Annotated in this window: 54 protein-coding genes, 2 tRNA genes and 1 pseudogene (2 of these 57 cut by a window edge); 30 read left to right on the forward strand and 27 right to left on the reverse strand. The window is 63.2% G+C overall.

Translation table 11 applies throughout. The features are described 5' to 3' along the window. The 6 genes from CK230_RS00540 to CK230_RS00565 form a co-directional block, all read right to left on the reverse strand. Positions 1 to 489, reverse strand: the beginning of a protein-coding gene (locus tag CK230_RS00540; protein ID WP_095815277.1) for an SUMF1/EgtB/PvdO family nonheme iron enzyme. The gene continues 1,362 nt to the left of window position 1, outside the view; 489 of the gene's 1,851 nt are visible here — the first part of the coding sequence; the start codon lies at positions 487 to 489; its stop codon lies off the left edge, out of view. A 106-nt stretch (positions 490 to 595) separates the two neighbouring features. Then, positions 596 to 2,380 (reverse strand): single-stranded-DNA-specific exonuclease RecJ, encoded by a 1,785-nt coding sequence (gene recJ, locus CK230_RS00545; RefSeq protein WP_095815278.1) that lies wholly within the window; start codon positions 2,378 to 2,380, stop codon positions 596 to 598. A 138-nt stretch (positions 2,381 to 2,518) separates the two neighbouring features. Then, complete coding sequence (glpX, locus tag CK230_RS00550) at positions 2,519 to 3,502, reverse strand: class II fructose-bisphosphatase (RefSeq protein WP_095815279.1); 984 nt, start codon at positions 3,500 to 3,502, stop codon at positions 2,519 to 2,521. 216 nt (positions 3,503 to 3,718) lie between these two features. Continuing rightward, positions 3,719 to 5,032: a homoserine dehydrogenase gene (locus tag CK230_RS00555; protein ID WP_095815280.1), complete on the reverse strand. Its 1,314-nt coding sequence runs from the start codon at positions 5,030 to 5,032 to the stop codon at positions 3,719 to 3,721. Between the two features lie 43 nt (positions 5,033 to 5,075). Then, on the reverse strand, positions 5,076 to 6,293 hold the full coding sequence (locus CK230_RS00560) for an LL-diaminopimelate aminotransferase (RefSeq protein ID WP_095815281.1): 1,218 nt from the start codon (positions 6,291 to 6,293) through the stop codon (positions 5,076 to 5,078). 48 nt (positions 6,294 to 6,341) lie between these two features. Further along, positions 6,342 to 6,749, reverse strand: coding sequence for a hypothetical protein (locus tag CK230_RS00565; protein WP_176479971.1), 408 nt, complete (start codon positions 6,747 to 6,749; stop codon positions 6,342 to 6,344). A gap of 97 nt (positions 6,750 to 6,846) precedes the next feature. Here CK230_RS00565 and phaC point away from each other — a divergent pair, with 97 nt between their 5' ends. The 4 genes from phaC (at position 6,847) to CK230_RS00585 (ending at position 11,065) form a co-directional block, all read left to right on the forward strand. Next, on the forward strand, positions 6,847 to 8,682 hold the full coding sequence (phaC, locus tag CK230_RS00570; RefSeq protein WP_095815282.1) for a class I poly(R)-hydroxyalkanoic acid synthase: 1,836 nt from the start codon (positions 6,847 to 6,849) through the stop codon (positions 8,680 to 8,682). Between the two features lie 326 nt (positions 8,683 to 9,008). Next, entirely contained in the window at positions 9,009 to 10,181 is a 1,173-nt protein-coding gene (locus CK230_RS00575) for a YcbK family protein (RefSeq protein WP_245429773.1), read from the forward strand. A 425-nt stretch (positions 10,182 to 10,606) separates the two neighbouring features. After that, positions 10,607 to 10,681: transfer RNA gene (locus CK230_RS00580), tRNA-Glu, on the forward strand. A 174-nt stretch (positions 10,682 to 10,855) separates the two neighbouring features. Then, positions 10,856 to 11,065, forward strand: a complete 210-nt coding sequence (locus CK230_RS00585; protein WP_095815284.1) for a hypothetical protein — start codon at positions 10,856 to 10,858, stop codon at positions 11,063 to 11,065. Between the two features lie 102 nt (positions 11,066 to 11,167). Here CK230_RS00585 and CK230_RS00590 read toward each other — a convergent pair whose 3' ends face one another. The 3 genes from CK230_RS00590 to CK230_RS00600 all read right to left on the reverse strand — a co-directional run bounded on the left by CK230_RS00590 (position 11,168) and on the right by CK230_RS00600 (position 13,584). Then, positions 11,168 to 11,467, reverse strand: a complete 300-nt coding sequence (locus CK230_RS00590; RefSeq protein WP_095815795.1) for a hypothetical protein — start codon at positions 11,465 to 11,467, stop codon at positions 11,168 to 11,170. Between the two features lie 150 nt (positions 11,468 to 11,617). Continuing rightward, on the reverse strand, positions 11,618 to 12,862 hold the full coding sequence (locus CK230_RS00595; RefSeq protein ID WP_095815285.1) for an ATP-binding protein: 1,245 nt from the start codon (positions 12,860 to 12,862) through the stop codon (positions 11,618 to 11,620). Further along, positions 12,859 to 13,584 carry a response regulator gene (locus tag CK230_RS00600; protein ID WP_095815286.1) on the reverse strand — a complete coding sequence of 242 codons (726 nt, stop codon included), beginning with the start codon at positions 13,582 to 13,584 and terminating at the stop codon, positions 12,859 to 12,861. The genes CK230_RS00595 and CK230_RS00600 overlap by 4 nt, the downstream gene beginning before the upstream one ends. A gap of 212 nt (positions 13,585 to 13,796) precedes the next feature. Here CK230_RS00600 and CK230_RS00605 point away from each other — a divergent pair, with 212 nt between their 5' ends. From CK230_RS00605 to CK230_RS00625, 5 genes and pseudogenes are all read left to right on the forward strand, one after another. Continuing rightward, entirely contained in the window at positions 13,797 to 14,468 is a 672-nt protein-coding gene (locus tag CK230_RS00605) for a hypothetical protein (protein WP_095815796.1), read from the forward strand. A gap of 243 nt (positions 14,469 to 14,711) precedes the next feature. Then, positions 14,712 to 15,980 carry an efflux RND transporter periplasmic adaptor subunit gene (locus tag CK230_RS00610; RefSeq protein WP_095815287.1) on the forward strand — a complete coding sequence of 423 codons (1,269 nt, stop codon included), beginning with the start codon at positions 14,712 to 14,714 and terminating at the stop codon, positions 15,978 to 15,980. 4 nt (positions 15,981 to 15,984) lie between these two features. Further along, positions 15,985 to 19,128 carry an efflux RND transporter permease subunit gene (locus tag CK230_RS00615; protein WP_095815288.1) on the forward strand — a complete coding sequence of 1,048 codons (3,144 nt, stop codon included), beginning with the start codon at positions 15,985 to 15,987 and terminating at the stop codon, positions 19,126 to 19,128. Between the two features lie 12 nt (positions 19,129 to 19,140). Then, positions 19,141 to 20,634 (forward strand): annotated as a pseudogene (locus CK230_RS00620) (efflux transporter outer membrane subunit); the annotation flags it as partial. Between the two features lie 107 nt (positions 20,635 to 20,741). Next, on the forward strand, positions 20,742 to 21,428 hold the full coding sequence (locus CK230_RS00625) for an aspartyl/asparaginyl beta-hydroxylase domain-containing protein (protein ID WP_095815290.1): 687 nt from the start codon (positions 20,742 to 20,744) through the stop codon (positions 21,426 to 21,428). Between the two features lie 74 nt (positions 21,429 to 21,502). Here CK230_RS00625 and CK230_RS00630 read toward each other — a convergent pair whose 3' ends face one another. The 3 genes from CK230_RS00630 to CK230_RS00640 all read right to left on the reverse strand — a co-directional run bounded on the left by CK230_RS00630 (position 21,503) and on the right by CK230_RS00640 (position 22,761). Then, positions 21,503 to 21,802, reverse strand: coding sequence for a DUF982 domain-containing protein (locus CK230_RS00630; protein ID WP_095815291.1), 300 nt, complete (start codon positions 21,800 to 21,802; stop codon positions 21,503 to 21,505). A gap of 214 nt (positions 21,803 to 22,016) precedes the next feature. Continuing rightward, positions 22,017 to 22,253 carry a hypothetical protein gene (locus CK230_RS00635; protein WP_095815292.1) on the reverse strand — a complete coding sequence of 79 codons (237 nt, stop codon included), beginning with the start codon at positions 22,251 to 22,253 and terminating at the stop codon, positions 22,017 to 22,019. A gap of 112 nt (positions 22,254 to 22,365) precedes the next feature. Next, complete coding sequence (locus CK230_RS00640) at positions 22,366 to 22,761, reverse strand: hypothetical protein (protein ID WP_095815293.1); 396 nt, start codon at positions 22,759 to 22,761, stop codon at positions 22,366 to 22,368. A 171-nt stretch (positions 22,762 to 22,932) separates the two neighbouring features. Between CK230_RS00640 and map the strand changes: the two genes are divergently transcribed. Beyond that, on the forward strand, positions 22,933 to 23,760 hold the full coding sequence (map, locus tag CK230_RS00645; RefSeq protein ID WP_095815294.1) for a type I methionyl aminopeptidase: 828 nt from the start codon (positions 22,933 to 22,935) through the stop codon (positions 23,758 to 23,760). A 34-nt stretch (positions 23,761 to 23,794) separates the two neighbouring features. Next, a complete protein-coding gene (radC, locus tag CK230_RS00650) occupies positions 23,795 to 24,559 on the forward strand; it encodes a DNA repair protein RadC (RefSeq protein WP_095815295.1) in 765 nt (254 codons plus the stop codon). A 159-nt stretch (positions 24,560 to 24,718) separates the two neighbouring features. Here radC and CK230_RS00655 read toward each other — a convergent pair whose 3' ends face one another. Beyond that, positions 24,719 to 25,693, reverse strand: a complete 975-nt coding sequence (locus tag CK230_RS00655; RefSeq protein ID WP_245429774.1) for an NADP-dependent oxidoreductase — start codon at positions 25,691 to 25,693, stop codon at positions 24,719 to 24,721. A 22-nt stretch (positions 25,694 to 25,715) separates the two neighbouring features. Next, a complete protein-coding gene (locus tag CK230_RS33940) occupies positions 25,716 to 25,985 on the reverse strand; it encodes an SDR family oxidoreductase (protein ID WP_280952508.1) in 270 nt (89 codons plus the stop codon). A gap of 268 nt (positions 25,986 to 26,253) precedes the next feature. Here CK230_RS33940 and CK230_RS33945 point away from each other — a divergent pair, with 268 nt between their 5' ends. From CK230_RS33945 to CK230_RS00690, 7 genes are all read left to right on the forward strand, one after another. After that, complete coding sequence (locus CK230_RS33945; RefSeq protein WP_280952509.1) at positions 26,254 to 26,634, forward strand: hypothetical protein; 381 nt, start codon at positions 26,254 to 26,256, stop codon at positions 26,632 to 26,634. Between the two features lie 400 nt (positions 26,635 to 27,034). After that, complete coding sequence (locus CK230_RS00665; protein WP_095815296.1) at positions 27,035 to 27,922, forward strand: cytochrome c oxidase subunit II; 888 nt, start codon at positions 27,035 to 27,037, stop codon at positions 27,920 to 27,922. Positions 27,923 to 27,939: 17 nt separating this feature from the next. Then, positions 27,940 to 29,709, forward strand: a complete 1,770-nt coding sequence (gene ctaD / locus CK230_RS00670; RefSeq protein ID WP_095815297.1) for a cytochrome c oxidase subunit I — start codon at positions 27,940 to 27,942, stop codon at positions 29,707 to 29,709. Then, positions 29,706 to 30,410 carry a cytochrome c oxidase subunit 3 gene (locus CK230_RS00675; protein ID WP_095815298.1) on the forward strand — a complete coding sequence of 235 codons (705 nt, stop codon included), beginning with the start codon at positions 29,706 to 29,708 and terminating at the stop codon, positions 30,408 to 30,410. The genes ctaD and CK230_RS00675 overlap by 4 nt, the downstream gene beginning before the upstream one ends. A gap of 10 nt (positions 30,411 to 30,420) precedes the next feature. Beyond that, positions 30,421 to 31,143 (forward strand): heme-copper oxidase subunit III family protein, encoded by a 723-nt coding sequence (locus tag CK230_RS00680; RefSeq protein ID WP_095815299.1) that lies wholly within the window; start codon positions 30,421 to 30,423, stop codon positions 31,141 to 31,143. A gap of 10 nt (positions 31,144 to 31,153) precedes the next feature. Continuing rightward, entirely contained in the window at positions 31,154 to 31,552 is a 399-nt protein-coding gene (locus tag CK230_RS00685; RefSeq protein WP_095815300.1) for a cytochrome C oxidase subunit IV family protein, read from the forward strand. A gap of 150 nt (positions 31,553 to 31,702) precedes the next feature. Further along, on the forward strand, positions 31,703 to 32,176 hold the full coding sequence (locus CK230_RS00690) for an aminoacyl-tRNA deacylase (RefSeq protein ID WP_095815301.1): 474 nt from the start codon (positions 31,703 to 31,705) through the stop codon (positions 32,174 to 32,176). A gap of 39 nt (positions 32,177 to 32,215) precedes the next feature. Here CK230_RS00690 and CK230_RS00695 read toward each other — a convergent pair whose 3' ends face one another. From CK230_RS00695 to tig, 4 genes are all read right to left on the reverse strand, one after another. Continuing rightward, positions 32,216 to 33,034: a DUF2189 domain-containing protein gene (locus CK230_RS00695; RefSeq protein ID WP_095815302.1), complete on the reverse strand. Its 819-nt coding sequence runs from the start codon at positions 33,032 to 33,034 to the stop codon at positions 32,216 to 32,218. 472 nt (positions 33,035 to 33,506) lie between these two features. Beyond that, positions 33,507 to 33,887, reverse strand: a complete 381-nt coding sequence (locus CK230_RS00700) for a cytochrome c family protein (protein WP_095815303.1) — start codon at positions 33,885 to 33,887, stop codon at positions 33,507 to 33,509. A gap of 374 nt (positions 33,888 to 34,261) precedes the next feature. Continuing rightward, positions 34,262 to 34,825 carry a hypothetical protein gene (locus CK230_RS00705; protein WP_245429775.1) on the reverse strand — a complete coding sequence of 188 codons (564 nt, stop codon included), beginning with the start codon at positions 34,823 to 34,825 and terminating at the stop codon, positions 34,262 to 34,264. A 190-nt stretch (positions 34,826 to 35,015) separates the two neighbouring features. After that, on the reverse strand, positions 35,016 to 36,503 hold the full coding sequence (gene tig, locus CK230_RS00710; protein WP_095815305.1) for a trigger factor: 1,488 nt from the start codon (positions 36,501 to 36,503) through the stop codon (positions 35,016 to 35,018). A gap of 342 nt (positions 36,504 to 36,845) precedes the next feature. On the opposite strand from tig, the gene CK230_RS00715 reads away from it, so the two are divergent. Next, positions 36,846 to 36,930, forward strand: a tRNA-Leu gene (locus CK230_RS00715). A 330-nt stretch (positions 36,931 to 37,260) separates the two neighbouring features. Next, a complete protein-coding gene (locus tag CK230_RS00720; RefSeq protein WP_095815306.1) occupies positions 37,261 to 38,193 on the forward strand; it encodes a hypothetical protein in 933 nt (310 codons plus the stop codon). 41 nt (positions 38,194 to 38,234) lie between these two features. Here CK230_RS00720 and CK230_RS00725 read toward each other — a convergent pair whose 3' ends face one another. Both CK230_RS00725 and CK230_RS00730 read right to left on the reverse strand, forming a co-directional pair. Next, entirely contained in the window at positions 38,235 to 38,816 is a 582-nt protein-coding gene (locus tag CK230_RS00725) for a GDYXXLXY domain-containing protein (RefSeq protein ID WP_095815307.1), read from the reverse strand. Then, positions 38,813 to 39,931, reverse strand: a complete 1,119-nt coding sequence (locus CK230_RS00730) for a DUF2157 domain-containing protein (protein WP_095815308.1) — start codon at positions 39,929 to 39,931, stop codon at positions 38,813 to 38,815. Before CK230_RS00730 ends, CK230_RS00725 begins: the two co-directional genes overlap by 4 nt. A gap of 235 nt (positions 39,932 to 40,166) precedes the next feature. On the opposite strand from CK230_RS00730, the gene CK230_RS00735 reads away from it, so the two are divergent. From CK230_RS00735 to CK230_RS00770, 8 genes are all read left to right on the forward strand, one after another. Then, positions 40,167 to 40,307, forward strand: coding sequence for a DUF1127 domain-containing protein (locus tag CK230_RS00735; protein ID WP_082056373.1), 141 nt, complete (start codon positions 40,167 to 40,169; stop codon positions 40,305 to 40,307). Positions 40,308 to 40,357: 50 nt separating this feature from the next. Beyond that, positions 40,358 to 40,498, forward strand: coding sequence for a DUF1127 domain-containing protein (locus tag CK230_RS00740; protein WP_082056374.1), 141 nt, complete (start codon positions 40,358 to 40,360; stop codon positions 40,496 to 40,498). A 417-nt stretch (positions 40,499 to 40,915) separates the two neighbouring features. Next, on the forward strand, positions 40,916 to 42,325 hold the full coding sequence (trmFO, locus tag CK230_RS00745; RefSeq protein WP_095815309.1) for a methylenetetrahydrofolate--tRNA-(uracil(54)-C(5))-methyltransferase (FADH(2)-oxidizing) TrmFO: 1,410 nt from the start codon (positions 40,916 to 40,918) through the stop codon (positions 42,323 to 42,325). 186 nt (positions 42,326 to 42,511) lie between these two features. Beyond that, complete coding sequence (locus CK230_RS00750) at positions 42,512 to 42,943, forward strand: PqqD family protein (RefSeq protein ID WP_095815310.1); 432 nt, start codon at positions 42,512 to 42,514, stop codon at positions 42,941 to 42,943. A gap of 5 nt (positions 42,944 to 42,948) precedes the next feature. Beyond that, the gene (locus CK230_RS00755) at positions 42,949 to 44,025 is read left to right on the forward strand and encodes a hypothetical protein (protein ID WP_095815311.1); all 1,077 of its coding nucleotides are present in this window, start codon (positions 42,949 to 42,951) and stop codon (positions 44,023 to 44,025) included. Beyond that, the gene (locus CK230_RS00760; protein WP_095815312.1) at positions 44,022 to 44,762 is read left to right on the forward strand and encodes a glycosyltransferase; all 741 of its coding nucleotides are present in this window, start codon (positions 44,022 to 44,024) and stop codon (positions 44,760 to 44,762) included. The genes CK230_RS00755 and CK230_RS00760 overlap by 4 nt, the downstream gene beginning before the upstream one ends. Beyond that, on the forward strand, positions 44,763 to 45,491 hold the full coding sequence (locus tag CK230_RS00765; RefSeq protein ID WP_095815313.1) for a glycosyltransferase family A protein: 729 nt from the start codon (positions 44,763 to 44,765) through the stop codon (positions 45,489 to 45,491). Further along, positions 45,488 to 46,990: a nucleotidyltransferase family protein gene (locus CK230_RS00770; protein ID WP_095815314.1), complete on the forward strand. Its 1,503-nt coding sequence runs from the start codon at positions 45,488 to 45,490 to the stop codon at positions 46,988 to 46,990. Before CK230_RS00765 ends, CK230_RS00770 begins: the two co-directional genes overlap by 4 nt. 100 nt (positions 46,991 to 47,090) lie before the next feature. On the opposite strand, the gene CK230_RS00775 is transcribed toward CK230_RS00770, so the two are convergent. The 7 genes from CK230_RS00775 to yajC all read right to left on the reverse strand — a co-directional run bounded on the left by CK230_RS00775 (position 47,091) and on the right by yajC (position 54,002). Beyond that, entirely contained in the window at positions 47,091 to 48,098 is a 1,008-nt protein-coding gene (locus CK230_RS00775) for a sterol desaturase family protein (protein WP_245429776.1), read from the reverse strand. After that, complete coding sequence (locus tag CK230_RS00780) at positions 48,040 to 48,465, reverse strand: hypothetical protein (RefSeq protein ID WP_095815315.1); 426 nt, start codon at positions 48,463 to 48,465, stop codon at positions 48,040 to 48,042. The genes CK230_RS00775 and CK230_RS00780 overlap by 59 nt, the downstream gene beginning before the upstream one ends. Before the next feature lie 81 nt (positions 48,466 to 48,546). Beyond that, positions 48,547 to 49,395 (reverse strand): phytoene/squalene synthase family protein, encoded by an 849-nt coding sequence (locus tag CK230_RS00785; protein WP_176479994.1) that lies wholly within the window; start codon positions 49,393 to 49,395, stop codon positions 48,547 to 48,549. 18 nt (positions 49,396 to 49,413) lie between these two features. Next, a complete protein-coding gene (locus tag CK230_RS00790; RefSeq protein WP_095815316.1) occupies positions 49,414 to 49,803 on the reverse strand; it encodes an Mth938-like domain-containing protein in 390 nt (129 codons plus the stop codon). A gap of 157 nt (positions 49,804 to 49,960) precedes the next feature. After that, positions 49,961 to 52,510 (reverse strand): protein translocase subunit SecDF, encoded by a 2,550-nt coding sequence (gene secDF / locus CK230_RS00795; RefSeq protein WP_095815317.1) that lies wholly within the window; start codon positions 52,508 to 52,510, stop codon positions 49,961 to 49,963. A gap of 89 nt (positions 52,511 to 52,599) precedes the next feature. Continuing rightward, positions 52,600 to 53,613: a hypothetical protein gene (locus CK230_RS00800; protein ID WP_095815318.1), complete on the reverse strand. Its 1,014-nt coding sequence runs from the start codon at positions 53,611 to 53,613 to the stop codon at positions 52,600 to 52,602. Between the two features lie 53 nt (positions 53,614 to 53,666). Continuing rightward, a complete protein-coding gene (gene yajC, locus CK230_RS00805; protein ID WP_095815319.1) occupies positions 53,667 to 54,002 on the reverse strand; it encodes a preprotein translocase subunit YajC in 336 nt (111 codons plus the stop codon). A gap of 267 nt (positions 54,003 to 54,269) precedes the next feature. Here yajC and CK230_RS00810 point away from each other — a divergent pair, with 267 nt between their 5' ends. Continuing rightward, positions 54,270 to 55,142 carry an ATP-binding protein gene (locus CK230_RS00810; protein WP_095815320.1) on the forward strand — a complete coding sequence of 291 codons (873 nt, stop codon included), beginning with the start codon at positions 54,270 to 54,272 and terminating at the stop codon, positions 55,140 to 55,142. A 112-nt stretch (positions 55,143 to 55,254) separates the two neighbouring features. After that, positions 55,255 to 56,061: the 5' portion of an isocitrate lyase/phosphoenolpyruvate mutase family protein gene (locus CK230_RS00815; RefSeq protein ID WP_095815321.1), read on the forward strand. 24 nt of this gene lie beyond the right edge of the window; the window shows 807 of its 831 coding nt (coding positions 1-807); it begins with the start codon at positions 55,255 to 55,257; its stop codon lies beyond the right edge, outside the window.

Below are 56,061 nucleotides of genomic sequence, written 5' to 3' on the forward strand. Positions count from 1 at the left end.
CCACCCGACCAGCTTGTTGCAAGCTAGCGTGATGCGCCCTGCCCGATCGGCGGCAACCTTTTCCGTCTGAACCCGGTCGGGATCCGAGGATTTGAAAACGGGCCATGCCGAGGCGGTTGCGCTGCGGGTGATTGATATGCGGAACTTCTGCGGCTTCGCCGCGCGCATCAACTGGCCGACATTGATCCGGTAGCTCTCCTTCTGCGCCACAAAGGTGAAACGATCCTGCGCGTCCTGCACATCGACAATGGCAAAGACGGTGTTGACGCCGCGAAGGACCTTCAAGGTGACTTCGTCGCCGATCTCGGCAGCCAGCCGGTAGCATGGACCATCCTCCGGCGGCGCGATGCCGTTCAGAACGACGCTGTTTTCTCCGCCCGGAAATGTGATGGGTGAGCAGTTTCCCTGCGCCAGCGAAGAGGATGGCCGCAGAGTGGCAGCGACGGTGACGACTATGAATACGGCCAAGGCCGTCGCAATTCTGTGCATCCCATCCCCCCGGAACGATGAACAGTGAACAGTACCAAAGGCAGGGTCTGCGCGAACAGGATCGGTGTCAACGTTGCGGGCGATACCAATTCTGGAGGAACATGCCTCAGCTCAGCGCCGCATCGCTGATGCGAAACTGCACCGTGCGGTTGCCGTTCCAGTAATTGCCCGACAGCGAGCCGGCGATGTGCACGGTCTTGCCTCTGTTCTTGAACAGGAACTCGCCGAGCGCGGTATCGACGGCACGGAAGGCGATCGCCTGGATGTTGCCGCCGCTTTGCGACTGCAGGTCGACGCGAATGTGATTGGTTCCGATCGCGCGCGCGTCGGTCAGGCGGTGGCGCGGCAGCACGAACACCGGCGCGATGTGGCCGGCGCCGAACGGCCCGACTTTCTCCAGCGCGTCGAGCAGCGCGATCGTGGCGCCCTCGGCGGCCAGGGCGCCGTCGATCGCCAGGCTTTCCTCGTTCTGCAGCCGGAACACATCGGCCGCGGCGCGCTCCTCGAAAAAGGCGCGCAACTCGCCTAGCTTGGCGCGCTCGACGGTGATGCCTGCCGCCATCGCATGGCCGCCGCCCTTGACGATCAGCCCGGCATCCGCCGCCTCGCGGACCAGCCGGCCGAGATCGAAGCCGGTCACCGAACGGCCGGAGCCCGTGCCGATGCCGGTCGAATTGAAGGCGATGGCGAAGGCCGGCCGGCGCGCATAATCCTTGAGCCGCGAGGCGATCAGCCCGACGATGCCTGGATGCCAGCTGTTGCTGGCGGTGACGATGACGGCGGGACCGTTGCCGCCGGCAAGCTCGGCATCGGCCTCGGCGCGCGCCTGCGCCAGCATCTCCTGCTCCATCTGCTGCCGTTCCTGGTTCAGCCGGTCGAGCGTCTCGGCGATGCTTGCCGCCTCGACGGGATCGTCGGTGGCCAAAAGCCGGCTGCCGAGCGCCGCATCGCCGATACGGCCGCCGGCATTGATGCGCGGCCCGATCAGGAAGGAGAGATGGAAGGTGTTGATGGGCTCGCCGATGCGCGAAACCCGCGCCAGCGCCGCCAGCCCCTCATTCCTCTGTTGGCGCGCCACCTGCAGCCCCTTGACCACGAAGGCGCGGTTGACCCCGGTGAGCGGCACCACGTCGCAGACCGTGGCCAGCGCCACGAGGTCGAGCAGCGAAAGCAGATCGATCGGTGTGGTATTCGGCAGCCTTTCGCGCAACAGCTTTGCCGTCTGGACAAGGCATAGGAAGACGACGCCGGCGGCGCACAGGTGCCCCTGCCCCGACAAATCGTCCTCGCGATTGGGATTGACCACCGCGTTCGCCGCCGGCAGCGGGCCGCCAACCTGGTGGTGGTCGAGCACCACGACGTCGGCGGCGGCTTCCCTGGCCGCCTCGATCGACGTCGCGCTGTTGGTGCCGCAATCGACGGTGACGATCAGCTTCGCGCCGCGAGAGATCAGCTCGCGCATCGCTTCCGGATTGGGCCCGTAGCCCTCGAAGATGCGGTCTGGGATATAGATTTCGGACGGCACGGAAAAATGCGTGAGAAAGCGTTTCAGGAGCGCCGACGAGGCGGCGCCGTCGACATCGTAGTCGCCGAAGATCGCCACTTTCTCGTGGGTGACGATCGCATCGGCGAGCCTCGCCGCCGCTTTCTCCATATCGGTCAGCGATGCCGGATTCGGCAGAAGCTCGCGAATAGTCGGGTCAAGGAAGCGCTCGGCCTGCTCCGCGCTGACGCCACGCCCGGCAAGCACCCGTGCGACGATGTCGGGCACGCCGTGGCCCTGCGCGATCGCTAAGGCAGCCATGTCCTGCCGCTCGGTCAGCCGGTGTTGCCAGGAAACACCGGTCGCCGACTGCCTGACATCGAGGAAGAACCGTTTCTCGCCGTTCATGCGACGCGCCGTCTGCACATCATCTTGGGCAGATATCAATATGCGACGGCGGGAGCAATTCGGCGTAAGCGAGCAATCCGGGGATAAGTGTGGAAGGTTTTTCCCCGGAACGCCGCGGTGGCGCCCAAGTGGGCGAAATCAGAACTTATCCAGATCCTGGTGGCGCGCCTTGATCTCGCGCACCGTGCGCGAGGACGAGCGCAGCACGATGGTGTGAGTGGTGATGAAGGTGCGGCCGAACTTCACCCCGTCGAGCAGATTGCCGTCGGTGACACCGGTCGCCGCGAACAGCACGTCGCCGCGCGCCATGTCCTGGGCGCGATAGACCCGCTTCGGATCGGAAATGCCCATCTTCCCAGCCCGCGCCACCTTCTCCGGCGTGTCGAGGATCAGCCGGCCCTGCATCTGCCCGCCAGTGCAGCGAAGTGCTGCCGCGGCCAGCACGCCTTCCGGCGCGCCGCCCGTGCCGAGATAGATGTCGATGCCGGTCTCGTCGGGATCGGTGGTGTGGATGACGCCGGCGACATCGCCGTCGCCGATCAGCCGGATCGCCGCGCCCGTGGCGCGCACCGCGTCGATCAGCCTGGCGTGGCGCGGCCGGTCGAGGATGCAGGCGGTGATGTCGGAGACGGCCACGCCCTTGGCCTTGGCCAGGTTGGCGAGGTTTTCGGCCGGCGAAGCGTCGATGTCGATCAGGCCTTCCGGATAGCCGGGGCCGATCGCGATCTTGTCCATATAGACGTCGGGCGCGAACAGCAGGCTGCCCTTTTCCGCGATGGCGATGACCGCAAGCGCGTTGGGCAGGTTCTTGGCGCAGATCGTGGTGCCTTCCAGCGGATCGAGCGCGATGTCAACCGCCGGGCCTTTGCCCGTGCCGACCTCCTCGCCGATATAGAGCATCGGCGCCTCGTCGCGCTCGCCCTCGCCGATCACCACCGTGCCCTTGATGGCAAGGCGATTGAGCTCCTGGCGCATCGCGTCGACGGCCACCTGGTCGGCCGCCTTCTCATCACCGCGCCCGCGCAGCCTGGCGGCCGCGACGGCGGCCCGCTCGGTGACGCGCACCACTTCCATGGTGAGGATCCGGTCTAGGCCGGCAGCGATGTTCTGGGCGATGTTCATGGATGGGCATTCCTCGTTGTCATGAGAGCCGTTCAGTTCTGAACCGCTCTAATTGTTGCCTCGAGCAATCCCAGAACGGTTGAGCGCCGGAATTGCTCCGCCTCCCGCCAGAGGCGGGCTACTTCTGGCAAAGCTCCATGACAACGGCAAGACTTGGCCCGTCATTTTTCGAAATGACAGCAAAATCAATCGATTGAAGACGGACTCGGACCCGGCTTATTCCGCCCGCTCGATGCGGATCACTTGCGGCTTGTCGGTCAGATGACCGTCCTTGGTGATGCCTTCCACCGCCTTGCGCACCGCCGCTTCCGTCGTCTCGTGGGTGACGAGGATTACCGTCTTCTGCGCCTGCGTTTCCGTGCCGGCCGCTTGCTGGACGATCGATTCCAGCGAGATGTCGTTGTCGGCCATGCGCTTGGCAATGGCCGCGAAGACACCGGTGCGGTCATGCACGGTCAGCCGGATGAAATAGCCGCCGGCATGGCTGCGCATCTGCGCCTTCTTGTAAGGCTTCAACTCCTTCGCCGGCCAGCCGAACACCGGAGCATGCTGGAAGCCGGGCCGGCTCTTGGCGATATCGGCGATGTCGCCGATCACCGCCGACGCGGTGGCGTTGCCGCCGGCGCCTGGACCGGAAAGCAGAAGCTCGCCCAGAATGTCGGTCTCGATCGCCACGGCATTGGTGACGCCATGCACCTGCGCGATGACCGACGCCGTCGGCACCATCGTTGGATGGACGCGCTGCTCGATGCCGCTGTCGGTGCGCTGCGCGACGCCGAGCAGCTTGATGCGGTAGCCGAGATCGGCCGCCGCGCGGATGTCGGCCTGGGTGATGTTGGAGATGCCTTCCATATAGATGTCGTTGGCGGCGATCTTCGTGCCGAAGGCAAGGCTGGTCAGGATCGACAGCTTGTGCGCCGTGTCGTGGCCTTCGATATCGAAGGTCGGATCGGCCTCGGCGTAGCCCAGCCGCTGCGCGTCCTTCAGGCAGGCATCGAACGAAATGCCCTCAGCTTCCATGCGGGTCAGGATGTAGTTGCAGGTGCCGTTGAGGATGCCGAAGACACGCGTCACCGCGTTGCCGGCCATTGCCTCGCGCATTGTCTTGATGACCGGGATGCCGCCAGCCACCGCCGCCTCGTAATTGAGCAGAACACCCTTCTTCTCGGCGATCTCGGCAAGCGCCACGCCATGCTTGGCCAGCAGCGCCTTGTTGGCGGTGACGACATGCCGGCCCGCCTCGAGCGCTGCCTTCACCGAGAGCCGCGCCGGCCCTTCGTCGCCGCCGATCAGCTCGACAAAGACGTCGATGTCCGCCTTTTCGGCGAGCTTGACCGGATCGTCGAACCATGTCGCGGCGCTGAGATCGATGCCGCGGTCGCGCTTCTGATCGCGGGCGGAAACGGCCGTCACGACGATGTCGCGGCCGCATTGGCGGGTGAGCTCCGCCGCCTTGTCGCGCAGCACGCGCGCCACCGACGCGCCAACCGTGCCGAGGCCGGCAATTCCAACACGCAACGCTTCAGCCATGTCCGGCGACGCCCCTCAAAAATTCCAAAGATATTAGGCAGACTCAGCGCCGAGCGGCGAGCGGCACCACATTGTTGGGCTGCTTGGCGGTCGATGCCAGGAAGCGCTTGATGTTGCGCGCGGCCTGACGGATCCGGTGCTCGTTCTCGACCAGCGCCACGCGCACATAATCGTCGCCGTGCTCGCCGAAGCCGACACCCGGCGCCACCGCGACATCCGCATGCTCGATGAGCAGCTTGGAGAATTCGAGCGAGCCGAGATGGCGGAACTGTTCCGGGATCGGAGCCCAGGCAAACATCGAAGCCGCGGGCGCGGGAATGGTCCAGCCGGCGCGGCCGAAGGAATCGACCATCACGTCGCGCCGCTTATGGTAGACCTCGCGCACCTCCTCGATGTCGGCGCCGTCGCCGTTCAGCGCATGCGCTGCCGCCACCTGGATCGGTGTGAACGCGCCATAGTCGAGATAGGACTTCACGCGTGTCAGCGCCGCGATCAGCCGCTCGTTGCCGACAGCGAAGCCCATGCGCCAGCCCGGCATGGAGAAGGTCTTCGACATCGAGGTGAACTCGACGCAGATATCCATCGCGCCCGGCACCTGCAGCACCGAAGGCGGCGGATTGCCGTCGAAATAGATCTCGGAATAGGCAAGATCGGACAGGATGATGATGTCGTTCTTCTTCGCGAAGGCGACCACGTCCTTGTAGAAGTCGAGCGAGGCGACCAGCGCCGTCGGGTTTGACGGATAGTTGAGGATCAGCGCCAGCGGCTTCGGGATCGAATGGCGGATGCCGCGCTCGACCGCCGGGATGAAGCCGTCGTCGGGCTCGACCTGCAGCGAACGAATGACGCCGCCCGACATGATGAAGCCGAAGGCATGGATCGGATAGGTCGGATTGGGGCACAGGATGACGTCGCCCGGCGCGGTGATCGCCTGCGCCATGTTGGCGAAGCCTTCCTTCGAGCCCAGTGTCGCCACCACTTGCGTGTCGGCGTTGAGCTTCACGCCGAAGCGGCGGGCATAGTAGTTGGCTTGGGCGCGGCGCAGGCCCGGAATGCCGCGCGAGGACGAATAGCGATGCGTGCGCGGATCGCGCACCACCTCGCACAATTTGTCGACGATGGCTTTCGGCGTCGGCAAGTCCGGATTGCCCATGCCAAGGTCGATGATGTCGGCGCCGCGCGAACGGGCGCTGGCCTTCAGCCGATTGACCTGCTCGAACACGTAAGGCGGAAGCCGGCGGACCTTGTGAAATTCTTCCATTTCAGTTCCAAACGATCGAAGGGGGCGCTTTCGGCGCGCGATATAAACCTAATTGCAGTTAGGGTCGAGGGTCGGGTCGCATTTGCCCTCGATCTGCTTCAGCGCGTCGTCGCCATGCGTCTTGGCAAGCGTCTTCAGCGCCGCGGAATTCGTCGGCGCCTTGACGCGGCCGCCCTTGGCAGCCTGCGCCTGCTGCTCGGCCTTGAGCTTGGCCAGGTTCGCCGCGGTCTCCTCCTTGGTGAGCTGCTTGGCGGCCACCTGCGGGGGAATGTTGAGATTCGGGTAGGAGCCGGTGTCCTTCGGACCTTCGGTCAAGGCCGTGGGCGCTGCATTGTTGGTGCTGGTGCTCGTGCAGCCGCCGGCGGGCAACAGCACGCCGACAAGCCCGGCCAGCACCGCCTTGCGGCAGATCGAGCCCGGCCTGAGAAAAAAAGAACCGCCAACATTAATCGTCATATTGTTTTCCTGGCAGCCGGGTTACAGCGAATTGGACCCGGTCAGATGTCCCATGGTAATATGTCAAGAAAACGCTCCGGGAGGAACCCCGCGGACCATGTCCAAACCTGACGATTCGGACAAAGCGGAAAATGGCGGACCTTCGGCCATCGAGCAATATCTGGTGAAGGACCCCGAGCGTTTCGCCTTGAACATGGCGCGCATGATCGAGCAGGCCGGCAAGGCGGCTTCCGCCTGGACCGAGCCGCGCGAGAAGGGTGAGGTGCGCGACCATGTCGCCGAACCCGTCGTCGACATGGTGAAGACCTTCTCCAAGCTGTCGGAGTACTGGCTTGGCGACCCGCAACGCGCGCTCGAAGCGCAGACGCGTCTGTTCGCCGGCTATATGACGGTCTGGGCGAACGCTATCCAGAAGGTCAATCCCAACACCGAGGCGCCTCCGGACGCGGTTCAGCCCGAGCGCGGCGACAAGCGCTTCCAGGACCCGGAATGGGGCCGCAACGCCTTCTTCGACTTCCTCAAGCAGGCTTATCTCGTCACCTCCCGCTGGGCGAACGAACTCGTCGAGCATGCCGAGGGCCTTGACGAGCACACCCGCCACAAGGCGAGCTTCTACGTCAAGCAGGTGTCGAACGCGATCGCGCCGTCGAACTTCATCCTGACCAATCCGGAGCTGTTCCGCGAGACCGTGGCCTCGAATGGCGAGAACCTGGTGCGCGGCATGAAGATGCTGGCCGAGGACATCGCCGCCGGCCGCGGCGACCTGAAACTGCGCCAGGCCGACTACACGCCTTTCGAAATCGGCAAGAACATCGCCACCACGCCCGGCAAGGTCATCGGCCGCAGCGATGTCGCCGAGATCATCCAATATGATCCCGTGACGGAAACGGTGCTGAAGCGCCCGCTGCTGATCTGCCCGCCATGGATCAACAAATTCTACATTCTCGACCTCAACCCGCAGAAATCCTTCATCCGCTGGGCGATCGAGCAGGGCCACACGGTGTTCGTCATCTCCTGGATCAACCCCGACGAGCGCCATGGCGCCAAGGGCTGGGAAGCCTATATCCGCGAAGGCCTGCAATACGGCCTCGACATGGTGGAGAAGGCGACCGGCGAGAAGGAAGTCAACGCCATCGGCTATTGCGTCGGCGGCACGCTGCTTGGTGCTGCCCTGGCGCTGCTGGCGCAGGAAGGCGACCACCGCATCAAATCGGCCACCTTCTTCACCACCCAAGTCGACTTCACCTATGCCGGCGACCTCAAGGTCTTTGTCGACGAGGACCAGGTCGCCGCGGTCGAGCGCGCGATGAGCGAGAAGGGATATCTCGAAGGCACCAAGATGGCCACCGCCTTCAACATGCTGCGCTCGGGCGATCTGATCTGGCCCTATGTCATCAACAACTACATGCGCGGCAAAGAGCCCCTGCCCTTCGACCTGCTCTACTGGAATTCCGATTCCACGCGCATGGCGGCGGCCAACCATTCCTTCTATCTGCGCAACTGCTACCTCGAGAACAATCTCTCGCGCGGCACGATGGAGCTTGCCGGCCGCACGGTGTCGCTGGCCGACATCACCATCCCCGTCTACAACCTCGCCACGAAAGAAGACCACATCGCGCCGGCGCTTTCGGTGTTCCTGGGCTCGCGGTTCTTCGGCGGCGACGTCGAATATGTGATGGCGGGTTCCGGCCACATCGCAGGCGTCGTCAACCCGCCTGCCGCCAGGAAATATCAGTACTGGACCGGCGGTAAGCCGGTGGGTGACTTCAACGCGTGGCTCGCTGCAGCGCATGAGCATCCGGGGTCCTGGTGGACGCATTGGCAACACTGGATCGAGAACCAGGACAACATCCGCGTGCCCGCCCGCAAGCCGGGCAAGCGTATGAAAACCTTGGGAGATGCGCCGGGCACCTATGTCAAGGTGCGTGTGTAACGGACTGTAATGTCTGGTGAGTTGACGGGCCGCCAAAACAGGGCGAAATGGTGGCGTCAATCGTTTCACGGCCTCAATTCGCCTTCCGACGCAGAATAATTCCGAGGCTTGCAGATTCGACACATGTCCCGTTTCCGGTTGGGAACAGGAGGGTTATCGCAGCGCAATGCTGGAGTGGCGCGGCGATGACTAACCGACCGGATGCCGAGGGGGAATTTATTTTGAAATCAGTAGGTTGGCGTCTTGTACGAAGGGAAGGCCGAAGCATAGCGGCGGCGCTTTTCTCCGTGCTTCTGGCCTCCTGCACATCGACCGGCGACCCGACGATGTCGGTCGTTTCGCCCGCCTACAATTCAGCCGCCACCGAAATGAGCGCGACATCCGGCGCCAAGACGGCAACAACCGCCGATTCGTCGGCTCAGGCGGCATCCGCGACCACCAATGCGGCAGCGACCGTGATGAGCGAAGGCGACACGCCTTTGCCCGAAAAGGTCGCCTATGTGCCTGAGACGCGGCCGCAAGCCGCCTTCCCTGCCGTCGCGGTGCCCACTGGCGCCGCCGCGATTGCCGGCAACACACCGCAACCGCTGGTTCAGCCCGGGCAAACGGCGGAACAGACGCAAGCCGTGGCCCAGCAGGTCGCCGCCGGCGATGCCGCCGCCATTGCATCCAAGGCGCAGGCGACCACGCAGGCCATGAGCAACGGCGTCTATGTGACCGCCGGCGAGCCGGCGCAGCCGCAGCTCGCCGCGCCGAAGAAGAGCCTGTTCGCCTCGCTGTTCAGCACCACGCCGGCATCGGCCGCGCCCGCGCCACTGATCAATGCGCGCTCCGGCGACCAGACTGCGGCACAGGCCAAGACCGCGACCACCGCCCCCGCCCCTGCCAAGCCGATCGTTGAGCTGGCCTCCGCGACGCCGGCCGCAAAGCCGGTGCAACTCGCCTCGCTCGACGACCCGAGCTATCACATCACCGGCGCCGATGCCCTCCCCGGCGTGCGCCAGACCGCGCTGTTCGAGATCAAGCGCAAGTCCGGCATCGACGACGAGAGCGACGTCGACCTCAACGAGGATGAGGGCGGCGGCGGTTCCTACCAGGTCGCCTCGGCCGCCGGCATGGCAAGGCTCGCGCCCAACGGCCTTCTGAAACAGAACGAAAGCGTCGACGTCGCCTGCCTCAAGCCGTCGCTGGTGCGGGTGCTGAAGACGATCGAGGGCCATTTCGGCCGCAAGATGGTTGTCACCTCCGGCTACCGCGACCCCTCGCGCAACCGCCGCGCCAACGGCGCCAAGAACTCGCTGCACATGTACTGCGCCGCCGCCGACATCCAGTTGCCCGGCGTCTCGAAGTGGGAGTTGGCGAGCTATGTCCGCTCGATGCCCGGCCGCGGCGGCGTCGGCACCTACTGCCACACCGAATCCATCCATGTCGACGTCGGCCCCGAGCGCGACTGGAACTGGCGCTGCCGTCGCCGCAGCGGTGGTGGGGAAGACGGCTGATCCCTGCATAACCAGTTTGGCCGGTTGAAAGCCGCCACTGTCAACGCCACTGTTTGTTTCAACAAGCCGTCAGGAACGTTCGCGATTGGCCGAGGCCTTCCGAACTTCGTCATCCACGGGCGGAGCGGGAGCGAAGCGGACGCGCAGACCCGAGGATCCATTCCGTGACCTTGGCCGAGGAATGCAGCCGAGCAGAATTCTGCACCGCTGCTGCGCGCGTCGCTACGCTCCTTGCTCCGCCACAGAATGACGACCGCGACTGGCGTTCCAGCCAATCTCCAACGGTGCACGATCGAATGTGGCTGGGCACAATGCCCTGCCCCCGAAAAGCCGGCTTTTGCAGCCCTTTGAAAAAAGTTGTCGCATGTGGCGGCAGATGGGTTGCCGGTTGCCAACAACGCAATTATAAGCCGCTTCGTCTGAGCGCGCCCATCGTCTAGCGGTTAGGACACCGCCCTTTCACGGCGGTAACAGGGGTTCGATTCCCCTTGGGCGTACCAGACTTATTCCCCTGAACAGCAGCGAATCCGGCATTTCACGCTCTCCTAACGGAAACGCGTCGTTAACGGCGTTGTCGAGTGACGCATGTTGGCGGCAATCAGACGGTGTAGAGTTCCGCATCGCCATGGAGGCGCGGATGAACCTGCTTCGGACAAGTTCTCCTATGCGCGGCAATGAACGGCCTGGCCGGGCTGCAGCCCGCCCGCGCCGAGGATCAGCCTGTCCAGTCGAACGGCGACGCGGCGCAGCCGCCAATTCACTGCGAGGGGCAGAATTGCCTGCCGCCGAAGGACGATCCCGCCCTGGAGTGCAAGGGGCAGGATTGCACGCCGGCTCCGGCGACTGACCAGCCGGCAGGTCCCGAGATTAAGAAGGTCAAGTGAGCAGCATCGGGCGCTTTGCGGCGCGAACAGAAGGCCGCCGCGCTCGCCCAGGTCGCGTTGACGCTCACAAAAGCAGGCACCCAGCAAAACGAAGCGGCGGTCTCAGATCAAATCCGGAACCATTGGCGCGGGCTCTTCGCACCGATAGACCATGCACCGACCGTCACTGGCCGGGACATAGTCGACCATCGGCACGTAGGAAGCATCGCACTCATTGCCGAATTGGCGGACATAGCGCTCATAGGTGTTCGCCCCCGTAGACAGCACCACCGCATGCCGGCTCTGGATCAGCGCCTGGGTCTGCGCGCAGGTCATGGTGCGTGTGTCGGGCCGTGCATCGGCGAAAGTTGTGGCGGCAACGATCATCGTTGCCGCGCAAAACGCAATCTTGCCTGTGGGCATGGTGGCATCCTCGCAAATCGGCAAATTCGCATCTTGCGACACCGCTTCGCAACAGCGGTGTGGTCACGATGCAGCGAGCAAAGCCTTGAAAAGCAGTTGAAACCCCGCGCCCAAATCCTGGAATTGCCCGAGGACAAACAACGTCCGAGGTCAGGCTGTTGCAAAAACCGCTGTCTGCAGCAACCCTCCCCCCGGCCGGTTCTCCAGCGTGATCGAGCCGCCATAGCGCTCGATGATCTCCTTGGCGATCGCAAGCCCCAGCCCCGCGCCCGGGATGAACTGCGTGCGCGCCGGATCGACCCGGAAGAACGGCTCGAAGGCCTTGTTCAGGAGGTCCGGCGGGATGCCGGCGCCGCGGTCGGCGATGGTGAGGACCGCCTGGCCGTCTCGCCGCGCAAGCGCGACGGTGCAGCTCTTGCCATGCGTGGCGGCGTTGACGATCAGGTTGCGCAGCGCGCGGCGCAAGCCGAGCGCGCCGGCCTTGACCGACACATGGTCGAGATGGTCGATCGTCACTGCATGACCGAGCGAGACCATTTCGACCTCGATATCGCGGACCAGCCTGTCCAGTTCCACCGGCTCGACCGCATCCTGGTTCACCTCTTCGCGCACCAGGCGGATAGCGCTGTCGGCGATACGATCGAGCTCGTCGAGGTCGCTCAGCCATTTCTCGCGATCCTCTTCGAGGAATTCGGCCCTCAGCCGCATCCTGGTCATCGGGGTCCTGAGATCGTGGCCGGCCGCCGCGACTAGGCGCATGCGGCTTTCCATCGCCGTTTTCAATCTTGCCGACAGCTCGTTGAGCGCATGTGCTGTTGCCCTCACCTCGGCCGAGCCTTTCTCCGGCAAAGTCGCCAGCATGCCATCCGAGCCGATCTTGCTGACGGCGGCTTCGAGCATTTCGAGCGGCCGCACCAGCACGCCGGTGAAATAGATCGACACAGGCGTGGCCCCGAGGACGATCAGCACCATCCAGCCGGCCAGCCCGTACCAGACATCGCGTGGCGGGCCGAAATCGGGAACGTCGACGATCATAAAGCGATGGTCGGGCAGCGCGACTGAGGCAATCATTCGGGGCTGCCCGGCATTGCGGGTGACGACCGCCGAGACATCGAGACCATTCCGGCGCAGCATGTCGTTCAGCACCTGCGTGTGTTTGCGATCCTCGAAACCCGGCGCCGGACGATCGCTGATCATCACCGGCGCATCGCCGCTGCCCGGCACGTGGCCGGGTACCAACTGCACCATGTATTGGATCTGGTGCGCCAGCGGCCCCATGGTCAGTTCCGGCGATGGCCCGCCGAGCACCTTGACCGCCACGAAGGTGGCGAGCCCGACCACGCCGAGGATCGACGCGACGAGCAGGATGATCAGCCGCCGGCGCAGCGAAGTCACGCTTCTGTCTCCGCCGTCTCGACGCGCGCGGTCAGTTGATAGCCGCCATTGCGTACGGTCTTGAACAGGCTGTCCTCGCCCGCTTCGGCGAATTTCCTCCGCAGCCGGCTCATCAGCACGTCGACGGACCGGTCGAGCGGCTCGCGCTCGCGCCCTTGCGTCAGGTCGAGCAGCTTGTCCCGCGACAAAAGCCGTCCCGGCCGATCGAGAAAGACCTGCAGCAGATCGAACTCCGCGCCGGTCAGGTCGACCAGGGCGCCATCGGCATCCATCACCTTTCGCGTGTCCGGCTCCAGCCTGTAACCGGCAAAATGATAGACGCGAACCTTGGGCGGGGCGGCTTCTTCCGGCGCCGAGCGCCTGAGCACGGCGCGGATGCGGGCCGAAAGCTCGCGCGGGTTGAACGGCTTGCCGAGATAGTCGTCGGCGCCGAGTTCCAGGCCGATGATACGGTCGACATCTTCCTTCAGCGCCGTCAGCAGGATGACCGGAATGTGCGGCTTGCGATCGCGCAGGCTCCGGCAGATGTCGAGGCCGGAGCCGTCCGGCAGCATGACGTCGAGCACGATCAGGTCGAACTGGCCGGAGCCGAGCTTCTGTTCGCATTCGCGCCGGTCCGCCGCCACCGACACGCGAAAGCCCTGCCCGTCGAGATAGCGCCCGAGCAGCGTCCTGATCTCGCGATCATCGTCCACGACGAGGATGTGGGGTTGTGCCTGCATTCTTCGCCCGCTTGCCTTTTCGTTCCTGATTATAGGGAGCGACGCCGCCAAGCGGCATGGAAAATTGCAACGGAACGTTTCCAAGACCCCGCCGGAAACATTCGGAAACAAATCTCCTTTTTCTGGAAACCTTCGGCAACGCGCCGAAGCAAAGCGGCAAAAGACGCTTCCTATCCTCCCGGCATCCGAAGCACGCAGGAAAGGATAACGTCATGCGAAGCAGACTTCTGGCGCTTGGCCTGTTCTCGGTCGCGGCCGTCCATCCGGTGTTTGCCGCCCAGCCGGAGCCCGGCGCTGCACCCGCGGATGAGCCGCCGGCAATCGGCCGGCAAGACGATGCTGGCCCCGGCCCGATGAAGCCGTGGCCCGGTCAGCGCTGGGCGATGCGGCACGGCCCTGAGGACTTCGGTCCTCACCGCATGGGTCCGCCGCCGGAATTCCTTGCTGCCAGGCTCGCCGCGCTCGAGACCCGGATCGGCATCCGCTCCGAGCAGCTCGATGCCTGGCGCGACTATACCAGCGCGCTGCAGGCGGTGCTGGCGCCACCGCCGCGGCCCGATTTCGCCCCGCCCGGCCGCGGGCCTGACGATGCTATTGGCGGCAAGCCGAATCAGGCAAAGCGGGACCCTTTCGCCTTCCAGGAAAAGCTGGCCGACGAGGTGACCAAACGCGCCGCTTCCGCCGCCAAGCTCAAGGACGCCATCACGGTGTTGCGGGCCAAGCTGACGCCCGAACAGCTCGAAATACTCGCTTCGGCGGATCGGCCGCACGGCCCGCCCCCCGGTCCATGGGGTGATCCGCCGGACGCAGCTGGCCCCGGAGGTCTGCCTGATCATGGCGGACAGCTCCCTCCACCCCTACCCCCGAGTGGTGAGCAACTCTAACCGGCTGCGCCGGCCGGCCCCCTGACCCACCCGTTAAAGGGCCGGCCGGTTTCCGATCAAGGCCGCGTCTCACATGGTAGCGGCTCGCGAGGCGCACGGAGAACAATATGGGAAGCTTTTGATGATGCTGCGCTTGATCTCGTCTGCAGGCTCATTCGACCTCCTCCGTCGTTGTCTCTCCAATGCGCCCGCCTCAGCCATCGGGCGGCCATAGCAACTCCAGCGAAAAGATGATTCGGACCAATGCGCATTTCGTTCAGCCAGCATTCCTTGCCGACGCGCCGCATGGCAGTCGTCACCCTGTTTGGCGCCGCGCTGCTTGTGGCGGCCTGTTCGCAGGAAAAGAGCCAGGTGCCGGCGGGCATGGGGGGTGCCGGCAGGCCGGAGGTCGGCGTCGTCACCCTGCACCCGCAATCGGTCGCGATCACAGCCGAGCTGCCGGGTCGCACAGCGGCCTCGCTCGTCGCCGAGGTGCGCCCGCAGGTCGACGGCATCATCCGCCAGCGCCTATTCCAGGAAGGCGCCGAGGTGGTGGCGGGGCAGCCGCTCTACCTCATCGATCCGGCAAGCTATCAGGCCGCCTATGACAGCGCCGTCGCCACGCAGCAGAAGGCTGAAGCCGCAGTGCCCACCGCCCAGGCCAAGTTCGACCGCTACGCCGGGCTGCTGAAGCAGAACGTCGTCTCGAAGCAGGATTACGATGATGCCGCCGCGACGCTGGCGCAGGCGCAGGCCGACGTCGCAGCGGCCAAGGCCAGCGTCGAAACCGCCAAGATCAGCCTCAATCGCACCTCGATCACCGTGCCGATCGCCGGGCGTATAGACAAATCCTCGCTGACGCCGGGCGCGCTGGTCACCGCCAACCAGGAAACGGTGCTGACCACGATTCGCTCGCTCGATCCGATCAATGTCGACGTCACGCAGTCCAGCACCAACCTGCTCAATCTGCGACAGGCGATCAACGAAGGCCGGCTGAAATTCAGCGGGAACAATGTCAGCGTCAAGCTGAAGCTCGACAACGGCACCCTCTACGCGCAGAACGGCAAGCTGGAGTTCGCCGGCGCCAATGTCGACCAGTCGACCGGCACCTTCGCTCTCAGAGCCCAGTTCCCCAATCCCGACCGGCTGCTCTTGCCTGGCATGTATGTGCGCGCCATCGTCGAGGAAGGCGTCGCCCAAAACAGCTTCCTGGTGCCGCAGCGCGGCGTCACCCGCGACCCCAAGGGCCAGGCGACGGCCATGGTCGTCAATGCCCAGGGCAAGGTCGAGCAGCGCGTGCTCAGCGTGCGCAACAGTGTCGGCAACAATTGGCTGGTGGATTCCGGCGTCGGCGACGGCGACCGCGTCATCGTCGAGGGCCTGCAGCTGGTGCGCGCGGGAGGCGACGCGACAGCGGTCGAGGTGACGATCGACGAAACGACCGGCGAGATCAAGGACCGCGAGCAGAGCTCCGCCTCGGCGAACGCCGCCGGTGCCGCCAAGCAGCCGTCCTCCGGCGCAACCGGGAACTGACGCGATGTCGGGATTCTTCATCAACCGGCCGATCTTCGCCTGGGTGATCGCCATCGTCATCATGCTGGGCGGCCTCTTGGCGCTGCAGTCGCTGCCGATCTCGCAATACCCGCAGATCGCTCCAACCACGGTCAACATCAGCGCCAGCTATCCCGGCGCCGACGCCCAGACCGTCGAGAACTCGGTGACCAAGGTCATCGAACAGGGCATGACCGGCATCGACAACCTCGATTACATGACGGCGACGTCGACCTCGACCGGACAGGCCTCGATCACACTGACCTTCACCAGCGGCGCCAACGCGGACACCGCCCAGGTGCAGACGCAGAACAAGCTGCAGCTCGTGCAGTCGCAGCTGCCGCAGGTCGTCCAGAGCAACGGCATCACCGTCTCCAAATCCTCGACCGGCTTCCTGGTGGTCATCGGCTTCGTCTCCAGCGACGGCAAGATGAGCTCGACCGACCTCGCGGACTATGTCGACTCAACCATCAACGACACGCTGAAGCGGGTCGAAGGCGTCGGCTCGACGCAGCTCTTCGGCTCCGGCTATGCCATGCGCATCTGGCTCGACCCGGACAAACTAGCGCAATATTCGCTGATGCCGAGCGATGTGGCGACGGCGATCGAGGCGCAGAACACGCAGGTTTCGGCCGGTCAGCTCGGCAGCCTGCCGGCGCGCAAGGGCCAACAGCTCAACGCCACGGTGACGGCGAGGAGCCGGCTGCAGACCGCCGAACAGTTCCGCAACATCATCCTGAAGAGCAATACCGACGGCTCGCTGGTGCGGCTGAACGATGTCGCCAAGGTCGAGATCGGCGCCGAAAGCTACACCACCCAAGCCCATTACAACGGCAAGCCGGCAGCCGGCGTCGCCGTCAGCCTGGCGACCGGCGCCAACGCGATCAACACGGCGGAAGCGGTGCGCACGACGATCAATCGCCTGAGCTCGACCTTCCCGCAAGGCGTCGAGGTCGTCTACCCGTACGACACCTCGCCCTTCGTGCGCCTGTCGATCGAGGAAGTGGTGAAGACGCTGGCCGAAGCGATTGTGCTGGTGTTCTTGGTTATGTTCCTGTTCCTGCAGAACCTGCGCGCCACCATCATCCCGACGATCGCCGTGCCGGTGGTGCTGCTCGGCACGTTCGGCGTGCTCTCCTTCTTCGGCTATTCGATCAACACGCTGACCATGTTCGCCATGGTTCTCGCCATCGGCCTGCTCGTCGACGACGCCATCGTCGTGGTCGAGAATGTCGAGCGCGTCATGCAGGAGGAAGGCCTGCCGCCGAAAGAGGCGACGCGCAAATCGATGAACGAGATCACCGGCGCGCTGATCGGCATCGCCACCGTGCTGTCGGCGGTGTTCGTGCCAATGGCTTTCTTCGGCGGTTCCACCGGCATCATCTACCGGCAATTCTCGGTCACCATCGTCTCGGCGATGGTGCTCTCTGTGCTGGTTGCACTGGTCCTGACGCCGGCGCTCTGCGCCACGATCCTGCGCCCTGCCAAGGACCATGCGACGCGGAAAGGTCCGTTTGGCTGGTTCAACCGCGTCTTCGATCGCGGCACGATCGCCTACCGCGACGGCGCGCACGGCATCATCAACCGATCCTGGCGCTTCCTCGCGATTTTCCTGGCCATCGTGATCGCCATGGGCTGGATGTTTGCCCGGCTGCCGAGTTCCTTCCTGCCAGACGAGGATCAGGGCATTTTGATCACCAGCGCGTCGCTGCCCGTCGGCGCGACGCAGGACCGCACCGAGCGCGTGCTGGCCCAGGTGACCGACCATTATCTGAACGAAGAAAAGGATGCTGTCGAAGGCGTGTTCACCGCTTCCGGTTTCGGCTTCGGCGGCGCCGGGCAGAATGTCGGCATCGCTTTCGTGAGGATGAAGGATTTCGACCAGCGCAAATCGCCGGCTCTGGCCGCGCAAGCGGTCGCCGGCCGCGCCATGGGCGCCTTCTCCAAGATCAAGGATGCTCAGGTCTTCGCGCTCGCCCCGCCCGCCATCCAGGGTTTCGGCAACACTAACGGCTTCGATTTGTATTTGCAGGACGTCAACGGCGCCGGCCATGAGGCCCTGATCCAGACGCGCAACCAGCTTCTGGGTCTCGCTGCAAAGAGCAAGCTGCTCGCCAACACCCGTCCCAACGGGCAGGAGGATCAGCCGCAATTCTCGGTCGACATCGACCAGGAGAAGGCGAGCGCGCTAGGCATCAGCCTTGCCGACATCAACAACACGCTCTCCACTGCCTGGGGCAGCGATTACGTCAACGACTTCATCGATCGCGGGCGGGTGAAGCCGGTCTACCTGCAGTCGGGCGCGGATTTCCGCATGCAGCCGGAAGATCTCGACAAATGGCAGGTCCGCAACTCCGGCGGCGCCATGGTGCCGTTCTCGGCCTTCGCCTCCAGCCACTGGACCTACGGATCCCCCCGCCTCGAACGCTACAACGGCTCGGCGGCGGTCGAGATCCAGGGCGCCGCGGCCGCCGGCCAAAGCTCCGGCGCGGCGATGGACGAGATCGACAAATTGGTCGCGCAACTGCCCGCCGGATATTCGCATGAATGGACCGGGCTCTCGCACCAGGAGAAGCTTTCCGGCAACCAGGCGATGTCGCTCTACGCGATTTCGGCGCTGGTCGTGTTCCTGTGCCTTGCCGCGCTCTATGAGAGCTGGTCGATCCCGTTCGCCGTGATGCTGTCTGTGCCGATCGGCATCTTCGGCGCGCTGGCGGCGGCCACCCTCTTTGGCCAGACCAACGACGTCTATTTCAAGGTCGGACTGCTCACCACGATCGGTCTTGCCGCCAAGAACGCAATCCTCATCGTCGAGTTCGCCATCGAGCGGCAGGCGGCCGGAATGGGACTGGTCGAAGCGACCCTCGAAGCGGCGCGACAACGCCTGCGACCGATCCTGATGACCTCGCTGGCCTTCATCCTCGGCGTCACGCCTCTGGCGATCGCCAGCGGCGCGGGCTCGGGCGCGCAGAACTCGGTCGGCATCGGTGTCATGGGCGGCATGATCGCGGCGACCGTGATCGGCGTCTTCCTGGTGCCGCTTCTCTTCGTCACGGTGCGCCGCATCTTCAAGGGCAAGGCGACTAAGCAGGATACGAGCAGGACACAAGTCACAGCCACTCAAGAATAGAGGTTTCTTTTCATGCCAGGTTTTGAACGCGGTCTCGCGACCGCGAAGGGGTTTCTTTTGCCCGCGTTTGCCGCTGCCCTGCTTTCGGGATGCGTCGTCGGTCCGGACTACCAGAAGCCTCTTCTGGCGATGCCGGCGAGCTGGAGTGGGCAGAAGGCGGCAAAACCGGCGAAGCCTGCGCAATTGTCCAAATGGTGGCAGCGCCTGCGCGATCCCGAGTTGAACGCGCTCGTGGAGGAAGCGGTCGCCGGCAATCTCGATGTCGCCACCGCCAAGGCCAAGATCCGCGAGGCGCGGGCAAGCTACCGCCAGTCGGTGGGCAAGTTGCTCCCATCCGCCGACGGTTCGGCCTCGGCCACCCGCAATAGGACCGCGGCAACTAGTTCGGGCACGGCAACCAGTACAACCTATGACCAGTATCAGGCAGGCTTCGATGCCAGCTGGGAACTCGACCTCTTCGGCGCCAACCGCCGCGGCGTCGAGGCCGCCAGCTACGGCTTGGACGCTTCCGAGGAAAGCCTGCGCTCGACCCTACTGACCTTGGTCGGCGATGTCGCCTCCAACTATGTCCAGGCACGCGGCTATCAGGCCCGCATAGCGCTTGCCCGGCGCTCTGCCGCATCGCAGCGGCAAACCGCCCAGCTCACCCGCACAATGGCTTTAGCCGGCTCGGCGACCGCAGCGGACGTAGCCAAGGCGGAAGGACAGGCCAGCGGCACGGAAGCCGGCGTTCCGAGCCTGGAAGCGAGCTATGCCGAGGCCGTGCATCGCCTTTCCGTGCTGACCGGGCGGCAGCCAGCGGCCCTCAACGAGCGCTTGAAGCGCGCAACGCCGATTCCCGCGCCGCGCCTGCCGATCCCGACCGGCATCCCGGCCGACATCCTGCTCACCCGTCCGGACGTGCGCATGGCCGAGCGGCAGTATGCGCAGTCCACCGCCAAGATCGGCCAGGCCGAGGCGGCGCACTATCCGAGCGTCAGCCTGACCGGCGACATCAGCACCACGTCCCTGAAGCTCGGCGATCTCGGCAAGAACTCCACCATCGGCTGGTCCTTCGGACCGACGCTCAGCGTGCCATTGTTCAATGGCGGCCAGTTGCAGGCGGCCGTCGACGTCGCCAAAGCCCAGCGCGACCAATATTTCGTCGCCTACAAGGCCGCCGTGCTGACGGCGCTGGAAGACGTGGAGAACGCCACAGTTTCGCTGTCGCAGGAGCGCATCAGGAACGGCAAGCTCGCCTCCTCCGCGAAGTCCTATGGCGATGCCGCGCGGCTTGAGGGAACGCTCTACAAGGCTGGCGAGACGAGCCTTCTCGACGTGCTCGATGCCCAGCGGTCGGCCTATTCCGCCGACGACTCCGTCCTGCAAAGCCGCGTCTCGATCGCCACCGATTACATAGCCTTGAACAAGGCGCTTGGCGGTGGCTGGAACGGCGCGATCGACACAGCCAGGCCCGAAATCATCGATGTCCGCACCGGTCCGCGGCTGGCATCGAAGACGCAATGACCGACGAGCCGTGCTCGCCTATCCGCCGCTAACGGCCCGAACAAATCTCCGTGAGCGATGCCCGCAACCAATATCCCACTATATAACAGCCTCGTTGAGGTAATGAGATGACAGGCGCCTACGATCTCGGAACCAATCTGGTCCGCCGTATCTATGAAAAGCGCATAGATGCGCCGGCCATTCTTGACGCCGGCACGCATTTTCCCAATGCGGCGAAGTTCGCCGCCGCCTGGCAGGACATCCGCGACGAGGCGCTCGCGGCAAAGCTGAACAAAGCGCCGCGTTTCCACGACATCATGCCGGAGCAGGCCGATATCTCAGCCAATGACGGTCTCGACTGGCGCATGTTCGTGCTCAAGGCCTATGACATGACGGTCCCGGAAAACCTCGCGCGCATGCCGGTGCTGAGCCGGCTGCTGACCGAGTGCCCCGAGGTCAAGTCGGCGGCCGTCTCCTTCCTCGCCCCGCGCAAGCACATCCCGCCGCACCGCGGACCATTTCGCGGCATCATGCGCTTTCACCTCGGCCTGGTCATCCCGAAGCAGCCGGACGGCCGCCCGGCAACGATCATGATGATCAACCATGAGGAAAGGCGCATCGCCGACGGCGAATGCATGCTGTGGGACGACACGTTCGAGCACGAGGTCACGAACAACTCGGATCAGCCGCGCGTCGCGCTCCTGCTCGACGTGTGGCGTCCGCAAATGCCGCTGGATATGGAGATCTTGTCACGCGTGATCGTGCGCGGCGTGCAGGTGGGAATGCGCTACCGGGGCGTGTCGTTCGGCGGCTGAACCAGTGCGATCAAGGCCTTGTGCATGTCGCCCCGTAGGTAAGGTCTTGGGAAAGACCTGGACGAAATAAAGACTCAGGCGCGCGCCTCGCGATGCGTCCCTGCCCCACGCTTGCCGGGAAACATCGCGTCCCTCGCCAGCAATCCGCTGACGCGGCAGAAGGTTGCAAACGCCCGGCATGCTTCCTCGGCGCTGGCCACATCGACCGTCGCCCCGAAGCAGGCATTGAAGGCGGCTTCGTAGATCTTGCCCTGCCGGCGCTTCGGCCAATCCTGCAGGAAATCGAGCGCCTGCTCGACACTGTAGATTTCCTCGACCGGCAGGCCGGGCGCGGGCGTGATGCGCACCGGCACCTCGAATTGCAGTCTGTCCATTCCCTGTCTCCCGAACTGGCGCAGCCCCAGCAACGCCGCTCGATGTGAAAAGTTGCTTTGGCGGCCTTTTGACTCAGGAATGTGACCTCAGTGCGGTCAACAATCGGTTCACGGATGCGTCGGGCCGGGGCCCGGCCAATCCGCGCAGGCTAGGTGACAGGGCGACGCTACCCTCGCCGCCCTGCCCTCTGTCCCTTGCTCCATGCCTATGCCGCTACTGATTGGCCGGGTCCGTCTCCGCGTCATAGGCCATGCGGGTGACCACCATCAGCACATAGGCGGACGGCAGTGCGAAGATGGCGCCGAGCACGATCGCCGCCGGTTCGTCCATACGAAGGGTAGCGGCAACGGCCCAGTAGACGGTGCCGATGCAGATCACCGCCTGAACCCCCAGGAAGCAGGCCGCGGCCGCCGCGCGGGTGAGTGTCTTGAACGTCTTGATGCGTTGCATTGAAGAAAATCCGAATTGACGCGCACGCGACCGGCGGACGGCCGGCGGCCGTTGCTGGATCGCGACGCGAAGGAATGTTTTGATCTGAATGCCGCGCTCGGCGGCCAGGGGCTTATGCGGCGGGCGGTGCGCGTGGCTGGTTGGCGCGCGAGCCCGTTAGGCTCGCCGATACAGGCGTGACGCCCATTTCGGCTGGCAACGCCTGGCCGATAACCAGAAAATCGGCTGCGGGCGCAAGCAAGCCGGGATTGCCGCTGGCGAGCTTCACGGGAAGCGGCCGGCTGGCTCGAACCTCGAGCGCCTGCGCCTTGCCGGAGGTCCTGAGCAGCGCGACCATATCGCCCTGGCGGGCGGCGCTGATGCTGGAGCCACCTTGGAGCGAGACGGCCGATGCGGAGGTTCCGGCCTGGGCGAAACCCAGCAACGCGAGCATCAACAGCGCCATCAGGCCCGCAAAAGCGGTCCTGACCGGCAGCAGCTTCGATCTCTCGTGTTCAGGTGCCGTCAAGGCAATCTCCGGATCCAGTACCCGCCCCTAACCGATGGAATGGCTGAAGGAAAGCCGCAATGGACGGCGCGCTCGCACTTCGTCCTTGAACCTTGCGGCTTCCGGTGCCAAATCTGGGGCAGATTTTGGCACTCGGCTCCCTTTGGAGCCAACGCCGGCAAACGGACAAAAATGGTTACCTATCTCGACGCCTCCACGGCCCCCCTTCGAAACACCGGCCAGATCCGCCTCTACAGCGAGGAAGGTTTTGCCGGCATGCGCAAGGCCTGCGATCTCACCGCGCGCTGCCTTGATGAGCTGGTGCCAATGGTCAAGCCCGGTGTGACGACGGAAACCATCGATCGCTTCGTCTTCGAATTCGGCATGGACAACGGCGCGCTGCCGGCAACGCTCAACTATCGCGGCTACACCAAGTCGTCCTGCACGTCGATCAACCATGTCGTCTGCCACGGAATTCCTGACAACAAGCCGCTGAAGGATGGCGACATCGTCAACATCGACGTCACCTACATCCTCGACGGTTGGCACGGCGATTCCTCGCGCATGTACCCGGTGGGCACCATCAAGCGCGCCGCCGAGCGCCTGCTCGAGGTGACCTATGAGTGCCTGATGCGCGGCATCGCGGCGATCAAGCCCGGCGCCCGTACCGGCGCCATCGGCGCTGCGATCCAGACCTATGCCGAGGCCGAGCGCTGCTCGGTGGTGCGCGATTTCTGCGGCCACGGCGTCGGACAGCTGTTCCACGACGCGCCGAACATCCTCCATTACGGCACCGCCAACGAAGGCGTCGAGATGCGGCCGGGCATGATCTTCACCGTCGAGCCGATGATCAATCTCGGCCGCCCGCATGTGAAAGTGCTGTCGGACGGCTGGACCGCGGTCACCCGCGACCGCTCGCTGTCGGCGCAGTACGAACACACGATCGGCGTCACGGACACCGGCTGCGAGATCTTCACGCTGTCGCCGAAAAAGCTCGACCGGCCTGGTTTGCCTGCCTAGGTTTCAGCCAAAGCCTAAAGGGGGGCGGGCGAGCATGGGGAAAGTCGAAGACGAGCGGGCGTTCTTTTCCGAAGGCTGGATCGAGCCGCCTAAGGCGGCGCTGAAAAAGGCCGCAGCGGCAGAAGAAACGCCGCACTATCACGGCCATCGCGACCGTCTGCGCGAACGCTTTGCGACTGGCGGGCCGGACGCCCTGCCCGACTATGAACTACTCGAGCTGCTGCTGTTCCGGCTGATCCCGCGCGTCGACACCAAGCCGATCGCCAAGGCGCTGATCGCCCGCTTCGGCTCGCTGGCCGAAGTGCTTGGCGCGCCGCCTTCGCTGCTGGAGGAAGTGAAAGGCATCGGGCCGACGGTTGCTGTCGACCTCAAGGTCATCGCCGCGACGGCCCAACGCATGGCGCGCGGCGAGGTGCGCGGCCGCGAAGTCCTGTCCAACTGGACGCAACTGCTCGACTATTGCCGCTCCGCCATGGCCTTCGAGACCCGCGAGCAGTTCCGTATCCTGTTCCTCGACAAGAAGAACGGGCTGATCGCCGACGAGGTGCAGCAGACCGGCACCGTCGACCACACGCCGGTCTATCCGCGCGAGGTGGTGAAGCGCGCGCTCGAACTCTCGGCCAGCGCCGTGATCCTGGTGCACAACCACCCTTCGGGCGACCCCACACCGTCCCGCGCGGACATCGAGATGACCAAGCAGATCATCGATACGGCGAAGCCCCTCGGCATCGCCGTGCACGACCACATCATCATCGGCCGCAAGGGCAACGCCTCGATGAAGGGGCTGCTGCTGATCTGAAGAAGGCAGAGGCAACTTCGGATCACGATCGCAGTCGGAGTGAAACGCGATCCTCGGCCAGCCGTGCAAGAGAACGAGCACCGGTTTCTTCGTATCGCCGGCCCTGCTCGCTGCAATATTCAATGACCGATGGGGATCGTGAGGCGCTCGGCCATCGCGCTAGCGCGGTTGCACCGCGAGCGCCACCTTGCCCAGATGATGCCGCTCGACCGCGCGATGCGCTTCGGCCGCTTCACCGAGGGGGTACTTGGAGGCAACATGCACGGTGAACTGACCCATCTCGATCAGGCGATTGAGCCGTTCGGAAAGTTCAGGTTCCGAGCGGCCGTCATAGCCTTGGAGTTTCACGCCGGCGCGCGCTTTCGGTTCGGGCGCGACGCCGTTCGGGTACGCCGCGCGCCCGCTCTTGCGGATGGCTTTCAACACCGCCTCCAACCCATTGCTGTTTGCAGTGATGAGGACCGCGTCGAGCCCGTCGGGCGCGAATTCGCGCACGGCGGTATCGACTTCGGATGAATGGCCGTCGATTGCGGCGTCCGCGCCGAGGTGGCGCGCGAGCGCGACGCCATCCTCTCCAGAGGCGATCGCGAGCACGCCTGCGCCCATGCGTTTGGCCAGCTGGAGCGCGATATGACCGATGCCGCCGCTCGCGCCAAAGATGGCCAACTTTTCGCCGGGCTTGAGGTCAATCGCTTCAAGCCCGGTCAGGGCGGTCAACGCATCGGCCGGCATCGCGCCCGCTTGCTCGAGATCGAGGCCGTTGGGCACCGGGGCGGCGTGGCGGGCTTTCAGCCTCGCATACTCAGCGTAAAAGCCGCTCTTGGCGATGTCGGGATCGTAGCCGTAAACCTTGTCGCCTTCGCGAAAGCGCTTCACCCGCTTTCCGGCCGCGACGACCGTGCCCGCGCCGTCCACCCCGAGAACGAACGGAAAGGAAGGCCTGTCTTCCTTCGTTGCTTCGAAATACTCACCTTCCCGAAGTGATGGATCCCACGGCCCGACGCTCGCGGTATCGACGCGGATCAGCACTTCGTCTGCCTTGGGTTCGGGTACTGAGAGCGTGTGGAGCGCGATCTCATCCGCGCCGCCGAAGCGGTCGATCGCCGCTGCTTGCATTCTGTTTGCGCGCGCCATGTCTTGGCCTTTCTCTTTCTCGCTATTGAATCTTGACGATATCCTTGTTGCGCGTGCCGTCGAGCGTATGTCGAAGCCGCAGCTTGCCTGGGGGTGGCGTCGAGGCTCCGCTTTTCGCCATCGCGCCGACCGCGCCCTTCGCTGGCGTGATGCCCCCATCGACCAGCCAAACCGCGCCGGTGACGAAGCTCGCTTCGTCCGACGCCAGAAATGCATAGACATTTGCGACTTCTTCCGGCGTGCCGCGCCGGCCAAGCGGAACGGCCGTCACCAGCCTTCTCGATCGTCGCATCGACGGCGCCCGTCTCCTTATGGGTCCAAGCTGTGTCGATAGGCCCGGGGCTCACGCAATTGGCTCGCACGCCATATTGCGCCTGCTCGACAGCTATGCCCATGACAAAGGAATGTAGAAAGCCTTTGGTTCCGCCATAGGCGGCATTCCTGGGCTGGCCGTTAACGCCTCCTTCGGAGCCGGCACAGAGGATCACGCCCTTCGTTTTCCTCAGATGCGGCAGCGCGAACTTCGTCATTAAGAAAGCCGAGCGCACGTTACAGCGTATGTGCTCATCGAACTTGTCGGTCGGCATGTCGTCGGTCTCCGCATTGACCAGGAGTACGCCTGCATTGTTGACGAGCACGTCGAGCTTGTCGAAGCGATCGATGGCGGCGTCGACACAGGCGCGCGCCTGGCGCTCGTCCGCGACATCGGCGGCGAAAGCGATCGCCTCGCCACCGTCCTCCAGAATTGCGGCGGCGACGTCGTCGATCGGATCGTCGCGCAGCCCATTGACGATGACCTTTCCGCCTTCGCGCGCGAACTTGAGACAGATCGCCTCGCCAATTCCTGTTCCGCCGCCCGTGACGATCGCCACCTTGTCCTGCAATCGGCCTTCCATTGGGTGGTCTCCTTTGCGGTTCACATCCAGCCATCCCGCGGGTGATCCGTTCCCTCCACACCGACGCCCCGAGCGTCTGGCCGCCTTCGACTGGCGCTCCCGGCCCTTTACCGGAAACGAGTCGGGCGTAGCGACGTTCCGCCGGCGCCGTCTCCCGATCGAAAATGTGAACTGCGGCGCAAGCAACGCGTTCTCAATCTATCGATTGGATGGAGAGGACGATGGCCGCATCCTGCCCGCGAAGCACCGCCACGCGAGGCTCGGCCGCCTCAATGAAGGGCCTGCTGCTGGTCTAGCCACCAGCCTTGCGTCCCGAAAGCCGCGCGTAAAGAGCATCGTTTTATCAATCAGATAGTCGGCTCTGGAATTTCAACCGGAAATCGAGCATGATGCGCTCGGCATTTTGGGACGCTTCGCGTGTTTGGAATGCCGGGAGGAACGGGACATGGCCGTTGTGCTTGTACTCGTTTTAATCGTCGTGGGCTCGGTGTTGTTCCACCTCCTGAGCCCATGGTGGTGGACGCCTATTGCCTCGAATTGGGACTATATCGACAACACCATCATCATCAGCTTCTGGATCACCGGCATCGTCTTTGCCGCTGTCGTCCTGTTCATGGCTTATTGCGTCTTCCGCTTCCGGCATCGGGAAGGCAATCGCGCGGCGTACGAACCCGAGAACAGGCGCCTCGAATCGTGGCTGATGATCGTCACTGCGGTCGGCGTCACTGCCTTGCTGGTTCCCGGCCTGTTCGTCTGGAGCCGCTTCGTCACGGTGCCAGGCGATGCGACCGAAATCGAGGTCGTGGCTCAGCAGTGGCAGTGGAGCTTCCGTTTGCCGGGCAAGGACGGCAAGCTCGGCACTTCCGACACCCGCGACGTCACCGCCGACAATCCGTTGGGCGTCGCCCCCAAGGATCCGAACGGCCAGGATGATGTCCTGGTCCAAGCAGCCGATCTTCATCTGCCGGTCGGCAAGCCGGTCAAGGTGCTGCTGCGTTCGATCGACGTGCTGCATGATTTTTATATCCCGGAATTCCGCGCCAAGATGGACATGATCCCCGGCTCGGTGACCTATTTCTGGTTTACTCCGACCAGGACCGGCACCTTCCAGGTCCTGTGCGCCGAACTATGCGGCCAAGGGCACCCGCTGATGCATGGCGTGGTCGTTGTCGACACCGAGCAGGATTATCTGGCCTGGCTCGGCCAACAGCAGACCTTTGCGCAACTGTCGGCGCCCCAGCAATCGGGCTCGGTGAACCAGCCGCCAGGCAAGATAATGGCGTCCAATCTGGGCGTCGCGGCAATCTCGAGACTTTCGAGGTCCGCACAATAGGGCACGGAGATGCTCCAATGGTCGACGTTACACCCGCAGATGCTGTTCCGCCCGCCGAAGTTGGGGAGGTGGAACTCTACCATCCGCACAGCTGGTGGACGAAATATGTCTTCTCGCAGGATGCGAAGGTCATAGCGGTCCAGTACTCGGCAACGGCAACCGCGATCGGCCTTGTGGCGCTGGTTCTGTCCTGGCTCATGCGCCTGCAGCTCGGCTTTCCCGGCACGTTCGACTTCATCACGCCGGAGGCCTACTACCAGTTCATCACCATGCACGGCATGATCATGGTGATCTACCTGCTCACCGCGCTCTTCCTCGGCGGCTTCGGCAACTACCTCATCCCGCTGATGGTCGGCGCCCGCGACATGGTCTTTCCCTATGTCAACATGCTGAGCTACTGGATCTATCTACTCGCCGTGCTCGTTTTGGTGTCGAGCTTCTTTGCGCCGGGCGGACCGACCGGCGCCGGCTGGACGCTCTACCCGCCGCAGGCGATCATGACCGGCACGCCGGGCGGCCAGGACTGGGGCATCATCCTGATGCTCTCTTCGCTCATCCTGTTCATCATCGGCTTCACCATGGGTGGCCTCAACTATGTGGTGACGGTGTTGCAGGGCCGCACGCGCGGCATGACCCTGATGCGCCTGCCGCTTACCGTCTGGGGCATCTTCACCGCCACCGTCATGGCGCTGCTCGCCTTCCCGGCGCTGTTTGTCGCTTGTGTGATGATGCTGCTCGACCGCGCCCTCGGCACCTCATTCTTCATGCCGGCGATCGTCGAGATGGGCCAGCAATTGCAGCACAATGGCGGCAGTCCGATCCTGTTCCAGCATCTGTTCTGGTTCTTCGGCCATCCGGAGGTCTACATCGTCGCCCTGCCGGCCTTCGGCATCGTGTCAGACCTGATCAGCACGCATGCGCGCAAGAACATCTTCGGCTACCGCATGATGGTTTGGGCGATCATCGCCATCGGCGCCCTGAGCTTCGTTGTCTGGGCGCACCACATGTATGTCAGCGGCATGAACCCCTATTTCGGCTTCTTCTTCGCGACCACAACCCTGATCATTGCCGTGCCGACGGCAATCAAGGTCTATAACTGGGTGCTGACGCTGTGGCGCGGCGATATCCATCTGACCACACCGATGCTTTTCGCCCTCGCCTTCATCGTCACTTTCGTCAATGGCGGCCTGACCGGACTATTCCTCGGCAATGTCGTCGTCGACGTGCCGCTGTCGGACACGATGTTCGTCGTCGCCCATTTCCACATGGTCATGGGCGTCGCGCCGATCCTGGTCATCTTCGGCGCGATCTATCATTGGTATCCGAAGGTCACCGGACGGATGCTCGACGAAACGCTCGGCAAGTTCCACTTCTGGGTAACCTTCCTCGGCGCCTACCTGATCTTCTTCCCCATGCATTATCTCGGCCTGATGGGCGTTCCCCGGCGTTACGCCGAGCTCACCGACATGACCATAATGACGGAATCGGCTCATCACCTGAACTCGTTCATCTCGATCATGGCCTTCATCGTCGGTTTCGCCCAGATGGTGTTCCTATTCAACCTGATCTGGAGCATCCGGCATGGCCGCGAGGCCGGCGGCAACCCCTGGCGGGCGACGACGCTGGAATGGCAGACGCCGCAGACGCCACCGGCGCACGGCAATTTCGGCAAGGAACTGCCCATCGTCTATCGCTGGGCCTATGACTACAGCGTGCCGGGGGCCAAGGAGGACTTCATCCCGCAGAACGTGCCGGGCGACTTCGCACCCTCGAGGGAGTCGGCATGAGCGTCATCGTGGTCTTTCTGCTGGTGATCGCCGGCTTTGCCGGATGGTGGCTTTCGCACCAGCGGCTGACGGCCAAGCCCTGGCTGGAGCAAGGCCTGGCCGGGGATTTCGTCGGTTTCGACCGGTCGGCGCTGCCAACCGCCAAGATCGGCCTCGGCGTCTTCCTCGCCGTCGTCGGCTGCCTGTTTTCGCTGTTCACCAGCGCCTATTTCATGCGCATGGGCCTTCCCGACTGGCAGTCGCTGCCGCTGCCGCGCCTGCTCTGGCTCAACACCGGTGTGCTGGTGCTAAGCAGCGTCGCGCTGCAATGTGCCGTGGTCGCCGCGCGCAAGGGCCAGATCGACAACGTCCGGCTGGGCCTAGCCACGGCGGGACTCACGACGCTTGCCTTCCTCGTCGGTCAGTTGATGGCATGGCGACAACTGACCGGAGACGGCTATGTGCTCACGTCCAACCCGGCCAACAGCTTCTTCTATCTGATCACCGGCATGCATGGGCTGCACATACTCGGCGGTCTGGTCGGACTTGGGAGGACGAGCATCGGCGCCTGGAACGGAGCACGGCCGGAGCGGCTTCGTCTCAGCGTCGAGCTCTGCGCTATGTACTGGCATTTCCTGCTTTTCGTCTGGCTCTGCATCTTCGCTCTGCTGGCGGGTTGGGCCGCGACCTTCATCGACATCTGCCGACAGCTGCTGACCTAGGAGACTGGCGATGGCCGAGACGACCATGACACATACCAGCCAGATGGAGCCCAGGCCCGCCGGTTGGCGCGGCATCGCCGCCGATTGGGCCTCGGACCAGCGGGCGTTCAAGAACGTGTCCTGGGGCAAGGCCATGATGTGGATCTTCCTGCTCAGCGACACCTTCATCTTCGGCTGCTTCCTGCTCTCCTATATGACCGCGCGCATGTCGACGCGCGTGCCTTGGCCGAATCCGAGCGAAGTTTTCGCCCTGCGCATCGGCGGCTCGGAGATCCCGCTGATCCTGATTGCCATCATGACCTTCGTGCTGATCTCGAGCAGCGGCACCATGGCCATGGCTGTCAATTTCGGCTACCGCCACGATCGCCGCAAAACCGCGATCCTGATGCTTTTGACCGCCGCACTCGGCGCGACATTCGTCGGCATGCAGGCCTTCGAATGGACCAAGCTGATCACCGAAGGGGTGCGGCCATGGGGCAATCCCTGGGGGGCCGCGCAATTCGGCTCATGCTTCTTCATGATCACCGGCTTCCACGGCACCCATGTCACGATCGGCGTGATCTTCCTGATCATCGTGGCGCGAAAGGTCTGGCGTGGCGATTTCGACATCGGGCGGCCCGGCTTCTTCACCAGCCGCCGGGGTCGTTACGAGAATGTCGAGATCATGGGCCTCTACTGGCACTTCGTCGACCTGGTCTGGGTGTTCATCTTCGCCTTCTTCTATCTTTGGTGAGGCAGATAATATGGCTGAAGCAACCGCAAACGGTCTCGGACAACACGCACTGCACGCCACCCATGCGCATGATGCGCAGGCCGCCGCCACCACGGACACCCACCAGGAGCACCCGATCAAGCTCTACCTGGTGGTCTGGGCGTGGCTGTTCATCCTCAGTACATGCTCCTACCTGGTCGATTATTTCGGCATCCACGGCTATCTCAGATGGTCGCTGATCCTGATCTTCATGATGCTCAAGGCGGGATTGATCGTCGCCGTCTTCATGCACATGGCCTGGGAGCGGCTGGCGATGATGTATGCGATCATCCTGCCGCCGATATTGGTGCTGGTCTTCGTGACCATGATGGTTTTCGAAGCCGATTATACGCTGCTGACCCGTATCGCGTTTTTCGGACCCGGCCCCTGACCGGATACATTCTCGCGGCCGCCGGAGCCGCGGATGCCGGTGCCTTGAAACGACAGGCGGCCGATCCATTTTCCGGAGCAGCAACCGGGCGCAATCGTGATTGCCCGGTTTTGCGCATGCGTCGTGAACTCAAGCAAAAGGACGCGGACAATGACCATAGCAAACAGGCTGAGGCATTTTATCGACGGCAAGGGAATCCCGTACGACACCGTTGCGCATCACCGCACATCCACCAGCAGGCAGGCTGCCATCGCCGCGCATGTACCCGGCAGCATCATGGCCAAGTCCGTGGTCGTTCACCACGAGCTCGGTTATGCGCTGGCCGTGGTCCCGAGCACCCACAGGATCGAGCTCGGCAAGCTGCAGGACGTCATGGACAAGCGCCTTGGGCTCGCCTCGGAGGACGAGGTGGTGTCGCTCTTCGATGATTGCGACATCGGCGCCGTACCGCCGATCGGCGCGGCCTATGACGTACCAGTCTTTCTGGACGAAAGCCTGCGCGATGTCGCCGATGTCTATTTCGAAGGCGGCGACCACAAGACGCTGGTGCATGTCAGCGGCAAGGACTTCCGCAACCTGACCACCGGCGCGCGCCAGGCGCGGTTCAGCCACCCGGCTTTCTGAGCACTCCGGCACAGATCGCCAATACGCGACAGGGCTTGCTTACTGCGCCGGTCTGGGGCTGGCCGGCGGCTCCACGACCTTGCGATATACATGCCAGGTGGCGTGACCAAGGATCGGCAGCACCACCGCCAGTCCGGCGAACACGGGCAGCGAACCGATGATCAGCGCGACGGCGACGATCAGCCCCCAGACCGCCATCACGATCGGGTTGGCCAGGACCACGCGCACCGAGGTGTGGATGGCTTCATAGGCACCGACGTCGCGATCAAGCAGCAGCGGGAAGGCCACCACGGTGGTGCAGAGCACGACCACGGCGAACACGAACCCTATGGCGTGACCCAGCAGGATCAGCGTCCAGCCGCGCCCGGTGGCGAATATCTCCGCTATGAAACTGGACAGTGACGCCGGCGGCTCGGGACCGAACAGTTGCTCGTAAAAAATCTTGGCGGTCAAAAGCCAGGCGATGAAGACCGCAAACAACATGATCCCGACCGCGGCGATTGCCGGCACCGCCGGGGAGTTCCTGACTTCGAACGCGTGCTGCCAGGATGCATCGAGCCCGGCCTCCCGTCTGCGGCTGATTTCGTAGAGTCCGATTGCCGCGAAGGGGCCGATCAGCGCAAAACCCGAGACCAGCGGAAACAGCAGCGGCAGCGCGTTTGCGCCCGACGTCCATGTGGCAAGCACCACGCCGACGAGTGGATAGATCATGCACAGAAACACGATGTGCGAGGGTTTGACCATGAAGTCGTCGACACCGCGCTTGAGCGCATCGAAAAGATCGGAAACGCCGATCTTTCTTACCCTGGTATGTTCCAGCGTTTCGCTGGCGCCTGCAATCACGTGAAAGCTTGCCATGACCGTTCCTCCAGATCGGGCCCGGCAAGGTCGCGGAATTCACGCTGCTACCGCTCTGCGTGATGGCCACGCAAACCGCGACCTGCACCGACTGGCAACATACCCCTTTTTGCCTGATTTGTCGTCATTTCATTGGGACGGGTGCGGAAGCCAGCCAGGTCGGCACACTGGCTCCAGAAGGTTTTTTTCGATATTCTCTTGCAGCGTCGCGCGCGCCCTTTTTTGGGCCTGCAACGGGCGCTGTAGCGCTTTGATGATCCTATGGCCCCTTTTGAAGATCGATCCCGATTTTCGGGGCATACGCCCGGTCGAAGGTGAACGTGATGGACACGCGGACGCTTGTCATACTCGGCTTTGGCATAGTTGTTCTGCTGCTGTTGGGGTTCTTCGCGCTGCCGGCGTAACGGCGCGCGGCGCAACCTTTCAACAGTGCAATTGCCGGACGATCAGCGATGGCGCCCGGAAGGGCCGTCTATTTGGAAAATTGCTTCAGGTAGGCGATGACGTTGGCTATGTCCTTATCGTCCTTGAGGCCGGGAAATGTCATCTTCGTCCCCTTGACCATTGCCTGGGGGGCGTGGAGGTAGGTCGTCAGGGTCGACTCGTCCCATTTGACGCCGGACTTTCCAGCCGCGATCATGGCCGGGGAATAGGTGAAACCGGGATGCGTGCCGGCAACCCGCCCGATGACGCCGTTCAGAGACGGACCGATCCTGTTCTGGTCCTGGTCGGCAACGTGGCAGACCTTGCATTTGGTGAAGACCTTCTCGCCCGCGGCGGCATCTTGCGCCTGCGATGGGCTTGCGAAGAAGGTCGTAGCGGACAAGACGATGAAAAGCGCGATTATACGCATCGCATTTCCTCCCTGATGGTCTCGTTTTGCGTCGGAACGATCGGCACCACGCCGGTCCCCGCCTGCGTGTGCTGCACGTTAGAGCGGAGAATCCGGGTTTCTTCAGTGGAATTGCGGCACCTATATACCACAGAATCGCCCAAAAGGATAGAAAAAGCCAGCTTTTGCTGAGGCTTAGGTCCGCACAATGCGATGGTCGACTTCATCGGAAAGGTGGTCGGACGCGCCAATGACGACCGTCGAACTGGAAATCGTATTCCAAAGCATGTCTCCCGAAAGTGGGAACCGGTTTTGGGAGAAAGACATGCGTAAAATCAAAACCTAAAGCGCATGGAGCGAATATGAAGGATAGCGACGCGCTTTAGGCGGCGAGGTCAAGGTGGATCGGTTTTGCAGCTTGCGGCGATCTGGCCGATCGCTTTGGAGAGACCTGCAAGCTCGAAATCGGCCTCGCCGCGCCCCGACAGGAGGCCGAAGCGCCATGACAGCGTCAGCCGGCTCGCTGAAACCAGGCGCTTGATGCCGTCGTCCCCGTCCCTGACCAGCGTTCTGCCGCGCGGGCCGACCGACCAGCTTTCATCGGTCTTGCCGCCGTCGACAATGACGGAGATGGTGATCTTGCGGCTGGCGGAGACCGGATCCTTGAGCTGCAGCCATTCGCTCCAGCGTGGTTCGCCATCGCGCCGGCAAGCCAGCGTCAGCACCGGGCTGTAGCCCAGCGCTCCGCCCCCTGTGATGAGCTTGTTGATGGCATGCAGCGAGGCCGTTATCTGGGCGTCGCTGCCGGTGTCGACGCGCCAATTGCCGAGATCCGGCTCGGTCCGGGCGCCTCCTTCGGCCGCCGCCAAGAGGAGCGCCGGGACATCCGGCTCGGCGCGGACGCTCCCGCCCGTCGTCGCCAACAAGAGCGTCGCGGCAACGACTAAGCCTCTTACCATGAACCCCAGCCTCACAAATGCCTCCGACCCCGCGAACGCCATCGAAAACAGATAATCTTCAACGGTTGGTATCGCCAGCGGCAGACCATCAAGACAAGTTGCGTGTGTTGCCGCGCCGCCACAATGACACAGGCTGTAATGAAAAAGGCCGCCCGGAGGCGGCCTTTCGAAATTGCGGTGCTGAAACCGGTTATTCGGCTTCCTTGGCGGCCTTCTTCTTCGGCGCGGCCTTCTTCTTCGGCTCTTCCGCCTCAGCGGCGGCTTCGCCCGCCTCTGCCTTGGCTTCAGCCTTCTTCGAAGCCTTCTTGGCCGGCTTCGCCTTCGTCGCGGTTTCGGCTTCCTCGTCGTCGGCCATCAGCTCGTCCTTGCCGACCTTGACGTCATTGACCGAGATCTGGCCGAGCAGATAGTCCACGACCTTCTCTTCGAACATCGGTGCGCGCAGCGCGTTGATGGCTTCCGGATTGCTGCGATAGAACTCGAAGGCTTCCTGCTGCTGGTTGGCCGGGAAGCGGCGCACCTGCTCGAACAGGCCGCGCTGCAGCTCCTCGTCCGACACGGTGACGCGGGCCTTCTCGCCGATCTCGGCGAGCACCAGACCGAGACGCACGCGGCGCTCGGCAAGGCGCATATATTCGGCGCGCGCCTCTTCTTCCGTCGTCTCTTCGTCGGCGAAGGTTCGGCCGGCGGCCTCGAGGTCGCGGTTGACCTGAGCCCAGATGTTGTTGAACTCGGCCTCGACGAGCTTGGACGGCGCCTCGAACGAATAGGACGCGTCGAGCTGGTCGAGCAGCTGGCGCTTCACCTTCTGGCGGGTCATCGAGCCGAACTGGTTCTCGATCTGGCCGCGCACGATCTCGCGCAGGCGCTCGAGCGATTCCAGGCCGAGATTCTTGGCCGTCTCGTCATTGACTTCGAGCTCACCCGGCGCCGACACTTCCTTAACGGTGACGTCGAAGGTGGCTTCCTTGCCGGCCAGATGCGCGGCCTGATAATTCTCCGGGAACGTGACGGTGATCTGCTTCTCATCGCCGGCCTTCGTGCCGATCAGCTGGTCCTCGAAGCCCGGGATGAACTCCTTGGAGCCGAGCACCAGCGGCTGGTCGGTGCCGGCGCCGCCGGCGAAAGCCTCGCCGTCGATCTTGCCGAGATAATCGATGGTCACGCGGTCGCCCTCGGCGGCCTTGCCGGTCTTCGGCTCGTAGCTGCGCGCCGATTCGGCAACGCGCTTGACCTGATCGTCGACTTCCGATTCCGGCACGTCATAGACCTGGCGCGTCACCTTGATGTCGGAGAAGTCCTTGATCTCGATCGCCGGGATGACCTCGTAGTTGAGGCTGAATTCGAAATCGGTGCCGCCGGCCAGGATCTTCTCGGCTTCCTTCTCGTCCTCGGTCATGATCACTTCGGGCTGCATGGCGGCCTTTTCGCCGCGGCCGGTGATGATCGAACGGGTCGAGTCGTTGAGGATCTCGTTGACGACCTCGGCCATGAACGACTTGCCGTACATCTTGCGCAGATGCTGCACCGGCACCTTGCCCGGGCGGAAGCCGTTGATGCGCACCTTGTCGCGGGCGTCGGTCAGCCGCGCCATCAGCTTGGCTTCCATGTCACCGGCCGGCACGGTGATCTTGATCTCGCGCTTGAGACCGGAGTTGAGCGTTTCGGTGACCTGCATCCTAGAACCTTTGTTTTAACGATGAGACTGCCAAACGGTCCTAGCCGTTTACAGCCTGCCGGTATGATGTTGCCGGAAATGGCTTTTGGTACGGAACCTGGCGATTTGACCGCTAACGCGGTTCAAACTCTCCTGAACTACGCCGTGCAAGATGCGAATAAGTCTTTGTTTTTCCTATAACTTTTCACATCTTGCAGAAGCGGAAACTCACGTTCCGTCACATTCGACACGCCTTTTGTCACAGGCCAGGCCAATTTTCAACTATCTTCGCGTCTAGCCGGATAAGCATGGCTTGAGCCTCGACATTGACAGAATGATGGCTACATGGGATTGCCGGGGAAAGCGGATGTGGCGGAATTGGTAGACGCCCTGGATTTAGGTTCCAGTGCCGAAAGGCGTGGGGGTTCGAGTCCCTTCATCCGCACCACCCTACGCTCTAGCGAGCTTCGGGTGGCGAGCCACCCTGAAGATGAGTGGACATAGGGCCCCTCCGAAGCCTTGGCAAAAGAAGTCTCGGAGCCGTCAATCCTGGCGACGCAAGCAAGGTCCTTACGCGTGCCGAGGCAACCCGCCTTCGCGCTCGGTGCACTTGAAATAGCCCGATAACAAGTTCTTAGTTGGAACAGGCGGGTTAGGGCTCTGTCAGGTTGTGCGCGTAGTTTCTCTAGTTCTGCGGGTTGGGTCGGCTCTCGCGGTTGCAACGTCTCAGACTGCAGCTTTGGAGTACACTCCGGCTTCTCCTCCGGGTCAGCGGCCAATGCTCATCGTCTCCGGCGAGTTCGACGCCAATGAGTCCTTGAACGGCTTCAGCCGCGCTGTTGTGAGCAGCGGGGCCAAGGTGATTGTATTCGACTCCCCAGGTGGCAACGTTGGCGGTGCCATACGGTTGGGGCGCATGATACGCGCAGCGGGGCTGGACACGCTTCAGGTCCGCCAAGTGCGGTGCGCTTCAGCCTGCTCACTGGCCTTCCTGGGCGGCATTCACCGTTTCGCCGAACCAGATTCTATCGGCATTCACCGGGCGTTTCTCAAACCGACAGACGGGATGTCCACCCAAGAAGCGGCAGCCCGTGTCCAGTTCGGAACGGCCGCGATCATATCCTATGTGGTCGAGATGGGCGTGGACCCGAAGCTGATTGAATTGGCTTCTAGCTATGGCAAGCATGACCTACGATATCTATCGGCCAGCGAAATGGCTGAGTTGCGTGTGACCAATGTCGCAGCAGACCAATCGCCCGCCGATATGTCACAAGTGCCAACGAGGCCAAATCCTGCCCCCTTATCTGCGCCTGCATCCGATGCCAGGCAGCAGCCCGAGAGCATTGCGGTCGCTTTCGTCAAGGGTCTCATCGAGCATCACGGCGACAACGACGATTTCGCTCTTGCCCAAGTTCAGGCATCCTACGCTCCGAAGGTCGACTATTACGGCAAGCTGACGAACTTGAGGTCGATCATTCAGGACAAGAGGAACTATTACAAGCGATGGCCTCAACGCGTATATAACGTCCGCAATGAAAGCGTTGCGGTCAGTTGCACCAACGATCGCTGCATGGTGTCCGGCGTGTATGACTGGGTTGTGCGCAGCCCCTTGATACACAAGCAGGAACAAGGCGCAGCAAGCTTCAACTATACGATTTCGATCGGTCCCTATCCCAAAATCATCGCAGAGACAGGCAGTGTTCAGCGATAACCGCCGTTGAGGCGAACCACTAAGGCCAAGGCCTGTACACTCTAATAAAGCGGCTCCTCGAACAGCGTCTTGTCGCCGTCCATCAGCGCCTTGATCTGTGCCGTGCCGTCGGATGCGAGCGCAAGCTTGATGCCGAACGGCCGCACGCGAATGTCGTCCTGGATCGCCACGCCTTCGCCCTCCGGCAGATAGAAGCGGTCGATCCCGTAATCCGGCGCGATCGTCGCATCCGCGTCACGAAGGCCCCAGCCCTCCACGACATGCCCGGCAATGTCCGCTTCACCGTCGCCTGCCTGTGACGGCGCCTGGCCGAACCAGGCGGTCGTTGGCTGCCAGTAGCCGTCGGCGCCCCTCCTCAGCCGCACCACGATCGATGTGTCGTCGCTGGAGAACTTGCCTTCCGGAATGTTGGCGATCAGCTTCACCGGAATCCGCGAAATATTGTTGTTGAGCGAGATATAGTCGCCACGCAGCAGATCGCGCGGATCGACGGGCTGGACCTTCAGCAGCACTTCCTTGCCGTTGCGCAGGATCGCGGCGCGGCCGGCGATGATCCAGCTGAGAAAGCCGATCTGGACAAGCGCCAGCACCAGCGCTGAGATGATCAGTTTCTTCCCGGTCATACTGTCGCTCCTGTTCCGGCAGGCACCTTCATGCGCCTCTCGATGCGGATGATGATCAGCGCCAGTATGCCGAGCAGCACCGCCGCGGCCAGGAAGAAGCCGGCCGTATCCAGCATCGACCTCAAGGTGACGCTGTAGATGATGGCGAGTTCGAAGGCGAAGCCGGTATAGGCCAGCCAGCGCAAGCCCCTGCTCTCGCGCCCCGCCAGCATGATTGCCGCCACGATGCTGGCCAGCGCCACGATCGAAGCGACGGCAAACCCGCTGTTGTAGGTGCTTTCATCCGCCAGCTCGAACTGGATGATCGCCATGCCGGTGAGGAAGCCGAGCAAGGCGTGCAAGGGCAGCCGGCCGCCGAGCTGGAGGATCCTGTCGATCGGATCGCCCGCAAAGACCGAAGCGGCAAAGAGCAGCACGGAGGCGATGGCCAGCGACATGGCCACCGGCAGCGTCTCGCGATCCATGGCCAGCAGAACCAGATAGAGAATGACCGACAGAATGACGAGGTGGCGCGCGGCCTGGCTGCGCGTCCAGAACGAGATGGCGAACAAGACAATCGCCACGACGATGAAGAGATGCGGGGTTTCCGCGCGCCAATAGAAGCCGAACCCCTTGAGAACCAGCCAGGCGTCGGCGATGCCGACCGCCGCCACCGTCAGCGGGCTTGAACGCAGCGCGACTGCCGCCAGCGCCGTGCCGGCGCACCATGTCACCAGCGCCGAGGCCTCGTCGCCCGAAAGGTGGTACATCTGTCCGATCAGCGCGATCGATCCCCCGAACGCTGCCGCGGCAATGATCCACATCGCCTCGCCGATCGCGGCATGGTCTCGCGCCTTCAGCACCGCGCCGCCGACATAGCCGGCAAGAATGACCGCGAACAGAGCCGCCACGCGCAACAGGCGCGGGAAGGCCTCCCAATTGGCGGCGACGAAAATCAGGATCGCGGCGCCGAACAAAAGCGCCGCCATCATCGCCAGGATGGAGCCGAAGCTCAGCGACGCGCGCTCATTGGCGACGACATCGCGCGCCAGCGCCTCCGCCGTGGCGGGATTGATCAGCCCGATCTCCCGCCAGCGGGCGATATCCGCCCTCACCCGTGTGGCATAGCCCGCCATGCATTTCCCCCAAAGCCTGACCACTTCCTTAGTCGAAACAGCCAAACCGTTGACGCGGCGGCATTTTTCGATTCGGCCTTCTTTGTGACGCAGGCGTGAATGGCGATTAATGTTGCATTGCACAATTTGCATTGCTGCCATGCGCCGACGGCACTTTTAAACCGATATGATCCCACTTATTTTCTGTTCGTACACAAACGGAATGATCCGAACTGAAGACGAAACGAGAACTACCATGAACCTGATCCGCAACTACCGCAACTGGCGCCGCTACCGGGAAACCGTTTCCGAGCTGAACCGCCTGTCGAACCGTGAACTGACCGACCTCGGCATCAGCCGCAGCGACATCCACTACGTCGCCCGCAAGGCGGTCTAATCCGCTTCGGACCGCAAATGGTCCGAACCAGTTTTGAAGAGAGTAAGACAATGAACCTGATCCGTAGCTACCGTAACTGGCGCGTTTATCGCGAGACGGTTTCCGAGCTGGGTCGGCTTTCCAACCGTCAGCTCCATGATCTCGGCATCGTTCGCGACGAGATCAAGATGGTCGCCCGCAAGGCGATCTAACCAAGGAATTTCGCCAGGGTCGACCTCCTCCCCGACCCTGACGAATACGGTCAACCTTCACCTCCTCCCGAGGGTTGACCATCGAAACGGCGCCCGCCGGACCTCCTCCCCCGGCGGGCGTTGTTTAGAAGCGAACGAAGTTCGTCTTCCAAGCGAACGTAGTTTGTCTTCAAGCGAACGAAGTTCGTCTTCCAGGGGTTTCGCCCCCTCTAAAAAGCGAAAGGAATTTCGTCAAAGCCGACCTCCTCCCCGGCGATGACGAATCAGGTCGATCTTCACCTCCTCCCGGGGATCGACCCTCAAAACGACACCCGCCGGACCTCCTCCCCCGGCGGGTGTTGTTGTTTTTGGCGTCAGCTTCTCGCCGTCGCCGCCCGGCAATTGCAATCGGGCCGCCAAGCGATTATTCCGACGCCCATGAGCAAAAATCCCGTACACGTCGTCGGCGGCGGCCTCGCCGGCTCCGAAGCAGCATGGCAAATCGCCGAGGCCGGCGTTCCGGTCGTGCTGCACGAGATGCGCCCGGTGCGCGGCACCGACGCGCACAAGACCGATGGTCTGGCCGAGCTTGTCTGCTCGAACTCTTTCCGTTCCGACGATGCGCAGAGCAACGCGGTCGGCCTGCTGCATGCTGAAATGCGGCTGGCCGGCTCGCTGATCATGAGCGCCGGCGATGCCAACCAGGTTCCGGCCGGCGGCGCGCTGGCCGTCGACCGCGACCGGTTTTCCGACGCGGTCACCGCGAAGATCGAAGCGCATCCGCTGATCACCATCCAGCGCGAGGAAGTGCCTGGGCTCCCGCCGGCGGACTGGGACCAGGCGATCATTGCCACCGGTCCTCTGACGGCGCCGTCGCTGGCGCAATCGATCGCCGAGGCGACGGGCGCCGACGCGCTTGCCTTCTTCGACGCCATCGCGCCGATCGTGCATTTCGACACGATCGACATGAACACGGCCTGGTTCCAGTCGCGCTACGACAAGGTCGGTCCCGGCGGCACCGGCAAGGACTACATCAACTGCCCGATGGACAAGGACCAGTACTTCGACTTCGTCCAGGCGCTGCTGGACGGCCAGAAAACCGAGTTCAAGGAATGGGAAGGCACGCCCTATTTCGACGGCTGCCTGCCGATCGAGGTGATGGCCGAGCGCGGCGTCGAGACGCTACGCTACGGCCCGATGAAGCCGATGGGGCTGACCAACGCCCACAATCCCTCGGTAAAAGCCTATGCCGTGGTGCAGCTCCGTCAGGACAATGCGCTGGGCACGCTCTACAACATGGTCGGTTTCCAGACCAAGCTGAAGCACGCCGAGCAGGTGCGCATCTTCCGCACCATTCCCGGGCTCGAAAATGCCGAGTTCGCGCGCCTCGGCGGCCTGCACCGCAACACCTACATCAACTCGCCCACGCTGCTCGACCCCTCGCTGCAGCTGAAATTGCGGCCGGGCCTGCGCTTTGCCGGCCAGATCACCGGCTGCGAAGGCTATGTCGAAAGCGCCGCGATCGGCCTGCTTGCCGGCCGTTTTGCCGCCGCCGAGCGGCTCGGCCGGGCCCCCGCGCTGCCGCCGGCGACAACCGCCTTCGGCGCGCTGCTCAACCACATCACCGGCGGGCATATCGTGTCGGACGATGAGCCCGGCAAACGCTCCTTCCAGCCAATGAACGTCAATTTTGGGCTTTTCCCGCCGGCCGAAGCGCCGAAGACCGACGGCAAGCGCCTGCGCGGCAAGGACAAGACCGTCGCCAAACGTCACGCGATCACGGCGAGAGCGCTAGCCGATTGCCGCGAGTGGTTGGGACAGGCTCCCCGAACGGAAGCGGCAGCGTGACCTGCGGCTGACTTCTCGCGTCCGTCCCAGCTTTTGCCACCGGGCCACCAGTCCAGCGGCGACCCCTTCACCAGCGATTACGGACCGCTCCGAACGAAGTTGCCTGCGATACTGTGGCCAAGGAACACTTCCCCCATACGGTCTCATAGTGTATCACCCCGCATTTACGGGGGCGAAGGCGGTATAATGTCGGGTGTCGTCTTGGACGAAACAAATTTGTCGAGTGAGATCTTCGACGGTGAAGTCGTTGCGGTGAATTTTGCGACCGGCAAGTATTACGGCATGAAGGGAAGCGCGCAGCTTATCTGGGAGATGTTGCGCGAGCCCGTCGATCCCGCCATGATTGAGACGGCGTTGAGAACGGGTTATCCCAACTTGGACGACGAAGACGTTGCCTCGGTGCAACGTTTCCTCGACCTCCTCGTGGAGGAAGGCATGCTTCAGCCGGCCTCGCCGATCGCATCGCCCAAGCTGCCCGACATTTCCGACCGCGCATCGTTCGTGAGGCCGGAGATGGAGATCCACACGGACCTGCAGGAGCTGATTGTCCTCGATCCCATCCATGACGTGGATCCGGGTGGTGGATGGCCGTTGCGGCGGGAATTGGGGGACAGCTGATCCGAATGGTCCAAGCCGCCGTCGATTCCCGTACGGCGCCTGCAGCATTCGTCCGCCGCGTCATTGCCGACGCGAGTTTCCGGTGGTCCGAATCCGGCGCTGAGCATTGCTTTCGCCTTGGCGGGTTGACGCTGCGGCTGCGCACTTGCGGAACAGCGCTCGATCCGGTCATCCTGCCGGTTCTGCGTCATGCGCAAATAACGGGAGCCACCGCGGGAGACCGCTCGATCACTGTCTACGCCGTCTCGCATGAGGATGACGGCTTTGCGGCTCCGCCCGCCGAATGGTGCTTTGAAGCCGAGGAGGCCGACGCCGTCACCCGGACCGCGTGGGACACCGAGGCCGGTGTCGCAATCGTATCCGACGAGAGCCGTGAAATCTGGCATCTGCACGATCTGTCCGCCGGCACCGGCGTTTATTGGGTCGGGGCCGCTGCCCGGCTGCCGGTCTGGGAATATGGGTCTCCGCTCCGCCATCACATCCATTGGGGCGCGTTGGCCACCGGCCATGCGATGCTTCATTCCGCCGTTGTCGGCGAAAATGGCGTGGGCGTGATGCTTGCCGGTCCGGGAGGTTCCGGCAAATCGACGCTGACGGCCGCCGCGATTTCCGCGGGGATGCAGACCACGGGCGATGATATTGTGCTGGTGTCGCAGTCTGGGGCAGACTGGCGGTGCCACTCGCTTTTCGACACCATGAAACTCACTGGAATGGCGGAGACCCTCTTCAGCGGGCTTGCCGCGCAAGCGGTGAACCGGGACCGTCGCCCGGAAGAAAAGGCGCTCATCCCGATCAGCACGACGATACAGGATGCGCTGGTCCCGCAAATGGCGGTGAAGGCTCTTGTCTCATGCAAGCTCACCGGCGAGGATGTTTCGGTGATCCGTCCCGCTTCCCGGTTCGAGATGATCCGTGCCCTCTCGCCGAGCACGTCGAAAATCTTGCGGACCGGTCACAACGAGACATTCCAGCAGGTCGCCAGCCTGTCGCGGTCGCTTCCCTGCCATGAGTTCCTGATCGGCAATGATCCGATGGAAGCGACAACCGTGCTGCGAGGGTTCCTGCGGGAACTGAGAGCATGAGCGACGGCCCAACGATCAGCGTCATCATGCCGGTGCGAAATGGCGAGAAATACATCGCCGACGCGCTGAAAACCGTACTCGACCAGGCGTGGCCGGTGCAGGAAATCCTGGTGATCGACGACGGCTCGAGCGATCGCTCGCGCGAGATCGTGGAGTCCCTGGCCTCGCGTTTCCCGGCGATCCGTGTCCTCGACGGGCCGCGGCGCGGCCCGGGGCCGGCGCGAAATGTCGGTCTGCGGATCGCCGGTGGCGAGTTCATCGGCTTCCTGGATTGCGATGATCTCTGGCCGTCCGACAAGCTGTCGCTGCATCTCGCGCGCTTCGCTCGAACTCCTCATATGGATGTCGTTTCCGGCTTCGTGAGCTATTTCAATCGGCAGATGACGGATGCTCCCGCACCCGATCCAGCGGCGATAACAGAAGAACTTTTCCATGTTCATCTGGGTGCAACCCTTTATCGTCGGACAGTCTTCGAGCGGGTGGGGATATTCGACGAAAACTTCCTTTATTCCGAAGACGTGGACCTCATGCTTCGGATTCGCGAAGCCGAAATTCCGATGACGATCCTGAACGCGGTGACCCTGTGCTATCGCCGTCACGCGGAGTCCATGACGAGCACTTATACGGCGGAAGAAAAGCGCGACTTCAACCGCGCCCTGATGTTGTCGCTCATGCGTCGGCGCAAGAGCGGCAACACAAGGCCGTTGCCTCCCTTCAAGCATCTGATGGAGGAGTGAGTGGAAACGCCGTATTTCAGCGTCATCATTCCTGCGTGGAACGCAGCCACCACGCTTCGGCAGACGCTCGACAGCATCGCGGAGCAGAATGACCCTTCGCCGCGAGAGGTCATCGTCGTCGATGACGGCTCGACCGACCGCACGGTCCGGGTAGCTCAGGACCATTTATCGCGCCCGCGCATAATCAGGAAAGCCAATGGCGGAGCGCCGTCCGCATTCAATGTCGGCATAAAGGCCGCCACGGGCGCGGTTCTCGCCTTCCTCGATGCCGACGACCTCTGGATGCCCGATAAGCTAGCCCTGCAGCGGGCCGCGCTGGATTCGGATCCCTCGCTGGACGCCGTGCTTGGCCACAGCGAAACCTTCGAAAGCCCGGAATACCCCACCGAAGCCTTTCACTCTCTCCACTATAAGAAAGGCCGCTATCCGGGCTACCTCGCGAGTTCGCTTGCGATGCGGCGAGGCGCTGTCGAGCGGCTCGGCATCCTGTTCGATGAAAGCCTGCGCACTGGCTCCTTCATAGATTGGTACCGCAGAGCTATTGCCGCTGGCATGAAAATGACCATGCTGGACGAGACGGTTCATCGACGTCGCATTCGACCGGGCACGTTGTCCAGAAGGGTAGCCGGCGGCGCACCGGCCGGCATGGCGTCCGATTTTCTTGAAATCGCACGCCGGGCGATCATGGCCAAGCGGGGTGATGATGATGGAGAAAGAGGGGGGCAATGAATTGGCCTCTCTGGTACCCGTCTCTTGATCGCGCCTGGCCCGCTGGCGATCACGAGCGCCTCCTGCTGGCCGCCGTGCACATCGATCCGGGGGCGGCCGAAAGGGAACTGCGCGCCTGGATCGGCACACACGACCTGAACGACTGCACGTTCAGCGAGCAGCGGTTGATTCTCGCCGCCTGGAACAGGCTTGGACCTGGTTTGAGGGATCTGCCGGATGCGCCGAGGCTTGCCGGGCTTCAACGGATGCTGTGGACGCGAACCATGCTTCTGATGCGAGAGTGCCAACCGGCATTCGCGGCGCTGGCTTTCGCGGACGTGCCGATGATGCTCATCAAGGGAGCCGCGCGTGCCGCTGATCCCGTTGGGCGGGGTGGACGCTCGTTCCACGACCTCGATATCGTGGTCCCGAGGAACCGGCTGGGCGATGCCCTGGGCGTGTTCATTGAACTGGGCTGGGAGCCGTCGAGCGGTTCCAGCGCCATGCGCATGCTGACGCTGGCAGGACGGCTGCGCAGCGTCAATCTTCATAAGGGCCGCTACGGCGACATCGATCTTCACGGCTGCATCTTTCGTCCGGGCCAGGGCAGCCTCGGCGACGATGACCGGGTCTGGGCGCGGGCCAGGCCGGTGGAGTTCAATTCGGTGGCCTGCGGACTGCCGGTCCGGGAAGACCTGGCGGTGATCGCCATCGCGAATGGCGGTCTCGACGCCCATGCCAACAGCGACTGGCTGGTCGATCTGTCCCGCCTCATCGTTGAACCCGGTTTCGATTGGAAGCTGTTTTCCGATGAGATTCTCGCCCGCGACATTGCGGTGCCGACATTGATCGCGCTTGGCTGGCTGAAAGCGCGGGCAGGCTATGCGGTTGATGCAGCGGCGATGAGACGCTTCGAGGCGGCCCTTCCCGGGTCGATGGCCGCGTGGATGGCTTTCGTTCAAGCAAGGCCCAGGCAAAGTGAGACTCCTGCCGGTGCCGCCCTTCGTTGGCTTGCAAAGACGCGTCGCAAGTCGCTTGAGCTGGCCGAGTCCGAACCACGCGGAGAGCAGAAACCGAGACCGCGCCTGAAGACGAAATTCAGCAGGGGTTTGCCTGCCGGCCAAGGCGTGCTGCGCGCCGATCTGCCTCTCCCCGATCGCGCCGGCGTTTTACGCTTGCACATCCGATTGCCGGCGTCGGTGAAATGGCGGCGTCTCGCCTTCGAGATCAACAGCGACGCCGGGCATGTTGCCGCCTTTCATGTGCGCCCGAAGCTTCCGCGCGCGGAGAGCGCATTGGAGGTCTTTTGCGAAATCCAACTTGACACCCTCCCTGGCGCGACAAGGGTCTGGCTTGAAAGCCGGCCGCTGCGATCTTCGCGAATGCTGACCGAGGAGAACGCCGCGCGCTACGCCGCGCCCCGCTTTTGGCTGATCAGCTCGGAATTTCGTCCCGACGCCCGTCCGGAGGCGCTCATCGACGGCATTTCACGCAAAGACGCCGCAAAGGGGACGCGATGAAAGGCTTGCAGATCTTGTCGGAGGCATGGAGCGGCTCGCCTTGGCTGTCACCGAAGATGATATCGCGCGCATCACGGCAGCACCTTCCCCTTGGCGATGGCTATTCCGCCGGCTCGGCAGTCGCAGTCGGCAGGCCAGGCTTGCCCGCCTGGGAAGGATTTCGCCTGACATAAGCCGCCTTCAGCGTCGCCGACGTGTCGCGCGAGCCGTCATGGCTCCAGCCCGGCGGCTGGATGAGATAATTGAAGCGCTGGCCGGGCGTCAGCCCCGGCGCCAGCGCATCCTTGAACATGCCGATCCATTCGTGGAAGGCCACTTTCAGCGGGTTGAAGGTGCCGATATTCTTGACGATGCCGTAGCGCGGCCGGTCTTCCTCCAGTTCCTCGACGAAGGTGCCGAACATGCGATCCCAGATGATCAGCGTGCCGGCATAATTGGCGTCGAGGTAGCGCGGATTGGTGGCGTGGTGGACGCGGTGGTGCGAGGGCGTGTTGAAGACGAACTCGAACCAGCCCCACATCTTGCCGATCGTCTCGGTGTGGATCCAGAACTGCCAGACCAGGTTGAAGCCGAAGACGAAGGCGATCACCGCCGGATGAAAGCCGGCGAGCACAAGCGGCGCCTGCAGGATGAAGGTGAAGGTGAACAGGCCGGTCCAGCTCTGCCTCAGCGCCGTCGAGAGATTGTAATGCTGGCTGGAATGATGGTTGACATGCTCGGCCCACACCCAGCGCACGCGGTGCGCTATGCGGTGATAAACATAATAGCGCAAGTCATCGAGCAGGAAGGCGGCGACGAACACCCAGACGGACAGGCCGAGATTGAAGAAGCGGAATTGCCAGAGCCACAGCAGCGCCCAGTAGGACACGACGCCGAGCAGCAGACCGGCGACGACATTGCCGGTCCCCATCATCAGGCTGGTCAGCGTGTCGCGCGTCTCGAACGTTCCCTTGGCGCGGCCAGTGCGCACCAGCCAGAGCTCGATCAGGATCGCAGCGACAAAGAAGGGGATCGCAAGCTGGGTGACCTGCGGGAAATATACTCGTCCATCACGCCGCCTCCCGGATCCGATCGTTATTCTGCAGCGTCGCCGCCACGGCTCGCGCATCGGCTTCGCCGGCAAAGACGAACCTGCCGCCCTTCCAGGTGAAATCGTTGAGCCGCAGCGACACCGCTTTCCCTTCCCTCGCCAGCCCCAGAATGTCGTGCGGCGTGACGATGCGTGTGAGAAAACAGTCGCCGATGCTCTGGACAATGCCGCAGCGTTGCGGGCCGAGGTCGAGAAACGCGGCATGATTGTCGGCGGTCAGCCGCACAGCTCCAGGCTTCTCATCGGGAAAATCCTCGGCAAAGCGTGCGAGCGCCTGATCAGTGCCGGCAAGCGTCGCGGTTGTCGTGCCGCCGGTGAAATGCACGGCAGCAACGGACAATGCGATGCCGAACGCGACTAGGACGACCAGGACTGGCAGGCTCATGGAAACGCGGCTCCTCCGGCGGCCCGCATTTCTTTGACGCGGGTGCACGCGACAGAACCCCTAGCATGATTGACGTTTACGTCAAAGGGGCGTCCAGCCCCGCATCGCATGACGCAAGAGCAGCCAGTGCCGACGCAGGATGGAAAGCGTCGCCGTTGTGCCGAGCGGCGACCTGCGAGCCGTCTCCGTCTTGTCGAGATAGGCGCGGGTCAACGCCAGCGGCAGGAAGGCCGGCCGCAACGAAACGGGAAGCGCCGCCGCACCTTTCTCGAAGGCGCTGAGATGCTCCCGCGCCAGCGCGATCATCGCCGCAACCGCGCGCTCGGCGGCAGCCCCGCCCTCGCCCTTGATGAACTCTTCCGGCGTCGTGCCGGATGCCGCGAGGATATCTGCGGGCACAAAGCATTGCCCGCGCCGGCGGTGCAGCGGCAGCAGAAGCAGCAGGCCGGTGATGGCCTGGGCGCAACCGGCTCGGCCCGCCAGCTCGGCGAAGCCAGGCGCCGCCACCGGATCGAGCACCATGGCCGCAAGCTGGATCAGCGCCGCGGCCGTCTCGCCGCAATAGCCCTCGAGGTCGGTCCGCGACGGCATTGGATCGTCATAGAGATCGAAGATGCGCGCCTCGAGCATGTTCTCGAAAGCAGTTTTCGGCAGATGGTGGGCGGCGATCGTCGCGCGCAACGCATCGGCGGTCGGGTGGCCTGTCCCGGCATCCCCGTCGGCCAAAATGACGTCGCGCCACCATTGCAGCCTGACCTCGCCCGGCAGCGGCTCATGGATGCGATCGCGCACGCCGGCGATCTCGGCATTGAAGGCGTAGAGTGCAAGCAACGCGCCGCGCCTGTCGGCCGGCGCGTAGAGCGCCGACAAATAGCGGTCATGGTCGGCGGCGCGTACCGCATCCATGACGATGTCGCCATTCTCGACGATGTCGGGCGTGCCGGCCATTCAGTCGACGGCGATCAGCGCCGCGGCCACGGCGCGGTCTTCGGCCAGCAGCACATTGTAGGTCCGCACCGCCGCGCCCGTCGACATCGGGTCGGCGGAGATGCCGGCCTCCTTGAGCGCGGCGCGCAGCGCCGCCGGCAGCGGCCGCAAATCCTTGCCCATGCCGACCAGCAGTATCTCCACTCGGTCGGCTTCGGCGAGCAACTTGTCGAAGTCCGAGGCCTTCAGCGCCAGCGGATCGGCAGGTTCCCAGCCATGGATGCCCGACGGCAGAACGAGCAGCGATCCGCGATGCGACATGTCCGCGAAGCGGAAGCCGCCATTGCCATAGGCCTCGATCGCCGCCTTGCCGGGGAAATGCGCCTCGCGGATGATGATGCCTTTAGCCATGGATCTAGAGCGTAACTCATCCGGCTCTAGAGCATGATCCCGAACCGGAGGTCAGCGCACGCAAAAAGTGGGAACCGGTTTTCGGAAAAGATCATGCTCCAACAAAAGGTTAGATCAGGAGGACGGTTCAACGAAACGTCATCCTGATCCGGCAGGGTCAGGTCGTCAGGGCCTTGCCGTTCACCGGCTTCTTCTCCTCTTCGGTCGCGGCCTGCGGCCGCAACCGGAACAGGATCAGCAGCGGCGCGGCGATGAAGATCGACGAATAGGTGCCGAACACCACGCCGAACAGCATCGCCAGCGTGAAGGAGCGGATAACCTCGCCGCCGAAAAGCACCAGCGCCAGCAGCGCTAGCGACGTCGTCACCGAGGTGAGCGTGGTTCTCGACAGCGTCTCGTTGATGGCGTTATTCAGGAGCTGCGGCAGCGGCATCTTCTTGTATTTTCTGAGATCCTCGCGGACGCGGTCATAGACGACGATGGTGTCGTTCAGTGAGTAGCCTATGATGGTCAGGATCGCAGCCAGCGACGACTGGTTGAACTCCAGCCCAGTCAGGACGAAGAAGCCGATCGTCATCACCACATCGTGCACCGTGGCGACGATGGCTCCGACCGCGAACTGCCATTCGAAGCGGAACCAGACATAGAGCAGGATGCCGACCAGCGCGATCAGCATGGCGATCGTGCCCTGCTTGGCGAGCTCGCCCGATACCGTCGGGCCGACCACTTCGACGCGGCGGAAATCATACTGGTCCTGCAGCTCGCCCCGCACCTTGTCGATAACGGTCTGCTCGGCATTCTCGCCGGCATCCTGCGTGCCGACGCGGATCAGGACATCGTTCGGCGCGCCGAACTGCTGCACCTGGATCTCACCGATGTTGAGCTCGGACAACCGGTTGCGGATGTCGCCGAGGTCGGCGTCGCCCTGCTTCGCCTGCACCTCGATCATCGAGCCGCCCTTGAAGTCGATGCCGTAATTGATGTCGATGGTCAGGAAGCCGACGACCGAAAGCACCGACAGCAGGCTGGACAGAGCGAAGGTCCAGCGGCGGATGCCCATGAACGGGATTTTTGTGCCCGGTGGAATGAAGGTGACCGGCGCGCGCGGCAATTCCTTCGGGCGAGCGCGGCGCAGCCAGATCGCAACCAGCATGCGGGTGAAGGTGAAGGCGGTGAACACCGTGGTCAGAATGCCGATCGCATAGGTGACGGCAAAGCCTTTGACCGGACCGGTGCCGAGGAAAAACAGCACGACGGTCGCGATCAGCGATGTGACGTTGGAATCGACGATGGTCGCCAGGGCCTTGGAGAAGCCGGTGTCGATCGCCTGAATGACTGAGCGGCCGTTTCGTCGCTCCTCGCGGATGCGCTCATAGATCAGGACGTTGGAGTCCACCGCCATGCCGATGGTGAGCACGATACCGGCGATACCCGGCAACGTCAGCGTGGCGCCGAGCAGCGATAGCGCGCCCACGATCATCGCCACGTGCACGGCCAAGGCGATGTTGGCGATAAAGCCGAGGAAGCCATAGGCGACGAACATGAAGGCGACGACGAGGATCGAGCCGATCACGCCCGCCACCTTGCCGGCGTGGATCGAGTCCTGGCCGAGGCCCGGGCCGACTGTGCGCTCTTCGATGATGGTCAATTTCGCCGGCAAGGCGCCTGCGCGCAGCAGGACAGCGAGGTCGTTGGCGCTCTCGGCCGTGAAATTGCCGGAGATCTGGCCGCTACCGCCAAGGATCGGCTCGCGGATCACCGGCGCCGAAATCACCTGGTTGTCGAGCACGATGGCGAATGGCTTGCCGACATTCTGCTGGGTCGCCTGACCGAACCGGGTTGCCCCACGCGAATTGAAGGCAAACGAAACCACCGGCTCATTGGTCTGCGAGTTATAGGTTGGCGTGGCATTGGACAGGTCTTCGCCCGACACGATAACGCGGTTCTCGACGAGGTAAGGAACCGGAGGATCGTCCTGCGAATAGAGGATGGAATCGCCGGGCGGCGGCCGGTTCTTCAGCGCGTCCTGGACCGGCACGGACGTGTCGACCATCTGGAACGTCAGTTTGGCGGTCTGGCCGATAATGTCCTTCAGCCTCTGCGGGTTCTGCAGCCCAGGCACCTGGACCAGGATTCGATCATCACCCTGCCGTTGCACGATCGGCTCAGTCGTCCCGAGCGCATTGACGCGCCGCTCGACGACTTCAATCGCCTGCGACAGCGCTGTCGACGTGCGGTATTTGATACCGGCATCGGTGACGGTGAACTTCAACAGCCCGGATTCGGAATCGTCCAGCGTCATCGACTGCACCGAGCCGCCGGAAAAGAGGCCGGCCGCGACCGGATTGGTTATCGGCTTCAGCGCCGTCTTGGCGGCTTCGACCTGGCTTGGATCGTTGATGCGCACCTGAACGGTCCGGCCGGTTCCGCCAAGGCCGGTGTATTGGATCTTGGCGTCGCGCAGCAGCGTCCTGATCTCGTCGCGCGTGGTCTCCAGTTGATCCTTGATCAGGTCGTTCTGATCCATCTGGAGCAGGATGTGCGAACCGCCCTGAAGATCGAGGCCGAGCGTCATCTGCCGCTTGGGCACCCAACTCGGCAATTGCGCCAGCGTGCTCGCCGGGAAGAGATTGGGCGCGGCAAGGATCACTGTGATGGCCACGGCGAGCCAGATCAGGATCATCTTCAGGCGCGAGAAATAAAGCATTCGTTGTTATCCGTTCAGGCGTACAAGCGGCAGCGTTCCGCCATCGGCTAGGTTGTCAGCTATAGTTATCGTTCCGACCATGGCCGGCCCTATCGTGCTTCCTCGACGATTGTCAATCTCGCCGGCAGCGCGCCGGTGCGCAATAACACGGCGAATTCCTTGGCGCTCGCGGCCGTGAAATTCCCCGATATCTGCACGGTGCCATGCTCGATCGGTTCCCGGATGATAGGCGCGGAAATTACCTGATCGTCCAGAATCACCGCAAACGGCCTGCCGATATTGCGCGTGGTTGCCCACTTGAAACGTTGCGTACCCTTGGAATCGAGCCGGAATGCGACGACAAACTGCTCTGTCGAACTGTCGCGGATCGCTTCCGCGTCCAGCACGCTGTCGCCCGAGACAAGCACCCGGTCTTCGACCAGATAGGGAACTGGCGGATCGTCCTGCGTGTAGAGCACCGTTGAACCGGCAGGCGCCCGGCCATTGACTGCATCGTCCACGGGCATCGAAGTATCGACCAGTTGGAAGCTCAGTCGACCCTGCCGCGCAAGGGTTTGCGCCAGGCCGTGCAAATCCGCAACGCCTGGCGCCTGAACCAGTATGCCGTCATCCGTCAACTGGACCGCGGCATCGGCCACACCAAGTTCGTTGAGGCGATTTTTGATGACCTCCATCGACTGGGTGAGCGCCGCAGAGGTCCGATATTTCGCGCCGGCATCGGTCATGGTGAACTTCAGCAAGCCAGGCTCGCTGTCGTCGAGCGCAAACTCCTGGACCGGACCTTCCTTGCCGGCGACGGGATCGACGACCGCCTTGAGCGCCGCCTCGGCGGCCTCAACCTGCGCGGCATCGCTGATGCGCACCTGAACCGTAAGGCCGGATACAACAAGGCCGTTATAGTTGATCCTCGGTTCGGCGTCGCGAAGCAGCGTCCTGACCTGATCCCGCGCGGCTTCCAGCCGGCGGCTTCTTACCTGGTCCGTATCCAGGTGAAGCAGAACATGTGCGCCCGGCACCGATGCAAAAACGTTCGACGCGCCGAAGACCATCGAGACGAGGGCAAGCCCGATCAACATGATCTTCAGGCGCGAAAAATACACCATATGCCGCCGTTCGTCGGAGCCTTGCCCGCGGCCATCGCCGCCGGGATTTCGCCTTACTTCTTGGCGTTCTGGTTCGCCACCGGCTCGCCCTTGACGCGCACGTCCGAGATCGTCGAGCGCAGCGCCGTCACCTTGGTTCCACCAAGGTCGATCTCCAGCTCATTGTCGTCGATCACCTTGGTCACCTTGCCGACGAAGCCGCCGCCGGTCACCACCGTATCGCCGCGGCGCACCGCCGAAAGCATTTCCTGGCGCTTCTTCAGCTGCGCGCGCTGCGGCCGGATGATCAGAAAATACATGATCACGAAAATCAGGACAAACGGCAAAATCGAGATGAGCATGTCTGGCGAAGCGCCGACGCCCTGGGCGTATGCCGGTGTAACGAACATCAAGAAACTCCTGGATGGTGAAATTCCGCCGCGGCCGCCCCGCGAAAATTTGGCCGGAATATAGTCTGTAAACTTGCCAATGCAACTGCGCTGCCAGTTCAATCCGTTGCTTTTCCAGCCGTTTGCGGCGTGCTAGAGCGTCGCAGCGGAAGCGGCTTCGAGGCCACCGAAAAGATCATGCTCCAACAGAAGCTTGGAGATGGTTCTTGCAGCGATGTCATGGAAGCTGCTCCCACACGTTGAAAGACCTCAACAAAAAGACCTAAAATGACCGACAGCCTGGACGCCTTGAACAAGAAGCTCGACCGCCTGATCGAGGCGGTTTCCCGTCTCGCCCCGCCGCCAGTGCCACAGACCGATCTCGGCGTGGCGGACTGCTTCGTCTGGCAGGCGGAGCCCGGCTTTCTGGAGCCCGTGCGCAAGGTCAATCGGGTCGACATCGGCCTGATCCGCGGCGTCGACCGCGTGCGCGACATCCTGCTCGACAACACCGAGCGCTTCGCGTCCGGCTACGCGGCCAACAATGTGCTGTTGTGGGGCGCGCGCGGCATGGGCAAATCATCCCTGGTCAAGGCCGTGCATGCCACCGCCAACGCTTCGGACAAGCTCGACAAGCCGCTGAAGCTGATCGAGATCCACCGCGAGGACATCGACACGCTGCCCAAGCTGATGGGTCTCCTGAAGGCGGCTCCCTATCGCTTCATCCTGTTTTGCGACGACCTCTCCTTCGACCATGACGATACCTCCTACAAGTCGCTGAAGGCGGCGCTCGAAGGCGGCGTCGAAGGCCGGCCCGCCAACGTCATCTTCTACGCCACGTCCAACCGGCGACATCTGTTGCCGCGCGACATGATCGACAATGAGCGCTCGACTGCCATCAACCCCTCGGAAGCGGTTGAGGAAAAAGTCTCGCTATCCGACCGTTTCGGCCTGTGGCTCGGCTTCCACAAATGCTCGCAGGACGAATATCTCGACATGATCGACGGCTATGTCCGCTACCACGACCTGGCCATCGATCCCGAGCAATTGCGAGCGGAAGCGCTGGAATGGGCAACAACGCGGGGCAGCCGTTCCGGCCGCGTCGCCTGGCAGTTCACGCAGGACCTCGCCGGCCGGCTCGGCAAGCCGCTGAAGGATTGACGATCGTCATCCAACACCGGCGCACGCTGGTGGGACAGCGCGGTGCTGTTCTTTATTTGTTCCGACCCTTGTGGCATTTTCCGTCTTCTAGTGACTCGAAAGTCGAAGGAGAATGCAATTGGAAAGCAAGGGTGCCGCGCTTCGCAGGCTGCATGAGGAACCAGGCGCGTTCATCATCCCCAATCCTTGGGACGCCGGCACGGCGCGGATCCTGGCGGCCATGGGTTTTCGCGCCCTCGCCACCACCAGTGCCGGCATGGCATTCTCTCTTGGCGTCGCCGAGGGATCGGTCTCGCGAGAGGATACGCTTAGCCACTGTCGGACCATCGCAGGAGCGACGCCACTTCCCGTCTCAGCCGATCTCGAAAAAGGCTTCGGCGACAGTCCGGAGAGCGTCGCCGAGACGATCCAGGCCGCTGCTGGCATCGGCTTGGCCGGATGCTCCCTTGAGGATCATACCGGCAGGCGTGATGATCCGATTTATGAGTTCGCGCTCGCCGTCGAGCGGATCGAGGCGGCCGCGCAAGCGCGCCGCGCACTCCCCGATGATTTTGTCCTGACGGCACGCTGCGAAAACTTTCTGTGGGGCCGCCCCGATCTGGATGACACAATCAGAAGATTGCAGGCTTTCGAAAAGGCGGGCGCTGACGTTCTTTATGCGCCCGGCCTCCACGACCTCGGCATGATCCGCACCGTCTGCGGCGCGTTGACCAAACCGGTCAACATCGTCATGGGCATGCCCGGGGCAACGTTTGGGGTAGCCGAGTTGGCGGACGCCGGCGTCAAGCGCATCAGCGTCGGCTCGGCCCTGGCACGCCTTGCCTTTGGCGGTTTCGTCCACGCTGCACGGGAGATGAAATTCGAAGGGACCTTCCGCTTTTCAGAAAACGCCATGGGCTTCTCGGAACTGGAGGGCTTC

Origin of the sequence: Mesorhizobium sp. WSM3859, from assembly GCF_002295065.1 — a bacterium.
Taxonomy (GTDB): Bacteria; Pseudomonadota; Alphaproteobacteria; order Rhizobiales; family Rhizobiaceae; genus Mesorhizobium.

What these genes read in the sequence shown, in the direction of transcription:
- recJ (WP_095815278.1), bottom strand. Translation starts at nt 2,380, where the DNA reads ATGAACGGCGAGAAACGGTTCTTCCTCGATGTCAGGCAGTCGGCGACC.
- glpX (WP_095815279.1), bottom strand. Translation starts at nt 3,502, where the DNA reads ATGAACATCGCCCAGAACATCGCTGCCGGCCTAGACCGGATCCTCACC.
- CK230_RS00555 (WP_095815280.1), bottom strand. Translation starts at nt 5,032, where the DNA reads ATGGCTGAAGCGTTGCGTGTTGGAATTGCCGGCCTCGGCACGGTTGGC.
- CK230_RS00560 (WP_095815281.1), bottom strand. Translation starts at nt 6,293, where the DNA reads ATGGAAGAATTTCACAAGGTCCGCCGGCTTCCGCCTTACGTGTTCGAG.
- CK230_RS00565 (WP_176479971.1), bottom strand. Translation starts at nt 6,749, where the DNA reads ATGACGATTAATGTTGGCGGTTCTTTTTTTCTCAGGCCGGGCTCGATC.
- phaC (WP_095815282.1), top strand. Translation starts at nt 6,847, where the DNA reads ATGTCCAAACCTGACGATTCGGACAAAGCGGAAAATGGCGGACCTTCG.
- CK230_RS00575 (WP_245429773.1), top strand. Translation starts at nt 9,009, where the DNA reads ATGTCGGTCGTTTCGCCCGCCTACAATTCAGCCGCCACCGAAATGAGC.
- CK230_RS00585 (WP_095815284.1), top strand. Translation starts at nt 10,856, where the DNA reads ATGAACGGCCTGGCCGGGCTGCAGCCCGCCCGCGCCGAGGATCAGCCT.
- CK230_RS00590 (WP_095815795.1), bottom strand. Translation starts at nt 11,467, where the DNA reads ATGCCCACAGGCAAGATTGCGTTTTGCGCGGCAACGATGATCGTTGCC.
- CK230_RS00600 (WP_095815286.1), bottom strand. Translation starts at nt 13,584, where the DNA reads ATGCAGGCACAACCCCACATCCTCGTCGTGGACGATGATCGCGAGATC.
- CK230_RS00605 (WP_095815796.1), top strand. Translation starts at nt 13,797, where the DNA reads ATGCGAAGCAGACTTCTGGCGCTTGGCCTGTTCTCGGTCGCGGCCGTC.
- CK230_RS00610 (WP_095815287.1), top strand. Translation starts at nt 14,712, where the DNA reads ATGCGCATTTCGTTCAGCCAGCATTCCTTGCCGACGCGCCGCATGGCA.
- CK230_RS00615 (WP_095815288.1), top strand. Translation starts at nt 15,985, where the DNA reads ATGTCGGGATTCTTCATCAACCGGCCGATCTTCGCCTGGGTGATCGCC.
- CK230_RS00625 (WP_095815290.1), top strand. Translation starts at nt 20,742, where the DNA reads ATGACAGGCGCCTACGATCTCGGAACCAATCTGGTCCGCCGTATCTAT.
- CK230_RS00630 (WP_095815291.1), bottom strand. Translation starts at nt 21,802, where the DNA reads ATGGACAGACTGCAATTCGAGGTGCCGGTGCGCATCACGCCCGCGCCC.
- CK230_RS00635 (WP_095815292.1), bottom strand. Translation starts at nt 22,253, where the DNA reads ATGCAACGCATCAAGACGTTCAAGACACTCACCCGCGCGGCGGCCGCG.
- map (WP_095815294.1), top strand. Translation starts at nt 22,933, where the DNA reads ATGGTTACCTATCTCGACGCCTCCACGGCCCCCCTTCGAAACACCGGC.
- radC (WP_095815295.1), top strand. Translation starts at nt 23,795, where the DNA reads ATGGGGAAAGTCGAAGACGAGCGGGCGTTCTTTTCCGAAGGCTGGATC.
- CK230_RS00655 (WP_245429774.1), bottom strand. Translation starts at nt 25,693, where the DNA reads ATGGCGCGCGCAAACAGAATGCAAGCAGCGGCGATCGACCGCTTCGGC.
- CK230_RS33940 (WP_280952508.1), bottom strand. Translation starts at nt 25,985, where the DNA reads ATGCGACGATCGAGAAGGCTGGTGACGGCCGTTCCGCTTGGCCGGCGC.
- CK230_RS00665 (WP_095815296.1), top strand. Translation starts at nt 27,035, where the DNA reads ATGGCCGTTGTGCTTGTACTCGTTTTAATCGTCGTGGGCTCGGTGTTG.
- ctaD (WP_095815297.1), top strand. Translation starts at nt 27,940, where the DNA reads ATGGTCGACGTTACACCCGCAGATGCTGTTCCGCCCGCCGAAGTTGGG.
- CK230_RS00675 (WP_095815298.1), top strand. Translation starts at nt 29,706, where the DNA reads ATGAGCGTCATCGTGGTCTTTCTGCTGGTGATCGCCGGCTTTGCCGGA.
- CK230_RS00680 (WP_095815299.1), top strand. Translation starts at nt 30,421, where the DNA reads ATGGCCGAGACGACCATGACACATACCAGCCAGATGGAGCCCAGGCCC.
- CK230_RS00685 (WP_095815300.1), top strand. Translation starts at nt 31,154, where the DNA reads ATGGCTGAAGCAACCGCAAACGGTCTCGGACAACACGCACTGCACGCC.
- CK230_RS00690 (WP_095815301.1), top strand. Translation starts at nt 31,703, where the DNA reads ATGACCATAGCAAACAGGCTGAGGCATTTTATCGACGGCAAGGGAATC.
- CK230_RS00695 (WP_095815302.1), bottom strand. Translation starts at nt 33,034, where the DNA reads ATGGCAAGCTTTCACGTGATTGCAGGCGCCAGCGAAACGCTGGAACAT.
- CK230_RS00700 (WP_095815303.1), bottom strand. Translation starts at nt 33,887, where the DNA reads ATGCGTATAATCGCGCTTTTCATCGTCTTGTCCGCTACGACCTTCTTC.
- CK230_RS00705 (WP_245429775.1), bottom strand. Translation starts at nt 34,825, where the DNA reads ATGGTAAGAGGCTTAGTCGTTGCCGCGACGCTCTTGTTGGCGACGACG.
- tig (WP_095815305.1), bottom strand. Translation starts at nt 36,503, where the DNA reads ATGCAGGTCACCGAAACGCTCAACTCCGGTCTCAAGCGCGAGATCAAG.
- CK230_RS00720 (WP_095815306.1), top strand. Translation starts at nt 37,261, where the DNA reads ATGCTCATCGTCTCCGGCGAGTTCGACGCCAATGAGTCCTTGAACGGC.
- CK230_RS00725 (WP_095815307.1), bottom strand. Translation starts at nt 38,816, where the DNA reads ATGACCGGGAAGAAACTGATCATCTCAGCGCTGGTGCTGGCGCTTGTC.
- CK230_RS00730 (WP_095815308.1), bottom strand. Translation starts at nt 39,931, where the DNA reads ATGGCGGGCTATGCCACACGGGTGAGGGCGGATATCGCCCGCTGGCGG.
- CK230_RS00735 (WP_082056373.1), top strand. Translation starts at nt 40,167, where the DNA reads ATGAACCTGATCCGCAACTACCGCAACTGGCGCCGCTACCGGGAAACC.
- CK230_RS00740 (WP_082056374.1), top strand. Translation starts at nt 40,358, where the DNA reads ATGAACCTGATCCGTAGCTACCGTAACTGGCGCGTTTATCGCGAGACG.
- trmFO (WP_095815309.1), top strand. Translation starts at nt 40,916, where the DNA reads ATGAGCAAAAATCCCGTACACGTCGTCGGCGGCGGCCTCGCCGGCTCC.
- CK230_RS00750 (WP_095815310.1), top strand. Translation starts at nt 42,512, where the DNA reads ATGTCGGGTGTCGTCTTGGACGAAACAAATTTGTCGAGTGAGATCTTC.
- CK230_RS00755 (WP_095815311.1), top strand. Translation starts at nt 42,949, where the DNA reads ATGGTCCAAGCCGCCGTCGATTCCCGTACGGCGCCTGCAGCATTCGTC.
- CK230_RS00760 (WP_095815312.1), top strand. Translation starts at nt 44,022, where the DNA reads ATGAGCGACGGCCCAACGATCAGCGTCATCATGCCGGTGCGAAATGGC.
- CK230_RS00770 (WP_095815314.1), top strand. Translation starts at nt 45,488, where the DNA reads ATGAATTGGCCTCTCTGGTACCCGTCTCTTGATCGCGCCTGGCCCGCT.
- CK230_RS00775 (WP_245429776.1), bottom strand. Translation starts at nt 48,098, where the DNA reads ATGCGCGAGCCGTGGCGGCGACGCTGCAGAATAACGATCGGATCCGGG.
- CK230_RS00780 (WP_095815315.1), bottom strand. Translation starts at nt 48,465, where the DNA reads ATGAGCCTGCCAGTCCTGGTCGTCCTAGTCGCGTTCGGCATCGCATTG.
- CK230_RS00790 (WP_095815316.1), bottom strand. Translation starts at nt 49,803, where the DNA reads ATGGCTAAAGGCATCATCATCCGCGAGGCGCATTTCCCCGGCAAGGCG.
- secDF (WP_095815317.1), bottom strand. Translation starts at nt 52,510, where the DNA reads ATGCTTTATTTCTCGCGCCTGAAGATGATCCTGATCTGGCTCGCCGTG.
- CK230_RS00800 (WP_095815318.1), bottom strand. Translation starts at nt 53,613, where the DNA reads ATGGTGTATTTTTCGCGCCTGAAGATCATGTTGATCGGGCTTGCCCTC.
- yajC (WP_095815319.1), bottom strand. Translation starts at nt 54,002, where the DNA reads ATGTTCGTTACACCGGCATACGCCCAGGGCGTCGGCGCTTCGCCAGAC.
- CK230_RS00810 (WP_095815320.1), top strand. Translation starts at nt 54,270, where the DNA reads ATGACCGACAGCCTGGACGCCTTGAACAAGAAGCTCGACCGCCTGATC.